The 57671-nt window shown below is 38.7% G+C and carries 51 protein-coding genes and 9 tRNA genes (2 of these 60 only partly in view); 45 read left to right on the top strand and 15 right to left on the bottom strand.

The window, feature by feature from the left end:
* From trmJ to EHE21_RS12840, 23 genes are all read left to right on the top strand, one after another.
* On the top strand, positions 1–488 hold the 3' portion of the coding sequence (gene trmJ / locus EHE21_RS12950) for a tRNA (cytosine(32)/uridine(32)-2'-O)-methyltransferase TrmJ (RefSeq protein WP_088495051.1). The gene continues 241 nt to the left of window position 1, outside the view; 488 of the gene's 729 nt are visible here — the last part of the coding sequence; the start codon falls outside the window, past its left edge; the stop codon is at positions 486–488.
* A gap of 131 nt (positions 489–619) precedes the next feature.
* Positions 620–1114 (top strand): Fe-S cluster assembly transcriptional regulator IscR, encoded by a 495-nt coding sequence (gene iscR / locus EHE21_RS12945; RefSeq protein WP_006533450.1) that lies wholly within the window; start codon positions 620–622, stop codon positions 1112–1114.
* Between the two features lie 68 nt (positions 1115–1182).
* On the top strand, positions 1183–2397 hold the full coding sequence (locus EHE21_RS12940) for an IscS subfamily cysteine desulfurase (RefSeq protein WP_072063243.1): 1215 nt from the start codon (positions 1183–1185) through the stop codon (positions 2395–2397).
* Between the two features lie 24 nt (positions 2398–2421).
* Positions 2422–2808: a Fe-S cluster assembly scaffold IscU gene (gene iscU / locus EHE21_RS12935; RefSeq protein ID WP_023581622.1), complete on the top strand. Its 387-nt coding sequence runs from the start codon at positions 2422–2424 to the stop codon at positions 2806–2808.
* Positions 2809–2897: 89 nt separating this feature from the next.
* Positions 2898–3221 carry an iron-sulfur cluster assembly protein IscA gene (gene iscA, locus EHE21_RS12930; RefSeq protein ID WP_006533446.1) on the top strand — a complete coding sequence of 108 codons (324 nt, stop codon included), beginning with the start codon at positions 2898–2900 and terminating at the stop codon, positions 3219–3221.
* A gap of 48 nt (positions 3222–3269) precedes the next feature.
* Positions 3270–3791, top strand: a complete 522-nt coding sequence (hscB, locus tag EHE21_RS12925; protein ID WP_088495053.1) for a co-chaperone HscB — start codon at positions 3270–3272, stop codon at positions 3789–3791.
* An 11-nt stretch (positions 3792–3802) separates the two neighbouring features.
* Positions 3803–5653, top strand: a complete 1851-nt coding sequence (hscA, locus tag EHE21_RS12920) for a Fe-S protein assembly chaperone HscA (protein WP_194950868.1) — start codon at positions 3803–3805, stop codon at positions 5651–5653.
* Positions 5654–5655: 2 nt separating this feature from the next.
* Positions 5656–5991, top strand: coding sequence for an ISC system 2Fe-2S type ferredoxin (gene fdx, locus EHE21_RS12915; protein ID WP_006533442.1), 336 nt, complete (start codon positions 5656–5658; stop codon positions 5989–5991).
* 15 nt (positions 5992–6006) lie between these two features.
* Entirely contained in the window at positions 6007–6201 is a 195-nt protein-coding gene (gene iscX / locus EHE21_RS12910) for a Fe-S cluster assembly protein IscX (RefSeq protein ID WP_006533441.1), read from the top strand.
* A gap of 280 nt (positions 6202–6481) precedes the next feature.
* On the top strand, positions 6482–7777 hold the full coding sequence (pepB, locus tag EHE21_RS12905) for an aminopeptidase PepB (RefSeq protein WP_194950867.1): 1296 nt from the start codon (positions 6482–6484) through the stop codon (positions 7775–7777).
* A 27-nt stretch (positions 7778–7804) separates the two neighbouring features.
* Positions 7805–8230, top strand: coding sequence for an enhanced serine sensitivity protein SseB C-terminal domain-containing protein (locus tag EHE21_RS12900; protein ID WP_088495056.1), 426 nt, complete (start codon positions 7805–7807; stop codon positions 8228–8230).
* Between the two features lie 288 nt (positions 8231–8518).
* Positions 8519–13612, top strand: coding sequence for an alpha-2-macroglobulin family protein (locus EHE21_RS12895; RefSeq protein WP_194950866.1), 5094 nt, complete (start codon positions 8519–8521; stop codon positions 13610–13612).
* Between the two features lie 48 nt (positions 13613–13660).
* A complete protein-coding gene (gene pbpC / locus EHE21_RS12890; protein WP_194950865.1) occupies positions 13661–15982 on the top strand; it encodes a peptidoglycan glycosyltransferase PbpC in 2322 nt (773 codons plus the stop codon).
* Positions 15983–16327: 345 nt separating this feature from the next.
* A complete protein-coding gene (ndk, locus tag EHE21_RS12885; RefSeq protein WP_023581630.1) occupies positions 16328–16753 on the top strand; it encodes a nucleoside-diphosphate kinase in 426 nt (141 codons plus the stop codon).
* Between the two features lie 156 nt (positions 16754–16909).
* Positions 16910–18091 (top strand): bifunctional tRNA (adenosine(37)-C2)-methyltransferase TrmG/ribosomal RNA large subunit methyltransferase RlmN, encoded by a 1182-nt coding sequence (locus tag EHE21_RS12880; RefSeq protein ID WP_023581631.1) that lies wholly within the window; start codon positions 16910–16912, stop codon positions 18089–18091.
* 88 nt (positions 18092–18179) lie between these two features.
* Entirely contained in the window at positions 18180–18614 is a 435-nt protein-coding gene (locus EHE21_RS12875) for a hypothetical protein (protein ID WP_088495059.1), read from the top strand.
* 74 nt (positions 18615–18688) lie between these two features.
* Positions 18689–19657, top strand: a complete 969-nt coding sequence (gene rodZ, locus EHE21_RS12870) for a cytoskeleton protein RodZ (RefSeq protein ID WP_194950864.1) — start codon at positions 18689–18691, stop codon at positions 19655–19657.
* Positions 19658–19704: 47 nt separating this feature from the next.
* A complete protein-coding gene (gene ispG, locus EHE21_RS12865) occupies positions 19705–20826 on the top strand; it encodes a flavodoxin-dependent (E)-4-hydroxy-3-methylbut-2-enyl-diphosphate synthase (protein WP_088495061.1) in 1122 nt (373 codons plus the stop codon).
* A 122-nt stretch (positions 20827–20948) separates the two neighbouring features.
* Positions 20949–22232 carry a histidine--tRNA ligase gene (gene hisS / locus EHE21_RS12860; protein WP_075670494.1) on the top strand — a complete coding sequence of 428 codons (1284 nt, stop codon included), beginning with the start codon at positions 20949–20951 and terminating at the stop codon, positions 22230–22232.
* A 10-nt stretch (positions 22233–22242) separates the two neighbouring features.
* Positions 22243–22863: a YfgM family protein gene (locus EHE21_RS12855; protein WP_194950863.1), complete on the top strand. Its 621-nt coding sequence runs from the start codon at positions 22243–22245 to the stop codon at positions 22861–22863.
* Between the two features lie 14 nt (positions 22864–22877).
* On the top strand, positions 22878–24050 hold the full coding sequence (gene bamB / locus EHE21_RS12850) for an outer membrane protein assembly factor BamB (RefSeq protein ID WP_194950862.1): 1173 nt from the start codon (positions 22878–22880) through the stop codon (positions 24048–24050).
* Positions 24051–24169: 119 nt separating this feature from the next.
* On the top strand, positions 24170–25660 hold the full coding sequence (der, locus tag EHE21_RS12845; RefSeq protein ID WP_075670500.1) for a ribosome biogenesis GTPase Der: 1491 nt from the start codon (positions 24170–24172) through the stop codon (positions 25658–25660).
* Between the two features lie 189 nt (positions 25661–25849).
* A complete protein-coding gene (locus tag EHE21_RS12840) occupies positions 25850–26191 on the top strand; it encodes a hypothetical protein (protein ID WP_228766682.1) in 342 nt (113 codons plus the stop codon).
* A gap of 54 nt (positions 26192–26245) precedes the next feature.
* Here the strand turns inward: EHE21_RS12840 and EHE21_RS12835 are convergent, their stop codons facing one another.
* The 3 genes from EHE21_RS12835 to hemF all read right to left on the bottom strand — a co-directional run bounded on the left by EHE21_RS12835 (position 26246) and on the right by hemF (position 27979).
* On the bottom strand, positions 26246–26545 hold the full coding sequence (locus EHE21_RS12835; protein WP_194950861.1) for a helix-turn-helix domain-containing protein: 300 nt from the start codon (positions 26543–26545) through the stop codon (positions 26246–26248).
* The gene (locus EHE21_RS12830; RefSeq protein ID WP_194950860.1) at positions 26545–26895 is read right to left on the bottom strand and encodes a type II toxin-antitoxin system RelE/ParE family toxin; all 351 of its coding nucleotides are present in this window, start codon (positions 26893–26895) and stop codon (positions 26545–26547) included. The genes EHE21_RS12835 and EHE21_RS12830 overlap by 1 nt, the downstream gene beginning before the upstream one ends.
* 175 nt (positions 26896–27070) lie before the next feature.
* Positions 27071–27979 (bottom strand): oxygen-dependent coproporphyrinogen oxidase, encoded by a 909-nt coding sequence (hemF, locus tag EHE21_RS12825; protein WP_194950859.1) that lies wholly within the window; start codon positions 27977–27979, stop codon positions 27071–27073.
* A 133-nt stretch (positions 27980–28112) separates the two neighbouring features.
* Between hemF and EHE21_RS12820 the strand changes: the two genes are divergently transcribed.
* The 8 genes from EHE21_RS12820 to cysM all read left to right on the top strand — a co-directional run bounded on the left by EHE21_RS12820 (position 28113) and on the right by cysM (position 35683).
* Positions 28113–28550 (top strand): GNAT family acetyltransferase, encoded by a 438-nt coding sequence (locus EHE21_RS12820; RefSeq protein ID WP_075670504.1) that lies wholly within the window; start codon positions 28113–28115, stop codon positions 28548–28550.
* Positions 28551–28886: 336 nt separating this feature from the next.
* On the top strand, positions 28887–29504 hold the full coding sequence (locus EHE21_RS12815) for an RpoE-regulated lipoprotein (protein ID WP_228766681.1): 618 nt from the start codon (positions 28887–28889) through the stop codon (positions 29502–29504).
* Between the two features lie 120 nt (positions 29505–29624).
* Positions 29625–30521, top strand: coding sequence for a Dyp-type peroxidase (locus tag EHE21_RS12810; protein ID WP_075670506.1), 897 nt, complete (start codon positions 29625–29627; stop codon positions 30519–30521).
* 237 nt (positions 30522–30758) lie between these two features.
* Entirely contained in the window at positions 30759–31778 is a 1020-nt protein-coding gene (gene cysP, locus EHE21_RS12805) for a thiosulfate ABC transporter substrate-binding protein CysP (RefSeq protein ID WP_194950858.1), read from the top strand.
* The gene (cysT, locus tag EHE21_RS12800) at positions 31778–32611 is read left to right on the top strand and encodes a sulfate/thiosulfate ABC transporter permease CysT (protein ID WP_194950857.1); all 834 of its coding nucleotides are present in this window, start codon (positions 31778–31780) and stop codon (positions 32609–32611) included. The genes cysP and cysT overlap by 1 nt, the downstream gene beginning before the upstream one ends.
* On the top strand, positions 32611–33453 hold the full coding sequence (cysW, locus tag EHE21_RS12795) for a sulfate/thiosulfate ABC transporter permease CysW (protein ID WP_088495069.1): 843 nt from the start codon (positions 32611–32613) through the stop codon (positions 33451–33453). The genes cysT and cysW overlap by 1 nt, the downstream gene beginning before the upstream one ends.
* Before the next feature lie 31 nt (positions 33454–33484).
* Positions 33485–34573, top strand: a complete 1089-nt coding sequence (gene cysA, locus EHE21_RS12790) for a sulfate/thiosulfate ABC transporter ATP-binding protein CysA (protein WP_194950856.1) — start codon at positions 33485–33487, stop codon at positions 34571–34573.
* Between the two features lie 225 nt (positions 34574–34798).
* Entirely contained in the window at positions 34799–35683 is an 885-nt protein-coding gene (cysM, locus tag EHE21_RS12785) for a cysteine synthase CysM (RefSeq protein ID WP_088495071.1), read from the top strand.
* Between the two features lie 199 nt (positions 35684–35882).
* Here cysM and crr read toward each other — a convergent pair whose 3' ends face one another.
* From crr to cysK, 4 genes are all read right to left on the bottom strand, one after another.
* The gene (crr, locus tag EHE21_RS12780) at positions 35883–36392 is read right to left on the bottom strand and encodes a PTS glucose transporter subunit IIA (RefSeq protein WP_036935451.1); all 510 of its coding nucleotides are present in this window, start codon (positions 36390–36392) and stop codon (positions 35883–35885) included.
* 49 nt (positions 36393–36441) lie between these two features.
* Positions 36442–38169: a phosphoenolpyruvate-protein phosphotransferase PtsI gene (ptsI, locus tag EHE21_RS12775; RefSeq protein ID WP_194950855.1), complete on the bottom strand. Its 1728-nt coding sequence runs from the start codon at positions 38167–38169 to the stop codon at positions 36442–36444.
* Positions 38170–38306: 137 nt separating this feature from the next.
* A complete protein-coding gene (ptsH, locus tag EHE21_RS12770; RefSeq protein WP_006533407.1) occupies positions 38307–38564 on the bottom strand; it encodes a phosphocarrier protein Hpr in 258 nt (85 codons plus the stop codon).
* 331 nt (positions 38565–38895) lie between these two features.
* Positions 38896–39849 (bottom strand): cysteine synthase A, encoded by a 954-nt coding sequence (gene cysK / locus EHE21_RS12765; protein WP_088495073.1) that lies wholly within the window; start codon positions 39847–39849, stop codon positions 38896–38898.
* A gap of 235 nt (positions 39850–40084) precedes the next feature.
* On the opposite strand from cysK, the gene EHE21_RS12760 reads away from it, so the two are divergent.
* Complete coding sequence (locus tag EHE21_RS12760; RefSeq protein ID WP_228766680.1) at positions 40085–40615, top strand: hypothetical protein; 531 nt, start codon at positions 40085–40087, stop codon at positions 40613–40615.
* A 113-nt stretch (positions 40616–40728) separates the two neighbouring features.
* Here EHE21_RS12760 and cysZ read toward each other — a convergent pair whose 3' ends face one another.
* Positions 40729–41499 (bottom strand): sulfate transporter CysZ, encoded by a 771-nt coding sequence (gene cysZ / locus EHE21_RS12755; RefSeq protein ID WP_088495075.1) that lies wholly within the window; start codon positions 41497–41499, stop codon positions 40729–40731.
* Between the two features lie 223 nt (positions 41500–41722).
* On the opposite strand from cysZ, the gene zipA reads away from it, so the two are divergent.
* From zipA to EHE21_RS12735, 4 genes are all read left to right on the top strand, one after another.
* Positions 41723–42751 carry a cell division protein ZipA gene (gene zipA, locus EHE21_RS12750; protein ID WP_088495076.1) on the top strand — a complete coding sequence of 343 codons (1029 nt, stop codon included), beginning with the start codon at positions 41723–41725 and terminating at the stop codon, positions 42749–42751.
* A gap of 56 nt (positions 42752–42807) precedes the next feature.
* Positions 42808–44835, top strand: a complete 2028-nt coding sequence (gene ligA, locus EHE21_RS12745; RefSeq protein ID WP_194950853.1) for an NAD-dependent DNA ligase LigA — start codon at positions 42808–42810, stop codon at positions 44833–44835.
* Between the two features lie 228 nt (positions 44836–45063).
* Complete coding sequence (locus EHE21_RS12740; protein WP_069367879.1) at positions 45064–46248, top strand: NupC/NupG family nucleoside CNT transporter; 1185 nt, start codon at positions 45064–45066, stop codon at positions 46246–46248.
* Positions 46249–46414: 166 nt separating this feature from the next.
* Positions 46415–46630, top strand: a complete 216-nt coding sequence (locus tag EHE21_RS12735) for a DUF3820 family protein (RefSeq protein WP_023581656.1) — start codon at positions 46415–46417, stop codon at positions 46628–46630.
* Between the two features lie 2 nt (positions 46631–46632).
* On the opposite strand, the gene EHE21_RS12730 is transcribed toward EHE21_RS12735, so the two are convergent.
* Positions 46633–47073 (bottom strand): MarR family winged helix-turn-helix transcriptional regulator, encoded by a 441-nt coding sequence (locus EHE21_RS12730; RefSeq protein ID WP_194950852.1) that lies wholly within the window; start codon positions 47071–47073, stop codon positions 46633–46635.
* Positions 47074–47256: 183 nt separating this feature from the next.
* On the opposite strand from EHE21_RS12730, the gene EHE21_RS12725 reads away from it, so the two are divergent.
* The gene (locus EHE21_RS12725; protein ID WP_194952662.1) at positions 47257–48009 is read left to right on the top strand and encodes an SDR family NAD(P)-dependent oxidoreductase; all 753 of its coding nucleotides are present in this window, start codon (positions 47257–47259) and stop codon (positions 48007–48009) included.
* A gap of 64 nt (positions 48010–48073) precedes the next feature.
* Here the strand turns inward: EHE21_RS12725 and EHE21_RS12720 are convergent.
* From EHE21_RS12720 to gltX, 3 genes are all read right to left on the bottom strand, one after another.
* Positions 48074–48149, bottom strand: a tRNA-Ala gene (locus EHE21_RS12720).
* Between the two features lie 27 nt (positions 48150–48176).
* Positions 48177–48252 (bottom strand) — tRNA-Ala (locus tag EHE21_RS12715).
* 157 nt (positions 48253–48409) lie between these two features.
* Positions 48410–49828 (bottom strand): glutamate--tRNA ligase, encoded by a 1419-nt coding sequence (gltX, locus tag EHE21_RS12710; RefSeq protein ID WP_088495079.1) that lies wholly within the window; start codon positions 49826–49828, stop codon positions 48410–48412.
* Positions 49829–50149: 321 nt separating this feature from the next.
* Between gltX and EHE21_RS12705 the strand changes: the two genes are divergently transcribed.
* The 8 genes from EHE21_RS12705 (at position 50150) to EHE21_RS12670 (ending at position 53405) form a co-directional block, all read left to right on the top strand.
* A tRNA-Val gene (locus EHE21_RS12705) sits at positions 50150–50225 on the top strand.
* Between the two features lie 40 nt (positions 50226–50265).
* Positions 50266–50341, top strand: a tRNA-Val gene (locus tag EHE21_RS12700).
* A 43-nt stretch (positions 50342–50384) separates the two neighbouring features.
* Positions 50385–50460: transfer RNA gene (locus tag EHE21_RS12695), tRNA-Val, on the top strand.
* A 41-nt stretch (positions 50461–50501) separates the two neighbouring features.
* Positions 50502–50577, top strand: a tRNA-Lys gene (locus EHE21_RS12690).
* Positions 50578–50615: 38 nt separating this feature from the next.
* A tRNA-Lys gene (locus EHE21_RS12685) sits at positions 50616–50691 on the top strand.
* A gap of 40 nt (positions 50692–50731) precedes the next feature.
* A tRNA-Lys gene (locus EHE21_RS12680) sits at positions 50732–50807 on the top strand.
* A 14-nt stretch (positions 50808–50821) separates the two neighbouring features.
* A tRNA-Val gene (locus EHE21_RS12675) sits at positions 50822–50897 on the top strand.
* Between the two features lie 2205 nt (positions 50898–53102).
* A complete protein-coding gene (locus EHE21_RS12670; protein ID WP_088495080.1) occupies positions 53103–53405 on the top strand; it encodes a helix-turn-helix domain-containing protein in 303 nt (100 codons plus the stop codon).
* Between the two features lie 591 nt (positions 53406–53996).
* Here the strand turns inward: EHE21_RS12670 and EHE21_RS12665 are convergent.
* The 3 genes from EHE21_RS12665 to phsC all read right to left on the bottom strand — a co-directional run.
* On the bottom strand, positions 53997–55043 hold the full coding sequence (locus EHE21_RS12665) for an ABC transporter substrate-binding protein (RefSeq protein ID WP_194950851.1): 1047 nt from the start codon (positions 55041–55043) through the stop codon (positions 53997–53999).
* 12 nt (positions 55044–55055) lie between these two features.
* On the bottom strand, positions 55056–57197 hold the full coding sequence (locus EHE21_RS12660; RefSeq protein ID WP_228766679.1) for a TonB-dependent receptor: 2142 nt from the start codon (positions 57195–57197) through the stop codon (positions 55056–55058).
* A 276-nt stretch (positions 57198–57473) separates the two neighbouring features.
* On the bottom strand, positions 57474–57671 hold the 3' end of the coding sequence (phsC, locus tag EHE21_RS12655; protein ID WP_194950850.1) for a thiosulfate reductase cytochrome B subunit. The gene runs 582 nt beyond the window's last position; only the last 198 of its 780 coding nucleotides appear in the window; its start codon lies off the right edge, out of view; it ends in the stop codon at positions 57474–57476.

The raw sequence follows: 57671 nt of genomic DNA, 5'->3' as shown, positions 1-57671 counted from the left end.
CCCGTAGCCGTACACTTTCTTGGCCAATGCTTGCACCTCGTGAATGTGGTGAGCGTTGCGTTATGGAAGCTAAAAATAAGCCTGTTGCTGTTATTTTTGGCCGTGAACGCACAGGTTTAACTAATGAAGAATTACAAAAATGTGATTTTCATCTGTATGTTCCGACTAATCCAGAATATGGTTCTTTAAATTTAGCGATGGCTGTTCAGCTTGTTAGTTATGAAATTCGTATGGCAGCACTTGCCCAAGAAGAAAAACAAGAGGAAAATAGCCCATCAGAGATTGATTATCCACCAGCAGATGATATAGAACGTTTTTACGTTCATTTAGAGCAGGTGCTTAATGAATCTGGTTTTATTCGTCCTAAACATCCGGGACAAGTGATGAGCCGTTTACGCCGTCTATTTACGCGTGCGCGCCCAGAAACACAAGAGCTTCATATCTTACGTGGTATCCTGACGTCAGTTGAGAAATGGGCTAAGAAATAGAGGGCAAAGTTGATTAACTTAAGTCAACTTTTGGCTGAGTATAATACTTGACTAAAACACTCGGATAAATAGTTGACTAAATTACTCGGGAATGACACAATTTGATTATTGTTCACCACGGAGTATTTGTTATGAGACTGACATCAAAAGGGCGTTACGCAGTTACTGCAATGCTTGATGTTGCATTGCATTCACAGCAAGGCCCTGTCCCCCTCGCTGATATTTCAGAGCGTCAAGGGATTTCCCTTTCTTATCTTGAGCAGCTTTTCTCACGTTTGCGCAAAAATGAATTAGTCGCAAGTGTTCGTGGTCCTGGTGGCGGCTATTTATTAGGTCGTGATGCAGGACAAATTTTTGTTGCTCAAGTTATTTCTGCGGTTGATGAATCTGTCGATGCTACCCGTTGTCAGGGTAACAAAGAAGGTTGTCAAGGTGGCGATCGTTGCCTGACTCATACTTTGTGGCGTGATTTAAGTGATCGTATAACCAGTTTCCTAAGCAGTATCAGCCTTGAAGAGTTAGTAAATAACGAAGAGGTTATGGATGTCGCCGATCGTCAAGACAATGAAAAACGCCATGCTATTAATGGTCGTTTACAAGAAACCATTGTTAATATGCGAGTTTAACGGCGATCTCTAGGTAGGCAAAAACAAAATTATTAAAGAAGATCCGTCGTCTTTGGAGTTAGTGAGCAATGAAATTACCCATTTATCTAGATTATTCAGCAACCACTCCTGTTGATCCACGAGTTGCTGAAAAAATGATGCAATGCCTGACTATTGATGGCATTTTTGGTAACCCAGCCTCTCGTTCACACCGTTTTGGTTGGCAAGCAGAAGAAGCTATTGATATTGCACGTAATCAGATTGCTGATTTAATCGGTGCAGATCCTCGTGAAATCGTATTCACATCAGGCGCAACTGAAGCTGATAACCTCGCACTAAAAGGTGTTGCTAACTTTTACCAGAAAAAAGGTAAGCACATCATCACTTCAAAAACCGAACATAAAGCCATTTTAGACACTTGTCGTCAACTTGAGCGTGAAGGTTTTGAAGTCACTTATTTAGCACCAAAAAGTGATGGTCTAATTGACCTGAAAGAGCTTGAAGAAGCGATGCGTGAAGACACTATTTTAGTTTCTATCATGCATGTAAATAACGAAATTGGTGTTGTACAAGATATTGCTGCTATCGGTGAATTATGCCGTAGCAAAGGTATTATTTACCATGTAGACGCAACACAAAGCGTTGGTAAATTACCGATTGATCTTTCTAAGTTAAAAGTTGATTTACTTTCTCTTTCTGCGCATAAAGTTTACGGTCCTATGGGTATCGGTGCACTTTATGTTCGTCGTAAACCACGTATTCGTTTAGAAGCACAAATGCATGGTGGCGGACATGAGCGTGGTATGCGTTCAGGTACATTAGCCGTTCACCAAATTGTGGGTATGGGCGAAGCTTACCGTATTTTGAAAGAAGAAATGGCTGATGAAACTAAACGCTTAAACGAATTACGTTTGCGTTTATGGAATGGCATTAAAGATATCGAAGAAGTTTATATCAACGGTTCTTTAGAACACACTGCGCCAAACATTCTTAATGTGAGCTTCAACTATGTTGAAGGTGAATCATTAATGATGGCACTGAAAGATCTTGCTGTTTCTTCAGGCTCAGCCTGTACTTCAGCAAGTTTAGAACCTTCTTATGTACTGCGTGCGTTAGGTTTAACTGATGAACTTGCACACAGTTCTATTCGCTTCTCTCTGGGTCGTTTCACCACAGAAGAAGAAATAGATTATGCAATTGAACAAATCCACAGTGCAATTGGTCGCTTACGTGATCTTTCTCCACTTTGGGATATGCATAAACAAGGTGTTGATATCAACAGTATCGAATGGTCTCACCATTAATCAGACGTTTTCAGGAGTTAAATCATGGCTTATAGCGATAAAGTAATTGATCATTATGAAAACCCTCGTAATGTGGGATCATTTGATAATAATGACCCTACTGTAGGGAGTGGTATGGTTGGCGCACCTGCTTGTGGTGACGTTATGAAACTGCAAATCAAAGTTGACGATAATGGCGTAATTGAAGATGCGCGTTTTAAAACTTATGGTTGTGGTTCAGCAATTGCATCAAGTTCACTGGTAACAGAATGGATGAAAGGCAAAACATTAGATGAAGCCGAATCTATTAAGAACACAGCAATTGCCGAAGAATTAGAATTACCACCAGTGAAAATTCACTGTTCAATTCTTGCAGAAGATGCAATAAAAGCAGCGATTGCAGACTATAAAAGCAAACGCCAAGGCAAGTAATTGTCTTTTATAATAAAAAAATAAAATATTGGCGGATGCTGAAACTTTTTTTCAGTATCCGCTTTCGTTCTTTATGAGTGAGGTGTGCCATGTCAATTTCCCTTACAGAATCCGCCGCTAATCGTGTTCGCTCTTTCCTATCTAACCGTGGAAAAGGTGAAGGTTTACGTTTAGGCGTAAGAACATCCGGTTGTTCTGGAATGGCTTATGTTCTTGAGTTTGCTGATGTCATCAATGACGAAGATACTGTTTTTGAAGACAAAGGTGTGAAAGTTATCGTTGATGGTAAAAGCATGGTCTATTTAGATGGAACAGAGCTTGATTTCGTCAAAGAAGGATTAAACGAAGGCTTTAAATTTAACAACCCAAATGTATCGAATGAGTGTGGTTGTGGTGAAAGCTTCACTGTGTAATTTGTGTTAAAACACAGTATTAACGTTAATTAATCCAAGAGTAGATGTATGGACTATTTCACACTATTAGGCATGCCTAATCGTTTTGATATTGATAAACAGCAACTTGCTACACGTTATCAAGATATGCAGCGTCAATATCACCCAGATCGTTTTGCAGGTCAGTCTGAAAAAGAACAGGCTCAAGCAATCTCGCTTGCTTCAACCATCAATCAGGCTTATCAGACCTTAAAAAATCCACTCTCAAGAGCTGAATACATGCTCTCATTACACGGTATCGATATTGCTAATGAGCAACAAACGATGCACGATACTGCTTTTTTAATGGAGCAACTCACATTACGTGAAGAGCTGGATAACATCGAACACAGTGCTGAAGCCGAAAGTTTGTTAGCCGATTTTTCTGCGCGTTTAGAAAAAATGTACACAGTACGCCATGATGAAATGGTCAAAACGCTAGAGGATCAAACTTGGGATGTTGCTGCAGATAATGTGAGAAAATTGCGTTTTCTCGCGAAATTAAAAGAGCAAGTAGAACAACTTGAAGAACGCTTGTTTGATGGTTTTTAAGGGAAATAGTTATGTCATTATTACAAATTAGTGAACCAGGTCAAACGCCTGCACCGCATCAGCGCCGGCTTGCAGCGGGTATTGATTTAGGTACGACACACTCATTAGTTGCCACTGTACGTAGTGGGCAAGCCGAAGCGCTTTCTGACAACGAAGGTCGCTATTTATTGCCATCTGTCGTGCAGTATCAAGTTGATAATATCAACGTTGGTTGGAATGCTAAAAAAGAAGCAGAAAAAGATCCTGCTAACACGATAAGCTCAATTAAAAGAATGGTGGGTCGCTCACTGAGTGATGTGACAAGCCGTTATCCAAACCTTCCTTATCATTTTCATGAAAATGACAATGGTTTACCGCTGATCAAAACAGCGGCAGGTATTGTTGATCCTATTCAAGTCTCTTCTGACATCTTAAAAACATTGGCTGAACGTGCAACACAATCATTAGGTGGCGAACTTGATGGTGTTGTTGTTACTGTACCCGCTTATTTTGATGATGCTCAACGTCAAGGCACAAAAGAAGCCGCTCGTCGTGCTGGTTTGCATGTTTTACGTTTATTAAACGAACCTACAGCAGCTGCTATTGCCTATGGTCTAGATTCAGGAAAAGAAGGCACCATCGTTGTTTATGACTTAGGTGGTGGTACTTTTGATATCTCTGTTCTTCGTTTAACTAAAGGTGTTTTTGAAGTCTTAGCGACTGGCGGTGATACCGCGTTAGGTGGCGATGATTTTGATATGATGCTGGCAGATTGGATAAGAGAACGTGCTGGTTTTGGACATCAAAAAGATGCTGTATTACAACGTCAATTACTGGATGTTGCGTCAGAAACTAAAATTGCATTGAGTGATAATGATGTTACGGATATCAACATTAATGGATGGAAAGGTGAGATCACTCGAGCTGAGTTTGAATCATTAATTCAATCATTAGTGAAGCGTACACTATTATCTGTTCGCCGCGCATTAAAAGACGCAGATGTTGAAATAGATGAAGTTTTAGAAGTGGTTATGGTTGGTGGTTCAACGCGTGTACCATTGGTTCGTCAAATGGTTGGTGATTATTTTAAACGTGAACCTTTAACTTCTATTGATCCAGATAAAGTGGTTGCCATTGGTGCTTCAATCCAAGCTGATATTTTGGTGGGTAATAAACCGGATAGCGAAATGCTATTGCTGGATGTTATTCCTCTTTCTCTTGGCCTTGAAACAATGGGCGGATTAGTTGAGAAAGTGATCCCTCGCAATACCACTATTCCTGTTGCCAGAGCACAGGAATTTACGACATTCAAAGATGGTCAAACCGCAATGAGTGTTCACGTCGTTCAAGGTGAGCGTGAAATGGTGAGCGATTGTCGTTCTCTTGCTCGTTTTACACTGCGTGGAATTCCGCCAATGGCTGCCGGTGGCGCACATATTCGTGTCACATTCCAAGTTGATGCGGATGGCTTACTTAGTGTTAGTGCGATGGAAAAATCAACGGGTGTTGAAGCCTCAGTACAGGTCAAGCCTTCTTATGGTCTTAGTGATACTGAAATCGCTAAGATGATCCAATCTTCGATGGAAAATGCCCAAGAAGATTTACAAGCTCGTCGTTTAGCCGAGCAAAAAGTCGAAGCAGCTCGTGTGTTAGAAAGTTTAACCGCAGCATTAGAAGAAGATGCTCATCTGTTAAATGAAGATGAGAAAACGGCTATCGACAAAGTTGTAGATACCTTAATAGAGAGCGTTGAAGGAACAGATCCTGTTGCTATTGAAAACGCGATTAAACTACTGGATAAGCAAACTCAGGATTTTGCAGCGCGTCGTATGGATTCATCTATTCGACAAGCGTTGGCAGGTCATTCTGTGGATGAGATATAACTATGCCTAAAATTGTATTTTTACCCCATAGCACACTGTGCCCTGAAGGTGCTGTTGTTGACGCAACAGAAGGTGAGTCTATTCTAGATGTCGCATTACGCAACGGTATCGAGATTGAACATGCTTGTGAAATGTCTTGTGCATGTACAACTTGTCACTGTGTAGTGCGTGAAGGTTTTGATTCACTAGAAGAGAGCTCTGAGCTTGAAGACGACATGTTAGATAAAGCGTGGGGTTTAGAGCCTGAAAGCCGCTTAAGTTGCCAAGCAAAAGTGACTGACGAAGATTTAGTTGTTGAGATCCCTAAATATTCGATTAACCACGCAAGAGAGCATTAATTTTAGGAGTCGAGCATGAAATGGAGTGACACGCGTGAAATAGGGGAAGCGTTATTTGATCTTTACCCTGACACTGATCCTAAAACAGTACGCTTTACTGATATGCATCAGTGGATTTGTGATTTAGAAGATTTTGATGATGATCCACAGAAATCCAATGAAAAAATTCTTGAAGCTATTTTACTTGTTTGGCTTGATGAATTTGAATAATTGACGACACCGTAAACTTAAAAGACTGGCTTATTGCCGGTCTTTTTGCATTATGACCTTTTACATTCCACCTTGTCAGTGATTTAAAAATAACCATAAAGAGGGGAGTAGAGATATTTTGTTATGCGATCTTCTTCGAGGAATATCATGTAAATACGGAAGATCACTGGATGATAATGGTGACCTCTTGGTTTTTGCAGTAAATTGATCACGCTAAACGCTAAATATCTGGTAGTCTGAATAGGTTAACTGCCACCAGTAATAATAAGTGAGACAATAAATGAATAAACAAATTATGCCTATCATGCTGTCAAATGAACCTGCTGCTGCATGTTGGGGTGAAAAAGCACTAATTAGCACTAGCGAAACCGGCATGACAATCCACTTAACGGAAGAAAACCGTTTAGGCGCTATTCAGCGCGGTGGACGTAAAGTTGATGGTCAAGGCATTCGTAATGTTGCACTTGTTGGCGACGGCTGGGATTTAGAACGTAGTTGGGCTTTCTGGTTAGGTTTTAGAGCACCTAAAGGCGCTCGTTCAATCGAATGGCCACAATTAAATGATGCTGATAAACACGAACTAGAATCACGTATTCGCATCGTTGATTGGGTTAGAGATACCATCAATACACCAGCAGAAGAATTAGGACCAGAACAACTGGCACAACGCACGGTTGATCTTTTCTGTGGTCTTGATAAAGAAGATATTAGCTATAAGATCACCAAAGGCGTTGATCTACGCGATCAAAACTATGCAGGTATCTATACAGTTGGTCGCGGCTCTTCTCGTGACCCTGTCTATTTAGCATTAGATTTCAACCCAACCAAAGATAGTAATGCTCCTGTATTTGCTTGCTTAGTCGGTAAAGGTATTACTTTTGATTCAGGTGGTTATAGCATCAAACCTTCATCATCTATGAATTCAATGAAAGCCGATATGGGTGGTGCAGCAACGTTAGCGGGTGCTTTAGCATTAGCGGTTACTCGTGGTTTAAATAAACGCGTAAAACTACTGCTATGTATTGCAGATAACATGGTCAGCGGTAATGCCTTTAAATTAGGTGATATTATCCGTTACCGTAATGGCAAATCAGTTGAAATCATGAATACCGATGCTGAAGGCCGTTTAGTTTTAGCGGATGGTTTAATTGATGCAAGCAATATTGCACCAGAGTTGATTATCGATGCAGCAACATTAACAGGTGCTGCTAAAGTTGCAGTAGGTAATGATTACCACTCTGTATTGAGCTTTGATGATAAATTAGCAGCAGAGTTACTGACTAGTGCTGAACAAGAAAATGAATTGTTCTGGCGTCTGCCATTAGCAGATTTCCATCGTAGCCAATTACCTTCTAGCTTCGCTGATTTAAACAATATTGCCGCACCTTCTCATACTGCGGGTGCAAGTACAGCTGCTGCATTCTTATCGCACTTTGTGACTGACTACAAAAAAGGTTGGGTACATATTGATTGTTCAGCAACGTACAGAAAATCTTCTGTAGAACAATGGGCAGCAGGTGCTACGGGTTACGGTGTGCGTTCTATCGCGAATCTGTTATTAGCAAAAGCAAAATAATAAACGTTATTTGATTTGGAGTTTGTAATGGGTGTATCTGAACAATTTGAAACACAAGAAATTGTTTCTGTTGAAGGTTCTTCTTTAAAGTTAAGCGTTCTAGAGCCACAACCTGAAGAATTAACAACCGCACTTAGCGAGTTTTTTGGTGAACATAAACCGATCCGCCGTGCCTTTATTGTTAATGCTCAGGAGCAAGATAATGAAGAGTCGTTTTATCTTATTGGTTTAGAAATAACGGGTGAAGAAGAGGCGATTGCGCAAATACTCCCTCAAGCGGCTGAATCAGCTTTTGAATATTTAGAAGAAGGGCAATCACTAGATTTTTGCTTTGTGGATAAAGATGAAAAAGGTGTAAGTCATTTTATGATCCACCATGTATCACCTTTTTATCAACGCAAACTTGGAGGATTCTTAAGAAAAGGTATCCCGATAGTTAATCTGGATAGTTAATTCAGCCCTCTAAATTTAGGCGATATCTCATCAGATATCGCTTTTTTTTACCTTATAATAGAAAATTGACTAAATTAGCAAATCGTTTGCATTTTTATATAACGCTTTGTTTTAGATAGGCTTTGTTTTTAAAGTAAAAATAAGGTGATTTCGTGTTGTAAATTATTTTGTTTTACGCGATAAAAAATAGCTAATCTCATTATTTTTTATCTTATTAGAATGAAGAAATACATATATTATCTCTGCCTGCATAAAACATCGCATTATTCAGGGGTTGAATTAAAGGAAATGGATATGAACCAAAACCAGTTTAGACAATATACAGAAAAGAGAGGTTATCGTTGGAGCTCTCTTGCTGTTGTATTGGCATCAGCATTAGCTCTTATGGGCTGTGATGACAAAGCAGATGAAAACACATCATCTGCGGATAAGACGCAAAATACACAAGTTGCCGAGCAAAAAGACGCTGCTCAGAGCACATCAGGCACCACGACTCAAACAAGCGAAAAACCTGCAGTTACAACAAAAACGAATAACGAAACTGCATTAAAAAGCAAAGAAGTCCGTGATGAGTTGGCAATGCGTTTTGTAGGCAAAGAAGTCACCGTATTAGATGCATCAGAGTTACAACGTGATGGTGCGAGTACTATGGTTGTGACTTTCTCTGTACCACTTGATCCTGACCAAAAGTTTGATGATGTTATTCATCTTGTTGATACCAAAAAAGGGAAATTAGAAGGTGCGTGGGAGTTATCTGATAACTTAATGGAATTGCGTTTCCGCCATTTACCTCCATCAACAGAATTAAACTTAACAATTGATGAAAAAATCAAAGGTATTAATGAACGTACATTAACGACACCTTTTAGCCAAAAATTTACGACAGAAGAAATTTTCCCATCTGTTGGCTTTACCAGTAAAGGGTCGTTATTGCCACTTGAAGCAGCTGAAGGCCTACCGATTACTGCGTTAAATGTGGGGCAAGTTGACGTAAACTTTTTCCGTGTTAAAGATGAGCAACTCGCTCAATTCTTAACGCAATGGGAAAGTCGTTCCAATATTAATTATTGGGAATCAGATGAGTTTCTATCCCAAGCTGATTTGGTTTATACCGGTCGCTTCGAATTAAACACAGAAACAAATACCCGTGAAAACGTATTGTTACCGCTAAAATCGATAGATGCCTTAAAAAAAGAAGGTGCCTATATTGCGGTTATGCAACAAGCGGGTAAATACTCTTATACAGTGCCAGCAACAGTATTCACATTTAGTGATATCGGGCTGTCAATGCACAGTTATCTTGATACGTTAGATATCTTCACCCAATCACTTAAAAATGGTTCTGCGTTAGATAAAGTAGAAATTCGCCTGTTAGATGAAAAAGGTGGCTTGATTTCTAAAGCGCAAACCGATAGTCAAGGACATGCCACACTTGAGAAAAGTGATAAAGCACGTTTATTAATGGCTATTCGTGATGGGCAAACCAGTATGATTGATTTGCGTAAACCTGCGCTTGATCTTTCTGAGTTTGATATTGGTGGACCACAAGGTTATAGCAAACAATTTTTTGCTTTTGGTCCTCGCGATCTCTATCGTCCCGGTGAAACATTAATCGTTAATGCATTGCTACGTGATGGTGATGGTAATCCTATTAAAGAGCAACCTGTTAAAGTTGATCTACTTAAAACAGACGGGCAAGTTTCTCGTAGTTTTGTTTGGCAACCAGAGAACGGACTTTACCAATTAAAATTAGTTATTCCTGCGGATGAAAATACGGGTACACGTACCTTACGTTTTGATGTAGGCGATGGTACTCCTCGTTTCTATGAGTTTCAGGTAGAAGATTTTATGCCAGAACGTATGGCATTAGAAATCACGGGTAAGAAAGGAATTATACTAAGCGGTAATGACGCTTATTTTGACATTAAGGGTCGCTATCTTTATGGCGCACCAGCTGCCGATAATCGCTTACAAGGGCAAGTTTTCTTAAAAGCCTCTCGTGAAGCTGTCAGTAAATTACCGGGCTATGAATTTGGTGCTGTAAAAGATGAAAACTTCAGTCGTTTACTGGATGAGTTTGAACTTAATTTAGACTCTGATGGTGAAGGTGGAGTGAATGTTGATAGTGAACGCTATGAAGAGCTGAAATCACCTATCAATATTATTTTACAAGCAAGTTTACTTGAAGCTGGCGGACGCCCTGTTACTCGCCGTTATCAACAAGCTGTTTGGCCTGCCACTCATCTTGCTGGTATTCGCCCAGTCTTCCCTAAAAAAGAAGTCTATGACTATCGGACGGACAAATATAAATCAGGTTATAGCGTTGATGAAAATTCAATGGCTGAATTTGAAATTGTCTATACAGACCAAGATGGTAAGAAACTACCTGCTAACGATCTTAAAGTGAAGTTTATCTATGAACGTCATGATTATTACTGGCGTTGGTCTAGTTCTAATGGCTGGGAATCTGGCTATAACGAAAAAGATCTGCAAATGGATGAGCAAACAATCAAGATTGCGAAAGATGGCACTGCAAAAGTGGCATTCCCTGTTGAATGGGGCTCTTATCGTATCGAAGTTGTCGATCCTAAAACAGAATTAGTCAGTAGCCTACGTTTCTGGGCAGGTTATTCTTGGATGGATAACACGGGTGGAACAGGTGCGGTAAGACCAGACCAAGTTAAGCTTAAACTAGATAAAGAAGGTTATTTACCGGGTGAAAAAGTTAAGTTAAACATCGTTGCACCTCATCCGGGTAAAGGTTATGTGTTACTAGAATCAAGTAATGGGCCTTTATGGTGGCAAGAGATTGATGTGCCAGAAAAAGGGCTTGATGTTGAAGTGCCTATTAATAAAGAGTGGGCAAGACACGATCTCTATCTGACTTCTGTTGTCGTAAGACCGGGAGATACGTCAAAACAGGCGACAGTAAAACGTGCTGTGGGTATTTTGCATTTACCATTGCAGGATAAAAACCGTCGTATTGATATTTCACTTGATGCACCGGAAAAAATTCGCCCTAACCAAGATTTAAAAATCCGTATTAAAGCGAATCCAGTTGCAGGTCAGCCATTACCTGAAAATATTAATGTATTGGTTTCTGCGGTTGATACTGGTGTATTAAACATCACAGAGTATAAAACGCCAGATCCTTACGATGCTTTCTTTGGACGTAAACGCTACAGCATCGACCAATATGATGTTTACGGACAATTAATTGAAGGGCAAGGGCGTTTAGCTAACTTGCGCTTTGGTGGTGATGGTGGTGAAGCAGCTGCATTATCTCGTGGTGGTAAAAAACCATTAACTGATGTGCAAATCATTGCTCAACAAACGGCTCCAGTAAAATTAAATGCACAAGGTGAGGGGGAAGTTTCTTTACCTATTCCTGAGTTTAATGGCGAAGTTCGTTTAATGGCACAAGCTTGGACCGCAGATAAATTTGGTAGCCAAGAAGGTAAAGTTGTTATTGCTGCCCCGTTAGTGACTCAGCTTTCATTACCTCGCTTTATGGCTGGTGGTGATAATGCACTTTTATCTTTAGATTTAACTAATCTAACGGATGATGCGCAATCTATTACCTTAAATTATACCGCTTCAGGTTTAGTGGGATTAGGTGGCGCTGAAAGCAAAACTGTCTCGCTAACGAAAGGTGAACGTACTCAAATTCAAATTCCAGTAAAAGCGAAACATGGCTTTGGACAAGGTGAATTCTCACTGTCTATTTATGGTATTAAAGTACCGGGTGAAGAGATTAAACCTTACCACAATACATGGAATATCGGTGTTCGCCCTGCATTCCCAGCAGAAACTATTCATTATGCAAGTACATTGCAAGATGGTGATACTTGGCGTTTACCGTCAGAAATTTTAAGTCGCTTTAATAGCTCAACGCTTGAAGGTGAATTATTACTGACAAGTCGTCCTCCGTTGCAGGTGGCACGTTATGTTAGAGAGTTGTTTGCTTATCCTTATGGTTGCTTAGAACAAACAGTTAGTGGGCTTTATCCTTCACTGTATTCAACAGAAAAAGAGTTGAAACAGTTGGGAATTAAAACGCAAACTGATGCTGATAGAAAAGTAGCTATTGAGAAAGGTATTGCTCATCTGCTGACGATGCAAAAATCAGAAGGTGGGTTCTCTTTATGGGATCAAGGTGGACGTGAAGAATATTGGTTAACTGCGTATGCGACTGACTTCTTATTCCGTGCGTCACAACAAGGTTACTCAGTTCCAGCTGATTCATTAAAACGTGCAAACGATCGTTTATTACGTTATTTACAAGATAAAAACTTAGTTAACTATGAATATGCAGTTAACCAAGATGCAGCACGATTCTCAGCAAGGGCTTATGCTGCATTAGTCTTAGCAAATCAGCAAAAAGCACCTTTAGGTGAATTACGTCGTCTCTATCTTGAGCGTAATCAAGCAGGAAGTGGCTTAGCTTTAGTTCAGTTGGGTATCGCATTAAAATTAATGGGTGATAGCAGCCGCGCTGAAAGCTTGATTGCTGAAGGTGTAACAACAACACGTAAATATAATTATGGATTGGGTGATTACGGTAGCACCATTCGTGACCAAGCATTAATTATTGCACTGTTAAGTGAAAATAACCTTGAAACACAATCTCGTGATGCAAGTGTGATTGCACTATCTGATAACTTAACAAGCCGCGAATGGTTCTCAACCCAAGAAAGTAACTCGTTATACCTTGCTGGACGCTTCTTTATTAATATGGCAGAACAGCCTTGGGAAGTCGCTGTTAATCGTCAAGTCCCTGCAATCAGTAGCGATCGTGCAGTCAATGAGACATTAACATCAGCACAATTACAAGAAGGCTTAGAGCTAAATAACCGTGGTGGCGCTGCGATTTATTCTCGTATGAATATCGTGGGTTATCCGAAAGTTGCTCCTGCTCCTTATAGTAATGTATTAAATGTTCATCGTAGTTACTATGATTTGAAAGGAAACCGCGTTCATCCTAATCGCTTACAAAGTGGTGAAATGTTGGTGGTTAAACTGGAAGTTTCTGCTGATAGAGACGTACCTGATGCATTAGTTGTTGATTTATTACCTGCGGGTCTTGAAATCGAAAACCAAAACTTAGCATCAAGCAGCGCAAGCTTAAGTGATAGTGCAGCAGACTTGCAGGAATTTATCGACGATATGGGACAAGCCAATATCAAACATCTCGAATACCGTGATGATAGATTTGTTGCTGCTATCTCTGTTGATAAATATCGCCCAACAACATTGCTCTATTTAGCAAGAGCAGTAACACCGGGTAGCTATCAAGTACCACCACCACAAGTTGAATCTATGTATGTGCCTTACTGGCGTGCAATAGGATCAACAGAAACCAAGATTGACGTTGTTCCTTAAGTCTTGTAGCCCTTTCTTCGGAAAGGGCTTTTTCCTTTGAGTGATTGAATGAAACTAGGATATAAACGGCTTATTGCTGTTATCATTATTTTTTTGCTAGCAACGCCTATTTTAGTCTGGATCGCAGATAAAATTTGGCCTCTCCCTGATCCTGAACCTCAAATTGCGACTATTGTTACAGCGCAAGATGGCACACCTCTTTGGCGTTTTGCCGATAAAGAAGGGGTATGGCGTTATCATGTCAAACTCACTGATGTCTCTCCTGAATATTTAGAAGCCTTAATTACTTATGAAGATCGCTGGTTTTATCAACATCCCGGTGTTAATCCGATGGCGATATTACGGGCAGCATGGCAAGACTTGAGCTCAGGAAGAATTGTGTCAGGCGGAAGTACGCTATCAATGCAAGTAGCTCGCCTTATTGATCCTCATTCCCGTACTTTAGGGGGGAAAATCAAACAGCTTTGGCGCACTCTGCAATTAGAGTGGTATTACTCAAAAGATGAAATTCTGGAGATTTACCTCAATAGAGCACCCTTTGGCGGTACGTTAGAAGGTATTGGTGCAGCAAGCTGGGCTTATTTAGGTAAGTCACCCGCTGATTTATCTGCGGGAGAAGCGACTTTAATGGCGGTATTGCCACAAGCGCCAAGTCGTTTACGGCCAGATAGATACCCTGAACGCGCTCAAGCTGCTCGGGATAAAGTATTAGATAGACTGGCAGAATATCAAATATGGTCACAAGAAAAAGTTGATGAAATCAAGGAAGAGCAGGTTTTATTAGCTCCAAGACAAACACCACAATTAGCGCCATTACTGGCTCGTCGTATGTATAACGAAAAGCGGGAGCCTGTTATTACAACAACGATTGATATCAATATTCAACGACAACTCGAAGATATTGCTAATCAATGGAAGTACCAATTAGCGGATAAAACATCCTTAGCCATCTTAGTTGTTGATCATACGGATATGAGTGTGAAAGGGTATGTTGGCTCTGCCGATTTTAATGATAATTCGCGCTTTGGTCATGTCGATATGATCAGTGCATGGCGCTCGCCAGGTTCAACATTAAAGCCATTTATTTATGCACTTGCATTAGATGAAGGGCTTATTCATGCTGAATCACTCTTACAAGATGTTCCTCGTCGATTTGATAATTATCGCCCCGGCAATTTTGACTCCGATTTTAATGGTGCGGTTAGTGCCAGTGAAGCATTAAGTCGCTCTTTAAATTTGCCAGCGGTACAACTTATCGAAGTGTATGGTGCGAAGAAATTTGCGGCAAAATTACGTCATAATCATCTTGAAATGCGATTCCCTTATGGTTCTGAGCCAAATTTAGCACTGATTTTAGGGGGAACTGCAACGCGAATGGATGAGCTTGTTTCTGCCTTTAGCGCATTAGCAAGGCAAGGGAAAACAGCACCATTACGTTTTAAACCAGAACAAATAATAGAAGACCGAGTGTTGATGTCTCAAGGATCAGCATGGATTATTAGGCGTATCTTAGCCGGGGAAGCCAGACCTCGCCCAGATAGCGCAATTTCACCCGTTGTTCCTTTAGCTTGGAAAACAGGGACAAGTTATGGCTATCGTGATGCATGGTCTATTGGTGTGAATGCGCGCTATACCATTGGCGTTTGGGTAGGTAGACCCGATGGAACACCTGTTGCAGGGCAGTTTGGTTTTGCGACAGCCGTCCCTATTATGAATCAGGTCAATAACTTATTAACGGGCTACTTCTATCAAAATAAACAAAGACCACCAACAGATTTACGCCCTAGTAGTGTAACAGCAGTTACTATCTGTTGGCCGACAGGTAAGGCATTACCTAAAGAAGATAGCAACTGTAGAGTCAGTCGTCGAAGCTGGATCTTAGATAACACCATTCCGCCAACTTTGTTAAATGATAGCCAAGAAGGTATTTTGGGGATCAACGAAAAAATTTGGTTAGATAATGAAGGTAAACGCACGGGACCTAATTGCCCTAATGCAGAGTTAAAAGATATCGCCTTGTGGCCGATAGCATTAGAAGCATGGTTACCTGAAAAAGAGCGCAGAGCAAAACGACTGCCACCGATTTCTGACACTTGCCCACCAATTAAAGAAGATATCATTCCTCTGTTTATCTCGGGTATCCGTGCTGGTGATTTATTAAGGCCATTACCCGGCGAAACTAATCTTGAAATAACCGTTTCTACGCAAGGTGGAAGTGGTACGCAATGGTGGTTTTTAAATGGTGAGCAAATAGGTAAAACAGAAAACGGAGAAACATTCTCTTATTTATTAGAGAAACGAGGTAAATACCAACTTTCAGTACTTGATCTAAGTGGTCAAACGGATATGGTTAATTTTATATTTCGTTAAACTAAAACGATAAAATAAACGAGAACTGAGTGATTTTTCACTAAATTAGTTTTTTCGATAAAGGTAAAGAGGCTATTTATCGTGTTTCATTTCGGTTCTTTTTTTATTCTTATTTTCAAGGTTGAACATGGAAAACGTCAAAAATGTGATTAGATCGATAATTTATAACTTTTTTGCCACAGTTTTTTAAAAAAAAAGGATATTCAATCTGTGCAATTCATTTTTATCCTCCTATAATCGAGCACTATTTTTTGCAGGGAATGCGGTTTTTGATTCGTTTTTCCATGATCTGCGATAAAAGAGATAACAAAAGTTATCATTAATAAAATAATTTAGAGGTAAGACATGGCTATTCAGCGCACATTTTCTATTATCAAACCAAACGCAGTGAAAAAAAATGTTATCGGTGCTATCTATCACCGTTTTGAAAGCGCAGGCTTTAGCATCATTGGTGCTAAAATGCTGCATTTAACGCGCGAACAAGCTGAAGGCTTTTATGAAGAACACAAAGGCCGTCCTTTCTTTGACGGTTTAGTTGAATTTATGACTTCGGGCCCAATCATGGTTCAAGTGTTAGAAGGCGAAAACGCGATCCAACGTCACCGTGATCTGATGGGTGCAACTAATCCAGACAACGCATTAGCGGGTACATTACGTGCTGACTACGCTGATAGCTTTACTGAAAATGCGGTACACGGTTCAGATTCAGAAGCTTCTGCTGCTCGCGAAATTGCATACTTCTTCACTGAAAATGAAGTTTGCGCGCGCTAATTTATTAGCATCTCTACGCGAAAAACAGTACAATGCGACGCCCTGTTTGATAATTAACAGGGCGTTTTTTATTATTGTTTAATTATACAAATATATAAGTATCCCATTAGCATCAATGCTAATGCAGGCCGCATAGTGTAACAACGAGGCAATGTCATGACCCAATCTACCACCCCAGCGCCAAGCGCTTCTGTCGCTGTTTCTAAAGAAAATACTGTGAATCAAAAAACTAAAATTAATCTGTTAGATTTAAATCGTAAACAGATGCGTGAGCTTTTTGTCTCTATGGGCGAAAAACCTTTCCGTGCTGACCAAATTATGAAGTGGATGTACCACTACTGTTATGACGATTTTGATCAAATGACAGATATCAACAAGGTGTTACGCAATAAATTAAAAGAAATTGCTGAAATTAAAGCACCTGAAGTTTCTGAAGAACAACGTTCAACAGATGGCACGATTAAATGGGCAATTAAAGTTGGTGATCAACAAGTAGAAACTGTGTATATCCCAGAAGATGATCGCGCAACATTATGTGTTTCTTCACAAGTTGGTTGTGCTTTAGAGTGCAAATTCTGTTCAACTGCACAGCAAGGTTTTAACCGTAACTTGAAAGTGTCTGAAATTATTGGGCAAGTTTGGCGTGCCGCTAAAATTATTGGCTCATTAAAAGAGACAGGCCGTCGTCCTATTACTAACGTTGTTATGATGGGAATGGGGGAGCCATTACTGAATTTAAATAATGTTATTCCAGCACTTGAAATCATGATGGATGATTTCGGTTTTGGTCTATCTAAACGTCGAGTCACTGTTTCTACATCAGGTGTTGTGCCTGCATTAGATAAACTAGGTGATGCGGTTGATGTAGCTTTAGCCATTTCATTACATGCACCAACTGATGAAATTCGTGATGAGATCGTTCCAATTAACAAGAAATATAATATTGAAATGTTTCTTGAAGGTGTTCGCCGCTATATTGCTAAATCAAATGCGAACCAAGGGCGAGTGACTATTGAGTATGTCATGCTTGATCATATTAATGACAGCACAGATCAAGCTCATCAATTAGCTGAACTTTTAAAAGACACGCCATGTAAAATTAACTTAATTCCATGGAACCCGTTCCCGGGTGCGCCATACGGACGTAGTTCTAATAGCCGAATTGACCGTTTCTCTAAAGTATTAATGGAATATGGCTTTACGACAATCGTGCGTAAAACGCGTGGCGATGATATCGATGCGGCTTGTGGGCAATTAGCGGGTGATGTTATTGACCGTACAAAACGCACACTGAAAAAACGCCAACAAGGTGAACTAATTTCAGTAAAAGCAGTCTGATACAGTTGGATATCTCTTTCTTTGTGAAGTGTATTACATAATTGCGATGTAGAGAGAACAAGGATGAATTTATTTAAGGAATATGACGATGATAAGGATATCATCAGTAGTTATAACTATTGGCTTGATGTTATTGACACTCGGTTGTCAATCATCAGCCAATCAAGAGCGTGTTGCAGTGTCTACACGTTTACAATTAGGTGATGCTTATTTAGCTGAAAGACAATATCAAATAGCGCAATATCATTTCCAAAAAGTGTTATCGGTGATGCCAAATCACTCCGATGCAAATTTAGGAATGGCGTTAACATCGCAGTTATTGGGAAATTCTATTCAAGCGTTAGATTATTACAAATTAGCGATGAACTCGAAGCCAGTAAATGTTAATGTATTAAGGCTTTATGGTAATTTCCTTTGTGAACAAAAACTATTAAACAATAATAGTGTGTTAATTGAGGATATACCGCCAGATTATTTGGTCTGTCAGCAAAGTGATAATAAAATATCAAAAAATTCGCGGTGATACGTTAAGGTACTTTGTGCTTTTGCGAATTCATCAATGTTAAACATCCAATAGCCACAGTGCCTAGATTGCTAATGAATACTGAAAACAAAACCGAAGAAGTGAAATTAACAGCAGGTCAACTTTTACGCCAGGCACGAGAAAAGGTGGGGCTAACACAACAAACTGTTGCTGATCGACTTTGTTTGAAGTTATCAACAGTTCGCGAAATTGAAACAGACTCCGTTTCTTCTGATATTGCACCAACATTTTTACGCGGATATATGCGTTCTTACGCTAAGTTAGTCGGCGTTCCTGAAAAAGACATCCTTGGTTTTATCGACCAACAAGCTCCTGTCAAACAAATTAGAATGACAACCACACAAAATTACTCATTAGGCAAACGTCATAAAAAACGTGAAGGTTGGCTGATGAAACTCACATGGGTGATTTTGATTGTTATGGTTGCTCTTGTCGGTGTTTGGTGGTGGCAAGGTCATCAGGCTGATCAACAAGAATTAGTCTCTATGGCATCTCAAGACATAGGGCAAAACAGTACTCAAGAAAACACCAACACGATAGATTCTCCTTTAGCAACCTTAGATAATACGCCAACATCTGAAGGTGATAATTTACAAGTACCTGCGTCGCCATTAGCTGATAATCAGGCAAATAATGTCGCTATATCGCCAACGACTGAAACGACGTCACCAGCACCAACAGAAGTGAGAACGGTTCCATTACCTGTATCACCTCTAACAACATCAACAACTTCTCGTGCAAATTCAGCACAAGAATCTACCTCATCAGAAGCTCCGGCTATTGCGAATCAATTGGTTCTTATGTTTGATGGTGAATGTTGGTTAGAAGTTCGTAATGCTCAAAATAAAGTCTTATTTAATGGTATTAAGAAAGCGGGTGATCGTTTGGAATTTGATGGTGAGCAACCTTATAAACTAAAAATAGGCGCACCTTCTGTTACTCGCTTACAGTTTAATGGTGAATCAGTTGACTTAAGCCGTTTTACTGGAAAAATAGCAAAAATAACAGTGCCGAGCGCTTAATCTGACTACACATTTGAGCAAGCATGGAAGCATGGGAGAATTAATCAATGCATAAAGAATCACCTATTATTCGTCGCAAATCGACACGAATTTATGTGGGTAATGTACCTATTGGCGATGGTGCTCCTATCGCGGTACAGTCGATGACGAATACACGAACGACAGACGTAGAAGCGACTGTTCGCCAGATAAAGTCTCTGGAACGTGTAGGGGTGGATATTGTTCGCGTTTCTGTACCGACAATGGATGCTGCGGAAGCATTCAAATTAATTAAGCAGCAAGTTAATGTACCTTTAGTTGCTGATATTCACTTTGATTATCGTATTGCATTAAAAGTCGCTGAATATGGCGTTGATTGTTTACGTATCAATCCGGGGAATATTGGTAGTGAAGAGCGTATTCGCCAAGTCGTTGATTGCGCTCGTCATAACAATATTCCTATTCGTATTGGTGTAAACGGCGGTTCACTTGAAAAAGATATTCAAGAGAAATACGGCGAGCCAACACCAGAAGCATTAGTTGAATCAGCAATGCGCCATGTAGATATCCTTGATAAGCTGAATTTTGAACAGTTTAAAGTCAGTGTAAAAGCTTCTGATGTTTTCCTTGCTGTTGATTCATACCGCTTATTAGCGAAAAAAATAGATCAGCCACTGCATCTTGGGATCACTGAAGCGGGTGGCGCAAGAGCAGGATCGGTTAAATCTGCGATTGGTCTTGGGATCTTATTATCAGAAGGTATCGGCGATACATTAAGGATTTCATTAGCTGCAGATCCGGTTGAAGAAGTTAAAGTAGGTTTTGATATTCTCAAATCCTTACGTATTCGCTCTCGCGGAATTAACTTTATTGCTTGTCCAACGTGTTCACGCCAAGAATTTGATGTTATTGGAACAGTCAATGAATTAGAGCAGCGTCTGGAAGATATCATCACACCTATGGATGTTTCCATTATTGGTTGTGTGGTTAATGGACCAGGTGAAGCTGAAGTTTCAACGTTAGGTGTAACGGGCGCTAAAACACGTAGTGGTTTTTATGAAGATGGCGTGAGACAAAAAGAGCGTCTTGATAACGTTAATATGATTGATTTATTAGAAGCAAAAATTCGCGCTAAGGCATCAATGCTTGATGACAGTATGCGTATAAATATAAATCAATTGGACAAATAACACTCAAAAAACTGGCTCATTAATCAATGAGCCAGTTTTACTATTGATTTCACATTGAATACTGATTGATTTCGCTTCTATAATCAGCCTAACAATCAATTAATAACTATTAGAGAAGAAAAGTGGCACAAAAAATCCAAGCCATTCGTGGTATGAACGACTATCTACCTGCTGACACTCGTGTATGGCAGAAAATTGAAAATACGCTAAAACAAATTTTAGCGGGTTACGGCTTTAGTGAAATCAGAACACCTATCGTAGAGCATACCCCTCTATTTCAGCGAGCAATTGGTGAAGTGACCGATGTTGTTGAAAAAGAAATGTATACTTTTACCGATCGCGGTGAAGATGCCCAAAGCCTGACATTACGCCCAGAAAATACAGCAGGTTGTGTTCGCGCAGGTATCGAGCATGGTTTACTTTATAACCAAGAACAACGTTTATGGTATTTAGGGCCAATGTTCCGTTATGAGCGTCCTCAAAAAGGTCGTTATCGTCAATTCCACCAGTTAGGTGCTGAAGTGTTTGGTCTACAAGGCCCAGACATTGATGCCGAATTAATTATGTTAACTGCGCGCTGGTGGAAAGCGTTAGGTATCGCAGAGCACGTAACATTAGAACTTAACTCTATTGGTTCCTTAGAAGCGCGTGCTAATTATCGTGAAGCGTTAGTAGCTTTCTTAGAGCAGCATGTTGATAAGTTAGATGAAGACTGCAAACGTCGTATGTATTCTAACCCATTACGTGTTTTAGACTCAAAAAATCCAGAAATTCAGACTTTATTGAATGATGCGCCTGAACTTTTCGATTATCTTGATGACGAATCAAGAGCGCACTTTGATGGTCTTTGTGCTTTATTAGATGCTGTCGGTATTACATACCGTGTTAATCAGCGTTTAGTTCGCGGTTTAGATTATTATAACCGTACTGTTTTTGAGTGGGTTACTAGTGCATTAGGTTCACAAGGAACAGTGTGTGCAGGTGGCCGTTATGATGGTCTTGTGAAGCAACTTGGTGGACATCCAACACCTGCTGTAGGTTTTGCAATGGGTATGGAGCGCATGATTTTATTGGTTCAAGCGGTTAACCCTGAATTTGTTGCAGATACCAATGTGGCTGATGTTTATCTTGCTTCATTTGGCGATAAGAGCCAAAGCGCAGCATTAATGCTGGCTGAAGAAATTCGTGATCAATTACCAACATTACGTTTAATGACGAATCATGGTAATGGTAACTTTAAAAAGCAGTTAGGGCGAGCTGATAAACAAGGCGCTAAAATTGCGCTGATTTTAGGCGAAGATGAAATTAATGCCGGCACTGTTGCAGTGAAAGATTTGCGTTCAGGGGAACAAACAATCGTTGCTCGCAATGAGCTCGCTCAGCAATTGACTTTGTTATTAGGTTAAGGAGAGACTTGTGGAAGTTTATAGCACCGAAAACGAACAAGTTGATGCAATTAAACAATTCTTTAAAAACTACGGTTTAACTATCGTTTTAGCCGCTGTTATTGGTTTTGGTGGTGTGTTTGGTTGGAAATACTGGCAATCGCATCAAACAAATCGTCTGCAAGAAAGTGCGGGTGCTTTTGCAACAGTCAGTGAGGCACTTGCTAAACCTACACCTGAAAATATTGCATTAGCTGAAAAATTTGTTACCGATACGAATGATATCTATGGCGCTTTAGCTTCATTAGAGCTTGCTCAAATCGCTATCGATGCTAATGATTTAGTCAGCGGTGAACGTCATCTAACTAATGCTGTAGCAAAAGTAAAAAATGACGCATTTGCAGATATGCTTAATCTTCGTTTAGCTCGCGTACAATTAGCATTAGATAAAACAGATGCTGCTTTAGTTTCGTTAGAGCAAGTGAAAGGCAAAGCATGGAATGGAATGAAAAATTATATCCGTGGTGATGTCTTAGCGAAAAAAGGCGATAACGCAGGTGCAACAACCGCTTATCGTAGCGCATTAACTGATGAAAATGCGGGTGCTATTCGCTCACTGGTTGAACTTAAACTCAATAATTTATCCAATTAAAGGGATCTTCAGACATGCAACTGCGTAAAACTCTCCTGGTTGGTCTACTAGCATCTGCTTTGTTGGCAGGATGTTCTAGTGAACAGGATAATGTGACAATGTCTCCATTGCCTGAGGTGCAGAGCCAATTTACACCTAGAGCTGTTTGGGACAAATCAGTTGGAAATGGTATTGGTAAATACTATTCTCACTTGTCACCAACATGGGATGGCGCAGTTGTTTATGTCGCTGATCGCCATGGTTTAGTTAAAGCATTAGAGGTAGAAACAGGTAAAGAGCTTTGGTCACAAGATCTCTCTATTAAAACGGGTTTTCTTTCATCCAATGAGTCTGCATTACTTTCTGGTGGATTAACCGTTTCAGGTACTCGCGTTTTTGTGGGAACTGAAAAAGCGAAAGTATATGCACTGAACGTTGAGGATGGCTCCATTGATTGGGAAGCTGATGTTGCTGGTGAAGCCATTTCAAAACCTGTTGTTAGTGATGGTTTAGTCCTTATTCATACCAGTAACGGCATGTTGCAAGGACTTGACTTATTAACGGGTGAGATTTCGTGGACTATTAACTTAGATACTCCATCATTATCTCTGCGTGGTGAGTCTGCACCTGCTGTTGCTTATGGTGCGGCTATCATTGGTGCAGATAATGGTCGTGTCAGTGCAGTTGTTCTTTCTCAAGGACAATTAATTTGGCAACAAAATATTTCACAAATTAAAGGCTCTACTGAAATTAGCCGATTAAGTGATGTGGATATCACGCCGATTATTGATGAAAATACCGTTTATGCAATGGCATATAACGGTAACTTAGTTAGCCTTGATATGCGTTCTGGACAAATCCTTTGGAAACGCGATTTAGGCTCAGTCAATGATATGGTGCTGTTAGGTGATAATCTTTACCTTGTTGACCAAAATGACCGAGTTTTATCTGTTCGTAAATCTGATGGTGTGACATTATGGACACAAGAAGATTTACTGCATCGTAATTTAACCGCACCAGCTATTTTTGATGGCTATTTAGTGGTTGGCGATGCAGAAGGTTATCTCCATTGGATTGATACCAACACAGGTAAATTCATTGCACAAAACCAAGTGAACAGTTCAGGTTTATTAAGTCGCCCTCAAGCAGTACAAGATAAACTGATGATCCAAGCTCGTGACGGTAAGCTTTATCTTTATAGTCGGTAATTAATTGCTGACAAATCTATTTATTTTACGGCTCCTTTAAAGGAGCCGTTTCGTCTTTTTAGTAATTACATGTAAAATACAATCAGGTTCGTGATTGTATTTTTATGAGGCATCAAAAAATGATACCCGTTATTGCCTTAGTAGGGCGCCCTAACGTGGGTAAATCCACGTTATTTAATCGACTAACACGCACAAGAGACGCATTAGTTGCTGATTTTCCAGGTCTCACCCGTGACCGTAAATATGGTCGAGCAGAGTTAGAAGGCGAAGAATTTATTATTATTGATACCGGTGGTATTGATGGTGCTGAAGAGGGTGTTGAAACCCATATGGCATCACAATCGCTACAGGCTATTCAAGAAGCCGACATCGTACTGTTTTTAGTTGATGCACGCGCGGGTTTGATGCCAGCAGACCAAGGTATCGCAAAACACCTTCGTGGTGTTGAGAAAAAAACGTATTTAGTTGCGAATAAAACTGACGGTATCGATATTGATACTGCATTAGCTGATTTTTATTCTTTAGGTTTAGGTGAAATCTTCCCAATCGCGGCATCTCATGGTCGTGGTGTTGCTCAACTGATTGAACAAGCACTATTACCAATTACAGGTAAAGTGGTGGAAGAAGAGCTAGAGCTGACTGAAGAAGAAGAGAATGCGGCTTACTGGGCTGCCTTAGAAGCAGAACAAGAAGCTCAAGCATTAGAAGAGGAAGAAGACGACTTCGATCCTTCTACATTACCAGTAAAATTAGCGATTGTTGGTCGTCCTAATGTTGGTAAATCAACACTGACAAACCGTATGCTTGGTGAAGATCGTGTGGTTGTTTACGATATGCCGGGTACAACGCGTGATAGTATCTATATCCCAATGGAGCGTGATGAGAAAGAATATATCATCATTGATACTGCGGGTGTTCGTAAGCGCGGTAAAGTCAAAGAAACAGTAGAAAAATTCTCTGTTATTAAAACATTACAAGCTATTGAAGACTCTAACGTTGCATTGCTGGTTATTGATGCTCGTGAAGGTATTTCAGATCAGGATCTTTCATTATTAGGTTATATCCTGAATGCAGGTCGTTCATTAGTTATTGCTGTCAATAAATGGGATGGCATGACACAAGACGATCGCGAACAAGTTAAAGCGATGCTTGATCTTAAACTGGGCTTTGTTGACTTTGCGCGTGTTCACTTTATTTCTGCATTACATGGTAGTGGCGTGGGTAATCTTTTTGAATCTATTCAAGAGGCTTATGTCTGTGCAACGCGTCGTGTAGGTACTTCTATGCTGACTCGTATCATGAAGATGGCAGAAGATGATCATCAGCCACCGATTGTTCGTGGACGCCGTGTAAAAATGAAATATGCACACGCCGGTGGTTATAATCCACCAGTTGTGGTTATTCATGGTAATCAGGTAACTGATTTACCAGATAGCTATAAGCGCTATTTGATGAACTATTTCCGTCGTACTCTGCAAGTTATGGGTACGCCGATCCGTATTCAATTTAAAGAGGGTGAAAACCCTTACGCGGATAAGAAAAATAAATTAACCGTTTCTCAAATGCGTAAACGTAAGCGTTTAATGTCACACTTGAAGAAATCGAAATAAGAATATTAAGTTTCTTATTTAAGTGAAAAGCCACATTTTGATGTGGCTTTTTTACTTTTATAATTCAATGGGTTATTTCAATTATACAGCTATTAGTAGCTTTTCTGTATTTCATAAAAAATTAATTTAATTTTCCAAATAATAGTTTAAAATGCAATTGATTCCTATTCGTCTTAAAGAGCTATTACGTTGAAAAAAAAGATTATTATTACATCAATTTTTATGCTTTCTGCTTGTGCAACACCTGAAAAATGGGAAGCCAAAACGGCAGAACCTTCACCATTAGATGTTGCTAAAACGATGTGTATGCAACAAGCAACTGAACGATATCCTGCCCACTATGTCACTTCAAATCAGCCATCATTTTCACCAATGCGTGTAAATGGTAAAGATATTCCTAATTCTGGAGCCTCTTTCCCCTCTGATGCGAATGAATGGGAACGCAAAGATTACTTCAATACTTGTATGAGAGCCGAAGGGTGGGAAAATAAAAATAAAGTCACCGGGTTATTGGCTTTTTTGTTTAATTAGTTAAAAGTTAATTAAACAAGACAAGTTAAAAATTGACTAAATACCCTGTATTTATCATAAATTCAGGGCTATTTTTTCACCATTAGGTAATGTGATATCAATTGCAAGCTTGCCACCTATCGCATCAACATAGCGTTTAAGTGTTGAGATTTTAAGGTCATTATCAACACGTTCCATTTTGGCGATAGCTGGTTGTTTAACCCCTAATGAAGTTGCTAACTGGGTTTGAGATATATGTAGTTCTTCTCGTATTTTCGCTAATGTGAGTTCACGCTGAATTTCTTTAACTCTAGCTTCAATTCTTTTACGACTATCTGGTGTTCTTTTTGCTAGCATTTCATCTAAAGTTGCCATCACTCCTCCAATTCTGATAGGTGAATACGAAATTGTTCATCTGCTGTTTTTATAAGATTATTGTAAAACTGTTTTTCATTTCGACCTTTCTTATTACCTGCACATAAGATAATTGCTTGCCTAGAATTATCGAATGCGAAACATATTCTAATAGGTTGACCTTTAACTTGTATTCTTAACTCTTTCATATTCATAAATTTTGATCCAGAAAGAGTGTCAACATAAGGGCGTCCAAGAAGAGGCCCATTTTCTCGAAGAACACAAAGAACAGCTAATATTTCGTCTTGAAGATAATTTGGTTGAACTTCAAACCATTCTTCAAAAGGCAATTTTGTTATGACTACCCACATTCTTCAATCCATTATAGCAGTAAATAGCATATAAAATATAACCTTTAAGTTATAATTAAAATGATAAAAATCTTAATAAAAATATTTTTATGTAATAATTTCAATGGATTGATAAGAATCGAGTATTAAAAAGCCACATTTATAATGTGGCTTTATCGTTAATGATTTATTTTCTCTATACCCACTCTTTTTGGATCAAAAAGTCACTGTATAACTTTGCTTCTGGGGTATTTGGTTCGGGGGAGTAATCATATTCAAAACGAACTAAAGGTGGCATAGACATTAAAATTGACTCTGTTCTTCCACCACTTTGCAAGCCAAATAATGTGCCTCTATCCCACACTAAATTAAATTCAACATAACGACCACGGCGATAGAGTTGGAATTGACGTTCACGCTCTCCCCAAGGCATGGATTTGCGCTTTTCAACAATAGGTAAATAAGCATCAAGATAACCAAGGCCCACATGTTGGACAAACTCGAAACAGTGGTCGAAATCTGGAGTATTTAAATCATCAAAGAAAAGGCCACCTACACCACGAGGTTCATTGCGGTGTTTAATATAAAAGTAATCATCACACCACTTTTTATAACGAGGGTAATAATCTTCACTAAAAGGCGTACAAACTGATTTAGCAACTTTATGCCAATGAATAACGTCTTCTTCAAATCCATAGTAAGGGGTTAAATCAAACCCACCACCAAACCACCAAACGGGATCTTCACCGTCTTTTTCAGCAATAAAAAAACGGACATTGGCATGAGAAGTCGGAATATAAGGATTAAGAGGGTGAATAACTAATGAAACACCCATAGCTTGAAAACGACGACCTGCTAATTCAGGGCGATGTGCAGTGGCCGATTTTGGTAATGTGTCACCATAAACATGCGAAAAATTAACGCCAGCTTGTTCAAAAAGAGCGCCATTGGTTAAAACGCGAGTACGACCGCCACCTCCTTCTTTTCTTTCCCAGTTATCTTGCTGAAAAGTGGCTTTTTGGTCTATGTTTTCAAGAGAGCGACAAATCGTATCTTGTAGTGATAAGAAAAACTCTTTAACGCGATGAATATCAGGTAAATTCATAATAACCTACAATTTTTATCATATTTATTAAAAATAGAACTCCATATTGTCTATGTTCTCATTTTCAAGTTGATTCATAAACCAAACAAGCGATAATAAATTCAGATTTATATGACCGATAATGGGCAAAACCATGGAAATACGTGTATTTCGCCAAGATGATTTTGAGGCAATTATTACACTTTGGGAGCGTTGCGATTTGATATCGCCTGATAACGATCCTGAAATTGATATTGAAAGAAAATTAAACCACTCACCCGATTTATTTTTGATAGCGGAAGTGGCTGGTGAGATTGTGGGTAGTGTGATGGGAGGCTACGATGGTCATCGTGGCTCTTTATACTATTTAGGCGTTCACCCAGATTTTCGAGGAAGAGGCATTGCGAACGCATTGATCTCTCGATTAGAGAAAAAGCTGATAGCGAAAGGGTGCCCTCAAATTACATTAGTTGTACCAGAAGAAAATGATGCAACAATTTGTATGTTTGAGAAGTTATTGTATGAAGATCAAAACCAAGAAAGCACAACTTATACTAAGCGATTAATTGTTGATCAGGATTTTGATCTCTAATTGTATTTAAAGCCCCTGATTTTTAGGGGTTATTTCTTTTTCCCTTTCTATTTATCTCTTTTTTCCTTGTGACTATTCTTACGTTTGTCCCCCCTTAATTTATGCGTAAAATCTGATATTACCTTTTCTGTGGAACAAAATGTTCTGTTAATGGTCGTAACTAGGCTTTCTTTTCATGTGGTTATCTAAGATAAAATCAGTAGATATTTTGTTATGCTGACTTATCACGACTGTTTTAGCCTGATGATTGAGGTGATACAAAGAGTAAGATAAGGTGTGCTAAATAACCTCAGTATCTATTTTAATGTGTGACGAAAAAGTTTAACGGAGAAACAAATGATGCCTAAGTTTTGGTTACCCTTGTGTTTAAGCACAAGTGTTTTGCTATTAAGTGGCTGTTCATCCATGGGAGGAATGTCTTTTTCTGCACTAAATCCGATGAATTGGTTTTCAAATAATACGCTGACTGTTTCTGCCAATGGATTAGGAAATATCACCGGTTCAACAAAAATAACAGAAAGTGAAATAAAAAATGAGCTAGGTGGTAGCTTCAATTATCGTGAAGGTATGGAGATGCAAGGTAGCGATATTATTGTTGTCGTCCAAGCTCTCGAAGATAAGAGCGTTCAAGTGGCTTTCTATGGCAAAGAAAAAGGCACTGTTGAAAAAATAGAAGTCTTTGATGCCAAAGCAACGACGGATTGGGGCACAACGATGGGTACACCATTTAAAGATATCTATAAAAAAGCATTTGGTGCATGTAGCAAAGGCCCTAAAGATGAAAAACTGAGAACTATTTTATGCCAATCCACAGAAGCTAAATCGGTGAGTTATGTCTTCAGTGGTCAATGGGATGGTCCTGATGGATTAATGCCACCTGATGAAGTTTTATCTAACTGGACATTAACGCAAATTATTTGGCAGAACAAATCGCCTTCACGCTATTCCCTATAAAATAAGGAAGATTTTATAATCAGACTGTCCGATTTTTGTTAAAAGGCAAATCTTCAGAAAAAAATATTCGATATAATTAACATCATTCTAGGTGTTTTGATTATTGATTAGGAAAGCAATATGTCTCATGCACAAAGTGGCATTTTAGTCGCACATAGTAAATTTGGTCTTTTTATCGAAGCAATGGTCGTAGGTGAATTAGAAGCGCTGCGTGAAGGGTGTCAGAAATTCATGCAATCATTATCTGATTTACAAAAGCAATTTCCTGATGCATCACTAGGCGCAGTTGTTGCATTTGGCTCTGATCTTTGGAAAAAACTTTCCGATGAAAACAGCGCACCAGAGCTGAAACCTTTTCGCCCTTTAGGCAAAGGTTTAGCACCTGCAACACAGCGTGATCTTCTTATTCATATTCAATCTATGCGCCATGATGTCAATTTCTCATTGGCACAAGCAGCAATTGCAGCTTTTGGTGATGCAATCAAAGTTGAAGAAGAAATCCATGGTTTCCGTTGGATAGAAGAACGTGATTTAAGTGGTTTTATTGATGGTACAGAAAATCCACAAGATGATGAGCGTTATGGCGTTGCACTGATTAATGACGGTGTTGATGCTGGTGGTAGTTATGTTTTAGTTCAACGTTATGAGCACAATCTGAAGAAATGGGCTCGTTTTAGTGAATCAGACCAAGAAAAAATGATCGGTCGTACTAAAAAAGACAGTGTTGAACTTGATGAATCTGAGCGTAATGTTACATCTCACGTTTCTCGTGTTGTGATTGAAGAAGATGGTGAAGAGTTAGCCATTCTACGTCACAGCCTGCCTTACGGTACTGCAAGCGGTAAACACGGTTTATATTTCTTAGCTTACTGTGGTCGTTTATATAATATCGAACAACAACTATTGAGTATGTTTGGTGAATTAGACGGCAAACATGACGACCTATTACGTATGAGTAAACCTGTAACAGGAAGTTATTACTTCGCACCTTCTTATGAAGTATTAAAAGCACTGTAATCATTATCTCGTACTAAATGCGTTTTTATTAATGAAATGCCTGCTTTTAAAGCAGGCATTTTTGTCTGAATTTTTTTCATGTTAAGAGTAATTGATGCAAATTTAATTAATTAGCCTGAGTTTTATTCAGTTTTAATAGCTTATGGTTATATCAAATAACAAAAGCTAACTACACTGTTATAAATAAAGTCGATAGAGTAACCATTAGAACAAAACTTACAATGATGGGTACTTTTGATGAAGAAAAACACAATCAGAACCTTTGCATTACAAGCAACCGCAGCATTGTCTTTGGTTGTTAGTAGTTATGCTGGGGCTGCTCAATTACTTAATAGCTCTTACGATATCGCAAGAGAGCTATTCACACAGCTAAATAGCGATTTTAAAACGCAATGGGATGCTCAACATCCTGATGATAAAGTTACCATCAAACAATCACATGCAGGCTCATCTAAGCAGGCACTTGCAATATTACAAGGTTTACCCGCGGATGTAGTGACTTATAATCAAGTTACAGATGTGCAAATTTTGCATGATAAAGGCAAATTAATTCCTGCTGATTGGCAACAACGTCTTCCTAATAATAGCTCGCCTTATTATTCCACTATGGCGTATTTAGTACGCAAAGGAAATCCAAAGAACATTACTTCATGGGAAGATTTAACGCGTGAAGATGTCAAAGTGGTTTTCCCTAATCCTAAAACCTCTGGCAATGGTCGCTATACTTATTTAGCCGCGTGGGGTGCTTTCGAAAAAGCTTATGGTAATGATGAAAAGACACAAGAAGCGATGAAGAAATTCCTCAAGAATGTTGAGGTATTTGATACAGGAGGACGTGGTGCCACCACCTCATTTATCGAACGCGGACTTGGGGATGTTCTGATCAGTTTTGAATCTGAAGTTAATAACATTCGTCAACAATATGGCGAAGATGAATATCAAGTTATTGTGCCACCTATTGATATTCTAGCTGAGTTTCCTGTCGCTTGGATTGATAAAAATATTCAACGTAATGACTCCGAAGCATTGGCAAAAGCCTATCTAAATTATTTATACAGTCCTAGAGCACAAGAGATCATCACGCAATTTAATTATCGCGTAAATGATAAAGCGGTTATGGCTCAAAAGTCAGCACAGTTCCCAGCAACGTCATTATTTACGATTGAAGAGGTATTTGGTGACTGGAATAACGTGATGAAAACACATTTCACGACAGATGGCATGCTTGATAAGTTGTTAGCGCAAGGACGTCAATAATGTTTACCACAACCAGCAAACGGGTATTACCAGGATTTGGATTAAGTTTAGGTGGAACACTGTTTTATACCTGCTTGATTTTACTGTTACCAATGAGTGCGCTGGTTGTGCAACTTTCTGATATGAATTGGTCTCAATATTGGGCGGTGATAACACACCCTCAAATTGTGGCTGCTTATAAAGTCACATTACTTGCGGCAGCTGTTGCCAGTATTTTTAATGCGGTTTTCGGTATGTTGCTTGCGTGGATCATTACTCGTTACCGTTTTCCGGGTAGACAACTACTTGATGGTTTAATGGATTTACCTTTTGCTTTGCCTACGGCTGTTGCGGGTCTCACACTTGCGACACTTTTTTCAACACAAGGCTGGTACGGTTTTGTATTGGATAAATTTGATATCAAAGTTATCAACACATGGATTGGTATCGCTGTTGCGATGGCTTTTACCAGTTTGCCTTTTGTTGTAAGAACCGTTCAGCCCGTTCTTGAAGAATTAGGTCCTGAGTATGAAGAAGCGGCTGAAACGCTAGGGGCGAATCGTTGGCAGACTTTTCGTAAGGTTGTCTTACCTGAGTTGTCGCCAGCATTAATAGCAGGAACCGCACTCTCTTTTACGCGCAGTTTAGGTGAATTTGGCGCTGTTATTTTTATTGCTGGCAATATTGCGTGGCAAACAGAAGTTGTTTCTTTGATGATTTTTATTCGATTACAAGAATTTGATTATCCTGCGGCAAGTGCCGTTGCTTCTGTAATTTTACTTGTTTCATTAGTCTTACTGTTTTCAATTAATGGATTACAAAGCCGATTTGGACAACGGTTGAGGGGGCATTGATGTCAGATATTATGCAACAACGCTCTGTTTATCGTCGCCAAATTGATTGGGTGAAGTGGGGGTTAATCCTTACGGGCGTTGTGTTATCCATTTTATTTTTAGTTGTGCCTATTGCGTGGATCTTTATGACCGCGTTTTCAAAAGGTATTGAAATATTTACTGAGAATTTATTGGATAGTGACATGTTACACGCGGTTTGGTTAACCGTACTCATCGCGTTAATCACCGTACCTGTCAATATGTTGTTTGGTGTCAGTATGGCATGGCTTGTCACACGTTTTCGTTTCCCGGGACGCCAGCTATTAATGACATTGATTGATATTCCATTTGCAGTGTCTCCAGTGGTTGCTGGATTACTCTATCTGCTTTTTTACGGTAGCAATGGCTGGGCAGGGCAATGGTTATCTCAATTTGATATCCAATTGATGTTCTCATGGCCGGGAATGGTACTAGTTACGGTATTTGTCACTTGTCCTTTTGTCGTGAGAGAACTGGTACCAGTGATGATGAGCCAAGGCAGTCAAGAAGATGAAGCTGCCGTGTTATTAGGGGCGAGTGGTTGGAAGATGTTTTGGCGAGTGACATTACCGAATATTCGCTGGGCATTGTTATATGGCGTGGTATTAACCAATGCCAGAGCCATCGGTGAATTTGGTGCAGTTTCTGTGGTATCCGGCGCTATTCGTGGCGAAACCTATTCACTACCGCTACAAGTTGAATTACTGCATCAAGATTATAATACCGTTGGTGCATTTACTGCGGCTGCATTACTCGCGATGATGGCAATCTTCACCTTAATGTTTAAAAGTGCGTTGCAATGGCATTTAGCTCGTCAGCAATGACATTATTATTTACACAAAGTAGAGGCAAAATATGAGTATTGAAATTAATAGTGTCACAAAATATTTTGATCGCACTGAAGTGTTGCATGATGTCAACCTTGATGTGGCTTCAGGTGAAATGGTGGCGCTGCTAGGGCCTTCAGGATCAGGTAAAACAACGCTTTTGCGTATTATTGCTGGCCTTGAACATCAAACCCAAGGAAATATTTGTTTCGAGGGGCAAGATGTTAGCCGATTACATGCTAGAGATCGCAAAGTCGGTTTTGTTTTTCAGCACTATGCGTTGTTTCGCCATATGACTGTATTTGAGAATATCGCTTTTGGTCTAACGGTATTGCCTCGACGAGATCGTTCTAACAAAGAAGCTATTCATAAAAAAGTACAACAGTTGTTAGAAATGATCCAATTGCCTCATTTAGCACAACGTTATCCAGCACAATTATCGGGTGGGCAAAAACAGCGTGTCGCTTTAGCAAGAGCTTTAGCTGTTGAACCTCAAATTTTATTACTCGATGAGCCTTTTGGCGCTTTAGATGCCAAAGTAAGAACGGAATTACGCCGTTGGTTACGTGAATTGCATGAAGAGCTTAAATTTACCAGTGTCTTTGTTACTCATGATCAACAAGAAGCGATGGAAGTGGCTGATCGCATTGTGATTATGGGGAATGGCAAAATAGAGCAAGTAGGAACACCACAAGAGGTATGGCAATCACCTCAAAGTCGCTTTGTTTTAGAATTTTTAGGTGATGTAAATCATCTAAAAGGTGAAATTAATGGTGCTCAATTACAGATTGGTGGATATCATTTGCCATTATCGGTGACACCGCTTTATCAAGGTTCGGTAGATGTGTTTTTACGTCCTTGGGAAATAGCATTAAGTGTACATGCCAACAGTGTTTGCCGATTGCCTGTTAAGGTTATTGAGGTATCGCCAAAAGGGCATTATTGGCAGTTGATTTTACAGCCATTAGGATGGAGTGAAACACCGATTACTGCGGTTTGGAATGATATTTCTTCTGCACCAACAAAAGGAAATACCTATTATATGGGAGGTGCTCAAGCCCGTTTATATACGGGAGATACTCCCTTAAATACGGTGTCGTTAGCCTATACCGCGTGACTGCTCCCCGTCCGTATTGGGTGAGGGTTTACGACAGATTTTGCTAATTTTATTATTAATCTATCGTTTTATTTCGCGATCTTTCACCCATGCTTATTTTAGGTATGGGTGTTTTGGTTTCTATAAAAACAAAGAGACTTGTCGAATTACGTTAATATTATTGCGTTAATAAGTTAAATGTGATTTCTTCATTAATACAGACAAACAAATGAGCAGGAACTTATTGTGGCAGGGTTAGAACAATTTATTGGTAATACACCATTAGTAAAACTACAACGACTAACACAAGAGGTGGACGCTGAAATCTGGGTTAAGCTTGAAGGCAATAATCCTGCAGGTTCAGTAAAAGACAGAGCTGCATTATCGATGATTGAACAAGCGGAATTACGCGGTGAAATAAAACCGGGTGATACGCTGATTGAAGCAACCAGTGGTAATACAGGTATTGCCTTGGCGATGATTGCAGCGGTAAAAGGTTACCGTTTAAAGTTGTTAATGCCTGAAAATATGAGTAAAGAGCGTCAAGCATCAATGCAAGCTTATGGTGCAGAATTGATTTTAGTCAGCCGTGAAGTCGGTATGGAAGGTGCGCGAGATCTCGCACAACAGATGGAACATCAGGGCGAAGGTAAGGTATTAGACCAATTTAATAACCCAGATAATCCAAGAGCTCATTTTATTTCTACAGGCCCTGAAATTTGGCAACAAACACAAGGTCGTATTACGCATTTTGTTTCGAGTATGGGAACAACAGGGACGATCACCGGTGTGGGAAGTTACTTAAAAACACAATCTGATAGCGTGCAAATTATAGGTCTTCAGCCTGAAGAAAAAAGCCAGATCCCAGGTATTCGTCGTTGGTCACCAGCTTATTTGCCGGGCATATTTAAAAAAGAGCTGGTGGATAGCGTGATAGATATGTCACAAACTGAAGCAGAATCAACGATGCGCCTTTTAGCTAAACAAGAGGGTATCTTCTGTGGTGTGAGTTCTGGAGGCGCTGTTGCTGGCGCTCTGCGCGTTGCAAGAGAAAATCCAGGGGCAGTGATTGTTGCGATTGTTTGTGATAGGGGTGATCGTTATTTGTCGACAGGCGTTTACTCGTCATAATTCAAACTGTAGCGTTACTCGTCATACTTCAAGTTGTAACGTTGTCGCCTAGCTACATCTTGAATTATTTAGAGTAATAACATTGTTGAATTATTTAGAGTAAGGACATTGTTGAATTAGTTAGAGTATTTTGGTTTTTGAATAAATAAAAAAACCGCCACATATGGGTGGCGGTTTAAATAGAGAATATTACAGAAGATTATTTTTTAATCTGAATAATAACGGTTTCACCAACAGTAACTGGGCCTGTCATTTTGGTTAAACCTTGGATTTCATCCATATTAGAGATAACAACTGGCGTTAGAACTGATTTTGCTTTTTCTTCTAATACAGCCAAGTCAAATTCTAAAATAGTATCACCGACTTTTACTTGCTGACCTTCTTCAGCGATACGTTTAAACCCTTCACCTTTCAGTTCAACAGTGTCGATACCGAAGTGGACAAATAACTCGATACCGTTGTCAGACTCAATAGAGAAAGCATGGTTAGTCTCGAAAATTTTACCGATAGTACCATCAACTGGCGCAACAATTTTATTACCAGCAGGTTTGATAGCAATACCGTCACCTACGATTTTTTCAGCGAAAACAACATCAGGAACATCTTCGATATTGACGATTTCACCAGAAAGTGGTGCAACAATATCAATCGTGCCACTGCCTTTCTTTTCCTCTGAAACCAGTGATTTTAATTTATCAAACAGACCCATGAATCTTCTCCTAATTATTGTAGTTGGGACCGGGCTCTGGCTAATGCGATTAGCACAGTGTCTTTTCTTTAGTAAAAGTTTCTACTAAGTCCATCAATTCTTTTGCAGTTGGCTGAGCAAGTGCTTGTTCTGCCAGTGCTTTTGCATCATCGTAATTCGCATTACGAATCACTTTTTTGATGCGAGGAATTGAAATAGCACTCATACTAAACTCATCTAATCCCATGCCAAGAAGGAGCAATGTTGCTCGTTCATCTCCAGCAAGTTCACCACACATTCCAGTCCATTTACCTTCAGCATGTGATGCATCAATCACCTGTTTTATCAGGTTGAGTACTGCAGGTGACATTGGATTATATAGATGAGATATCAGCTCATTTCCACGGTCTACAGCCAGAGTATATTGTGTTAGATCGTTAGTCCCAATACTAAAAAAGTCAACTTCTTTTGCCATATGACGAGCCATTACTGCTGCGGCTGGGGTTTCTACCATCACACCGACTTCAATAGATTCATCAAAAGCTTTCTTTTCTTCACGAAGCTGGCTTTTCAGTATTTCAAGTTCTGCTTTCAATGCACGGATCTCTTCAACAGAGATAATCATTGGAAACATAATGCGTAGTTTACCAAAAGCAGATGCTCTTAAGATAGCACGTAATTGTGAATGAAGGATCTCTTTACGGTCAAGACAAATACGAATTGCACGCCAGCCTAAGAATGGGTTCTCTTCTTTTGGTAGGTTCATGTAAGGTAAGTCTTTATCACCGCCAATATCCATAGTACGAATAATGACCGCAGGACTTCCTACCGCTTCTGCTACCGCTTTATAGGCTTGGAATTGCTCATCTTCTGTTGGTAAAGAGTCTCTATCCATAAATAAGAATTCGGTACGATACAGACCAACACCTTCAGCACCATTACGTTCAGCACCAGCAACATCTCGAACTGTACCAATATTAGCGCAAACTTCGACTTGATGCCCATCAAGCGTAATAGCAGGTAAGTCTTTAAGTTTTGCTAATTCTTCTTTTTCGTGCAGGTACTCTTCTTTGATAGTTTTTAATGTCTCAAGTTCCTCATCTGATGGATTAATAATGATTTTGTTATTAATCGCATCAAGAACGAGATAATCGTCTTTTTTAATGGTTTGTGTCGCATTAGATGTTCCTACAATAGCTGGAATTTCTAATGAGCGAGCCATGATAGAAGTGTGGGATGTTCTACCACCTAAGTCAGTGATAAAACCTAATACGTTGTCTAAACTTAATTGTGCAGTTTCAGAAGGGGTAAGGTCAGTTGCAACTAAAATCACTTTTTCTGAGATAGCGCTTAAATCGATAATTGGCATTTCTAAGATATTGCGCATTAAGCGCTTACCAATATCGCGAACGTCAGCTGCACGTTCTTTTAGGTATTCATCGTCTAATGCTTCTAATGCAGTTGCTTGATCTTCAATAACAGATTGAACTGCCGCTTCAGCGGTTTTTTTGTCGCTTTTGATGAGAGTAACAATTTCTTGTTCTAACTCTTCATCTTCTAGCAACATGATATGGCCTTCAAAGATTTCGGCTTTATCCGCACCAAGGTTCTTTTCAGCACGCTCTTTAATGATTTCTAGTTGTTGTGCAGATTTGTTACGGCCGTCTTTGAAGCGTTCGATTTGATTCTCAATCTCATCACTTTGGATCTTACGTTGGCTAATGATGATAGGTTCTTCTTTGAGGAGAAGGGTTTGACCAAATGCGATACCGGGTGATGCTAAAATTCCTGAAATCATAATTTATCCTACGACTTGCTGGTGATAATCTTAAAAGAATAGGATTGCAAAATACTGTTGTTTTAAAATCATCATTGAGATTAACTCCCCTGAATGGTTTCAGGGGAATAAGTACTGAGTTAAAGCTTAACCGCGAATTACTCTAATTCCGCCATTAATTTTACTAACGCTTCAACAGCTTGTTTTTCATCTTCGCCTTCAGCAGAGATAGTCACTACAGTACCTTGGGTTAAGCCTAAAGTTTGTAATTTGAAAAGGCTCTTAGCGCTGGCAGATTTACCGCTAGAGATAAGCGTGATATCAGAAGAGAATGTTTTGGCTTCTTTTACAAATTGTGCTGCAGGACGAGTATGTAAGCCGTTTGGTGCTGTAATAGTAACTTCTTGCTGGTACATAGGATTTTTTCCTTTTATAACTCAATTGTTCACATTAAGTCAGGACTTAGTAAGTGTAGATGAATTTGTCCTGCTTTGCGTAGCAATATCAGATAATATTAAGTCGTAAAGCGTCATCTGATAAAAATAGTGTTCAGAAAGATAAAAGAGTTCGTTTTTGTCATCTCGGTTATTTTCTGATTAATTTCGACCTTCGAAATAATTAATTGATTAAATACTAAACTCGAAGAAATAAATCACCTGTCTGGATGACAAACTTTGATCTCTACCACAAAAAAAGCACCATTAAGGTGCTTTTTTAATAAATATTTTACAATTGAGATGACGCGATTTAGCTGTCAGAAATGTCAGCAAAAAGTGGGGTGCTTAAATAACGCTCACCTGATGAAGGTAAAATAACCACGATTTCTTTATTTGCAAATTCTGGTTCTTTTGCGAGTTTTACTGCTGCCGCAATCGCTGCACCAGAAGAAATACCTGCGAGAATACCTTCTTTAGTCATAAGTTCACGAGCAGTATCAAAGGCTTCTTCGTTAGTGATTTGAATAACACGATCCAGCAACGATAAATCTAGGTTTTCAGGAATAAAACCAGCACCAATACCTTGGATTTTATGTGGACCGGGTTTAATTTCTTCACCTGCTAAGGCTTGTGTAATAACAGGAGAGCCTGTAGGTTCAACTGCAACCATTGTTACCGCTTTACCTTGAGTCTTTTTCAAATAGCGGCCAATACCCGTAATTGTACCACCCGTGCCGACGCCAGCAATAACAGCAGCGACTTCACCATCTGTATCATTCCAGATCTCTGGACCTGTAGTTTTTTCATGGATCTCAGGGTTAGCTGGGTTGCTAAACTGTTGTAGTAAAAGGTAACGCTTAGGATCGCTATCGCGAATTTCATTGGCTTTATCGATGGCACCTTTCATGCCTTTAGCGCCTTCAGTCAGCACTAAATTAGCCCCCAATGCCTTGAGTAATTTACGACGTTCTACACTCATAGTGTCTGGCATGGTCAGTGTTAATTTGTAGCCACGAGCCGCTGCAACATAAGCAAGAGCAATCCCCGTATTACCACTGGTAGGTTCTACAAGCTCAACGCCTTCTTTAAGAATACCTTTCTTTTCTGCATCCCAAATCATGTTGGCACCGATACGGCATTTTACACTGAAGCTTGGGTTACGAGATTCCACTTTAGCCAGAATGTTGCCATTTCCGAAATGCTTTAAGCGAATTAAGGGAGTGTGTCCAATAGTTTGCGAGTTGTCTTCGAAAATCTTGCTCATTTTTATCCTCGGTACATGATTTTTATAAGGTCAGATGAAATTACCATACGCCATCAAGCTAAAGATGGAAATAAGCTTTATGAATATACTTATAACTTTTTTGTCTTTTTATTCCAAAAGGTTCTAATCAAGAGTCAGTGAGACGATTCACAAATTAATAAATCAAGAGATGTACAGTATATTGATGGCTGATAATCTATTTTTAATTACGTTTATTGCAAATACAGGGGTCATAATGGAAACCATTGAAGAGTTGATTAGCGCACTTGAACTCGCAGTGCCTGAATTAGACGCGCAAGCTTTGCGTGAAAATTTACCCGAGTCCGACGCTCAAGAAGATGTCCTTAATTGGTTATATGAATCACTCTCAGCTCAAGGATTAATGGACTATGTGGAATGGACAGAATATTTTGGTGATATTCCTGATCTAAAATCGTTAGAGCACATCTCTTTACCTGAATCACCAAGTGCATTGATTTTATCTCAAGTTGAAAATATTGATTGGGATGAGGTGAGCGTAGACCCTTATATGTTGCCTTATGAGCTACCTTATCTGGAATATATTAACCACTTTTTGGCAGAGAAAGGGTTACGATTAGTGGATCTCACACCATTTGAAAATGCTTATATTTTCTGTATTCGAGATGATGAAGAGATTATGGAAAAATTAGATGGTGCATTGAATATCTTTGAAATGGGCATTAATGAGCGTGAGCCGATGGATAAGGAAGAAACGAAAGATTATATTCGTTCATTAATTGAGTAATGCACTCAATAACTAAATAAACCAAATCACGATCTAGAAAAAAACGATAAAATAAAACCCCGTCTTAATAAAACGGGGTTTTTCTCGTTTATTGATACGTCATTAAATTAAATTTACCACTGCCCGTCTTGTACATGTTGTTTACGATAACGATCACACCACATTGCGGTTGCACCACAAATGGCAACCGGCATGATGACTAAATTTAGAATAGGGATCATGGTAAAAATATTAATAACCATACCAAATTGAAGATTATTCCATTTGTCTTGTTTCAGCGAAGATTTCATTGCAGCAAATGAAATTTTATGATTATCAAATGGGAAGTCATTATATTGAATTGCCATCATCCAAGCACCAAAAGCAAACCATAAAACAGGGGCAACAGTTTGTCCGATAGCAGGAATAAAATAGAGCAATAACAAGACAATAGCACGAGGCAAATAATAAGCTATTTTAGTTAACTCACGTTTTAAAATACGTGGAACATCCTTCAATATACCTGCAACACCTGTATCTGGTGGTGCAATGCCAGTTATTTGACCTTCTAATTTTTCAGCCAACAATCCATTAAACGGAGAAGCAATAATATTGGCTAAAGTACTAAAGAAATAAGTAAACACCAATAAAATAAAAATAACGGATAATGGCCAGATTAAATAACTCAGCCACTGTAGCCAATCAGGAACTTTTTCCATCATCCAATTGACCATGCCACCGATTTGACCATATAACCACCAAAAGGCGCTTCCGAGAATAATAATATTGGCAAGTAGGGGTAAGATAACAAAACGTTTCAGCCCTTTGCGTGTAATTAAACGCCAACCAAGAGCAAAATAATGAAATCCATTTAAATTTTTATTCGTTTCTGTCAAATTTGTCATACTTCCTATTCTCTCCAATGAGGGCAAGCTAGTATCATATAGGGAGATAATCAGCCTTACTAGTCATGAATTGTCTAAAAAACGCGCATAAGAGATTGATGTGTGTATCTTTGTGACAAGAAAATTAAGTATTGGCTTGCACTTATGAGCATTGGCAAATACTCTTAGTAAAAAGTAATATTTGCCAACGTGGCTATTAAACCTCAAGACAACAGAGATAGAAATGATGCAGCAAAATTTGCGTCTGATATTAATCGTTGTTGGTGCGATTTTAATCATAGCTTTGTTATTACACGGCTTATGGATTGGTCGAAAAGAGCGTTCTAAGCTTTTCCGTAATCGCCCAGTAAAACGTCAGAAACAGAATTATCAGTCAGATGAGAACGATGACGAACCACAATATGCTGAGGCTAGTCATCAGACATCAACTTTATCCTCTACTGAAAAGCGGGAGAGTGAGCCACCGATAAAATCGGAGCCTCTACATGAACCCGAAATTTCAGTGGTAGATAGAGACCCATTAATGTCTGAAACCCAAACTAAAGGGAACTCTCACGATACTTCATTACAACAAGAGCCTAGCCTTGGTGTTTTTGATGTTATTGAAAAAGAGCCTGTACCGATTGTTAGGGATGAGCCAAAACAAGCACCAGTGGTTAATGTTGCGAGTGAAATAAAATCACACGTTAATACAGTAAGCCCATCTGCGAGTTTTGAGCCGTCAATTTCAGAGACAACGGCTCATGTGACTCCTGTTGAAACTGAGGCTTCGCATCATGCTCCGGCTGAAGAGCCAAAAGCTGAATCTGCTCCACAAGCAACAGAAGCAGAGAAAGAGCTGGTTATTGTTCTAAACGTAAGTGCACATCATGGTCAAATGCTAGATGGTGAAGCATTGATGCAAAGTATTATTCAAGCTGGATTCCAGTTTGGCGAAATGAATATTTTCCATCGTCATCTCAATCCAACAGCGAATGGACCTGTTTTGTTTAGTTTAGCGAATATGGTGAAACCGGGAACATTTAATATTGATACAATGGCTGAATTAACGACACCAGGTGTATCAATGTTTATGATGGTGCCATCTTATGGTGATGCTAACCAAAACTTTAAATTGATGTTACTTACGGCGCAACGTATCGCATCTGATGTAGGTGGTGTTGTGCTGGATGATGAACGTAAACTCTTAACGCCACAAAAAATCGAGCTTTATAAATCTAGGATCCGTAGGACGCTGGATTTAAATCAATAGCTTTTGTCTGTAAAAAAGCCCCCGCTTGCGGGGGTTTTTCTTCTTTGGTGATAATCATGAATAAAAATACTCAACAAAAAATTGATAAACTTCGCGTTACTCTACGTCACCATGAATATCTCTATCATGTCATGGACGCACCTGAAATACCTGATGCTGAATACGATCGCTTAATGAATGAGCTAAAAGCATTAGAAGCTGAACACCCTGAATTAATTACTTCTGATTCGCCAACACAGCGAGTTGGAGCTTTACCTTTGACAGCATTTGAGCAAGTGAGACATGAAATTCCGATGCTCTCTTTAGATAATGCTTTTGATGAAACAAGCTATTTAGCTTTTGATAAGCGTTTACGTGATCGTTTAAAAAATAATGAAGAGATCACTTTCTGTTGTGAATTAAAATTAGATGGATTAGCGGTTAGTTTACTTTATGAAAATGGAATTTTAGTACAAGCTGCAACGCGTGGCGATGGTACGACAGGGGAAAATATCACTGAGAATGTGAGAACAATTAAAGCTATTCCATTGCGTTTATACGGTGAAGATATTCCTGCTCGTATTGAAATTCGTGGCGAAGTCTTTATGAATGAAAAAGGCTTTGAATATTTAAACGAGGAAGCGCGACGTACAGGCGGAAAAGTTTTTGCTAATCCTCGTAATGCTGCCGCTGGTTCATTAAGACAGCTTGATCCTCGTATTACAGCAAAACGTCCATTAACCTTTTTCTGTTATGGCGTTGGTGTACTTGAAGGTGGTGAATTACCTACAAGTCACTATGAGCGCCTACAACAATTTAAAAAATGGGGATTACCTGTTAGTGATAAGGTAAAACTTTGCACAGGTAGCAAAGCAGTCCTTGATTTTTATCACCATGTAGAAGAAGTTCGTCCTAATTTAGGTTTTGATATTGATGGCGTTGTTATCAAAGTTGATGATATTGCACTACAAGAAGAGCTGGGCTTTGTATCAAGAGCACCGCGTTGGGCTATTGCTTATAAATTCCAAGCTCAAGAGCAAATGACGATTATCAAAGATGTCGAATTTCAAGTAGGGCGTACAGGTGCTATTACACCGGTTGCACGTTTAGAGCCTGTTCAAGTTGCAGGTGTTGTTGTGAGTAATGCAACATTACACAATGCTGATGAAATTGAACGCTTAGGAATACGCATTGGCGATACTGTGGTTATTCGTCGAGCAGGCGATGTTATTCCTCAGGTTGTCAGTGTGATTGAAGAAAAACGTCCAGATGATGCTCAAGAAATTGTTTTTCCGACACATTGCCCTATTTGTGATTCTGATGTTGAGCGCATTGAAGGCGAAGCTGTTGCACGTTGTACTGGTGGTTTAATTTGTGGCGCGCAACGTAAAGAAGCGCTTAAACATTTTGTTTCACGTCGAGCCATGGATGTGGATGGAATGGGCGATAAAATTATCGACCAGTTGGTTGAGAAAGAATATGTCAAAACACCTGCTGATCTCTTCCGTTTAGATGAAAAAATCTTATCTGGTTTGGAGCGAATGGGCGAAAAATCAGCTAAAAAATTGATCACGGCTTTAGATAAGGCTAAATCAACGACATTTGCACGTTTTATTTATGCACTGGGTATTCGAGAAGTGGGTGAAGCAACAGCCAGTGGATTAACAACACATTTCTCAACGCTTGATGCATTACGAAATGCAGATATTGAAGCTCTAAAATCCGTTCCTGATGTGGGCGATATTGTGGCTAAACATGTCGTTAATTTCTTCCAAGAAGAACACAATAGAACGGTTATTGATCAATTGATCAATGATGCCGGTATTACATGGCAAGCGCCTGTTATTGTAACTCATGAGGCGGGTGATAATCCTTTTGCAGGTAAAACCGTTGTGTTAACTGGGTCACTTTCACAGTTAACGCGTGATGAAGCAAAAGACAGATTAGTTGCATTAGGTGCAAAAGTGAGCGGAAGTGTTTCTAAAAAAACCGACATGGTAATTGCCGGTGAAGCGGCAGGCTCTAAGTTAGTGAAAGCTAACGAATTAGGGATAACCGTTATCGATGAAGATGAAATGATACGATTACTTGATCAATCGAAATAATCATTCTACTATTTAACAAATGCTACTGGGAAAACCTTCTCAGTGGCATTTTTACTTAAGTTAAATTTACATTTAATGTTTCTTAAGTAACTCCCAAAGTGTGATCAACCTATCTTATTTAATAAATAGTGTGTATGCGGTTTCATGAGATTGTGACAATAGTCACATCCTAATGTTACGCGTTACATAAAATGCTCTACAAGATTTATTTTTATTTTTGGAGCATGCATGTCCTCTATCATTCACTTCGTTTTAGCACTCGCCGTTATTGGCGCATTAGCATTCGTTGCGAGTAACAACCGCAAAGGGATCCGTCTGCGTTATATCGTGCAGTTATTAGTTATTGAAATCGCATTAGCATGGTTCTTCCTCAACTCTGATGTTGGTGAAGGCTTTGTTCGTGGCTTCGCTGGATTATTTGATCACTTATTAGGTTATGCCGCACAAGGTACTGAATTCGTATTCGGTGGCATGATGAAAGGTGGTTTAGCATTCTTCTTCCTGAATGTCTTATGTCCAATTATCTTTATTTCTGCATTAATTGGTATTCTTCAACATATCAAAGTATTACCTTTCGTGATCCGCATTATCGGTACTGTGCTTTCTAAAGTGAACGGTATGGGGAAACTGGAATCATTCAACGCAGTGAGCTCACTAGTTCTTGGTCAATCAGAGAACTTTATTGCCTATAAAGATGTATTAGGCAAAATGTCTCAGCGTCGTATGTACACCATGGCTGCAACAGCAATGTCAACAGTATCAATGTCGATTGTTGGTGCATACATGACAATGTTAGATCCAAAATACGTTGTTGCTGCTCTAGTACTGAATATGTTCAGTACCTTTATCGTCCTTTCTGTGATTAACCCATACTCTGTTGAAAATGAAGAAGAGATCCAAATGGGTAATCTGCATGAAGGTCAAAGCTTCTTTGAAATGTTAGGCGAATACATCTTAGCCGGTTTCAAAGTTGCATTAATCGTTGCTGCAATGCTGATTGGTTTCATTGCATTAATCGCTGCAGTGAATGCGATTTTCAGCATGATTTTCGGTATTAGTTTCCAAGATTGCTTAGGTTACGTTTTCTATCCATTAGCCTGGGTAATTGGTGTGCCAGAGCAAGATGCATTACGTGTTGGTAGTGTTATGGCAACTAAATTAGTGTCTAACGAATTCGTTGCAATGGGTAGCTTACAAGATATCGCTGCTGAAATTTCACCACGCTCTGTAGGTATCTTATCTGTATTCTTAGTTTCATTTGCTAACTTCTCTTCAATCGGGATTGTTGCAGGTGCGATTAAAGGTCTAAACGAAGTACAAGGTAACGTTGTTTCTCGTTTTGGTCTGAAATTACTGTTCGGTTCTACATTAGTTAGCTTCTTATCAGCAGCTATCGCAGGTCTGTTTGTTTAATCTTTGAAGATAAAACAGATAGCATGTGAATAAAATAACAATGTAAACAGAGTCACTTGTTAAGCAAGTAACAGAAAATCAAGCAGTACCTTAGGGTACTGCTTTTTTTATCTTTAAATTACCCTATAATCGGTTTTATCCCTTCAATGACAACGTGGTAAAGAACATGTTAGAGAAACAGCACCTTATCGATATAGCAAACACACAAATGCCATTTGGCAAGTACAAAGGACGTATGCTGGTTGATTTACCAGAAGAGTATCTATTGTGGTTTGCAAAGAAAGGCGAGTTTCCTGAAGGTAAGCTTGGTCAACTCATGGAGATGACCCTAGCAATTAAAATTGAAGGCCTAGAAGGGCTATTAAAACCATTAAAGCGGTGATGTTAATCATCATCTATAGCTGATTTATCAGGTGTTAATGCATTAATGATTTTCTGACTTAATTCAATAAATAATGTTTGCTCTCCGAGTGTTAAGCATTCACTTATTTTCTCAGCATTTTGTTTTCGACCTAATGCCGCTCTTGCCAAAAAAGCGTGACCCTCATCAGTTAAATGAGTAATAAGCTCACGCTTGTCTTTTTCAGAACGATACTGCGCAATAAATCCTAAGGATTTTAATCCCCGCATAAATTTCGATAAATTCTGTCTTGAAATCGCCAATGAATCACTTAATTGAGAAGGGGTTAAGTCACCTCGTAAGCGCAATAATTCCAAAATATCATATTGGCCCCAAGTAACTTGCTCTGGGGTGTAACGAGTTCGTTGCGCGACTAATGTGCATTGTAATAATGACAATGCATTTTCTAATTCACACTTCTCCATAAATACGCTATCTCATAAATTATGTTAACTAAAGTTAATATTATCAGGTCATTCATTACGAATAAACTTTATATTGATTAACTAAAGTTAATCAAATAAGATGGCATATAGTTAACTTTGGTTAACTACTTTGTGGTTATCTGATAAAACTTGATGCAGTAGATAAGAGGTGAAGTCGAAATGATGGACTATTTTAAAGATAAAGTGATTTTAGTCACGGGGGCAAGTACAGGAGTCGGTGAAGGTATTGCACAATTGTTGTTTCAACGTGGTGCAACGGTTTTCATTACTGGTCGGCATTTAGAGGAAATAACAAAAACAGCTCGTTCTATTGATATAACGGGCAAAAAAGTCATCGCTTTGCAGGCGGATATGACCTCATTTTCTCAAGTTGAAAAAATGATTGAAACTGTTGTCGTTCAAGCTGGCGCATTACATGGCTTAGTTAATAATGCAGGGATCACAGGACCTCATAATACATCTATTGTGGATTATGAGATTGAAGATTGGAAATCAGTCATTGATACAGACATCAATGGCGTATTTTATGGCTTGAAATATGGCATCCCCGCGATATTAAAAAGTGGGGGAGGAAGTATTGTGAATCTTTCTTCATCTAATGGTATTGTTGGGATTGCGGGTATTTCAGCCTATACAGCAGCTAAACACGCCGTGTTAGGGATCACGCGTTCAGCTGCACTTGAGTTTGCAGACAAAGGAATAAGGATCAATGCAATTGGACCTGGTTATGTCGATACACCAAGAATGCAAATGTTACCCGATGAAGTACGTGAATGGATGGCAAATACACATCCAATGAAACGAATGGCAACCAGAGAAGAAGTCGCCAAAACGGTCGCATTTTTACTTTCAGATGAGAGCAGCTTCTCAACAGGGGCATTTTATGCCATTGATGGGGGTTACACTGCGCAATAGAAATAAATAAAGGGGTGTAGAAAACAAAAAATCCCGAAGATTTCTCTTCAGGATCTTAAAATTCTGGTGGAGCTAAACGGGATCGAACCGTTGACCTCTTGCATGCCATGCAAGCGCTCTCCCAACTGAGCTATAACCCCACATATTGGATTGTTCTAGAAGTATATTGGTGGAGCTAAGCGGGATCGAACCGCTGACCTCTTGCATGCCATGCAAGCGCTCTCCCAACTGAGCTATAGCCCCAACATACTGGAACGGGCTTGATAATAGGCAACAAGCACAATACTGTCAATCAGTTAATCTCACATTATTTATTGATTGCTGAAAAAGAGTACAAAAAAAAGATACATTCCCTACTTTAGGAATGTATCTTTCTTAATAAGCAAGATTAATAAGTAAATTAAGCTTGGTTTTCTCTTTCAGTAATAAAGTCTAATGCTTTATTAATGCGAGCAACGCTACGCGTTTTACCAATAGCGTGAACGGTAACATCTAAGCCAGGAGATTGACCTGCGCCTGTTACAGCAACACGTAATGGCATACCGACTTTACCCATTCCCACTTCTAATTCGTCAGCAGTATCTTGAATTGCTTGGTGAACATTTTCAGCTGTCCACTCCGTAATTGCTGATAATTTATCGCGAACGACTTCTAATGGTTGACGCGCAACTGGGCGTAAATGTTTTTTCGCTGCAGTTTCCTCAAATGTTTCGAAATCAACATAGAAGTAATGGCAACTTTCAGCCATCTCTTTTAATGTTTTGCAACGTTCGCCTAGTAATTTGATCAGCTCAACTAATGATGGGCCATTGCTGGTATCAATATTTTGTTGTTTGATATGCCAATCTAAATGAACAGCAACTTTCTCTGCTGGCAGTGTATTGATGTAGTGATGGTTTAACCAAAGCAGTTTATCAGTATTAAATGCACTTGCTGATTTGCTGATAGCTTCTAAAGTGAAGTGCTCAATCATTTCATCAATAGTAAAGATCTCTTGATCACCGTGAGACCAGCCTAAACGGACTAAGTAGTTTAATAATGCTTCTGGTAAATAGCCGTCGTCACGATATTGCATTACGCTAACTGCGTTATAACGTTTAGAGAGTTTTTTACCATCATCACCTAAAATCATTGATACGTGAGCATATTCAGGCACAGGTGCACCTAATGCTTTGAGAATATTGATTTGGCGAGGTGTGTTGTTGATATGATCTTCACCACGAATAACGTGAGTGATTTCCATATCCCAGTCATCAATAACAACGCAGAAGTTATAAGTTGGAGAACCATCAGTACGACGAATAATCAGATCGTCAAGTTCTTGGTTACTAAATTCAATTGGACCACGAATTTTGTCATCAAAAATGACAGAACCTTCTTGTGGGTTTAAGAAACGCACAACATGAGGTTCATCAGCACTGTGATTATGGTTACCACCACGGCAACAACCATCGTAACGAGGTTTTTCACCTTTCGCCATTTGATCTTCGCGTAGTTGCTCTAAACGCTCTTTAGAACAATAGCAACGGTATGCAGTACCCGCAGATAACATTTGATCAATCACTTGGTTATAGCGATCGAAGCGTTTAGTCTGATAATAAGGACCTTCATCCCAATTCAGATTTAACCAATTCATACCGTCCATGATTGCATCGATGGCTGGCTGTGTAGAACGTTCTAAGTCGGTGTCTTCTATACGCAGTACAAATTCGCCCTTATTGTGACGGCTATATAACCAGGAATAAAGTGCGGTACGCGCACCACCAACATGTAGATAGCCAGTAGGACTTGGTGCAAAACGGGTTTTTATTTTACTCATTGGGATTGCCTTTGTACGTCTTACTTATATATAGATAAGTAATCGTGATTATCAAAAAAACGAAATGGTTGCCTTATTTTATCACTGGATGCTAATTCCTCAATGCCATTAAGCTTTTAACAGAGATAAAATTTTCAAATTGATGATTTTTTGTTTGACGAAGAGTATCTGTGGGATTACTTTGGTTAATTGCTGTGTCACTTATGGTGCTAAAAAAAGCATCTTGACTAAAAATAAAACGAACGATCATTTTCGCGATAAAAAACTGATAAAAATCGTTGACTCATAGCGCAGTATCCCTATAATGCACCCCATCACGACGGGCGGTTAGCTCAGTTGGTAGAGCATCTCCCTTACAAGGAGGAGGTCGTTGGTTCGAGCCCAATACCGCCCACCATTATTTTTCGTTGTGATAAGTTGTATGATTTAGTGTGATTGGGCGGTTAGCTCAGTTGGTAGAGCATCTCCCTTACAAGGAGGAGGTCGTTGGTTCGAGCCCAATACCGCCCACCAATTACATTAAAGCGTGGTAGTGAGAATTTAGTCATCATGAAGTGGGCGGTTAGCTCAGTTGGTAGAGCATCTCCCTTACAAGGAGGAGGTCGTTGGTTCGAGCCCAATACCGCCCACCACTTCATCCGGTTATTTCGCGCAATATCACACATTTAGGTATGGGTCGTTAGCTCAGTCGGTAGAGCAGTTGACTTTTAATCAATTGGTCGGGCGTTCGAATCGCCCACGACCCACCATTCCTAAAAATACAACATAAAGTAGTGAACATTGTGACGGGTCGTTAGCTCAGTCGGTAGAGCAGTTGACTTTTAATCAATTGGTCGGGCGTTCGAATCGCCCACGACCCACCATTCACAACGCTACTTACAGATTTACGCAAAATTATTAAATGGGTCGTTAGCTCAGTCGGTAGAGCAGTTGACTTTTAATCAATTGGTCGGGCGTTCGAATCGCCCACGACCCACCATTTAATAATAAAGCGGGCGGTTAGCTCAGTTGGTAGAGCATCTCCCTTACAAGGAGGAGGTCGTTGGTTCGAGCCCAATACCGCCCACCACTTCTTTATCTCTTTGTTATGCCTTCTTCTTTACTTCCCTAACATCTTTCTAAAAGAATTAATAACAGTTATTTGTTTTCTAATACCTGCATTATTGCCGTTTAGTTGCATTCTCTGAGTCTTAATCTTTTCCCTGTGTCTACTTTCTATCATGTTCCTCATTGCTTCACTTATAGCTACATATCCTTATAGACATGCTTTCCTAGCCCCTCGTACCTGCATCACCTCTTTATCCTCAAAATAATGAATACTTAGCTAATTATCTTGTTCCTTTGGAGCTCTTAGTTTCTAAGGCTGTTTTAACTTGTTATTGCATTGTGTTTTCTGTGAAGAGGGTTCATAAGCCAGTTTCTTTATTACGCTTTTTTACATCCTGTCATGTTTTTATCATTTAAAGGGAGCCGCTTAAAAAAGAAAAGGCTCTTCTATTGTTAAGCCAATTATTTTGGATGAGGGATTGTGCTTAGTAGAAGGTATGCATTTATTTTTGAGCAAAGTTCAAATTTTGATCTGAAAATATTAAAAAAATTACTCTAATTGAAAAAGAAAGATCTACTCCTTTTGGGGGTAGATGTAGGTGTTTTCAGTTTATTAATAAAATTAAATAACCTTAGATGCGCTGTGATAAATTATTTGCTAATTTTTCATGAGCAATATCTCTCATAAAATGAGTGAGTTAGGATATTTTAAGTTAGCATTGAAAAATATAGGGCACTCATTTTTTTAAGAAAAAATACTGAAGATTAAAAGATAAAAATAGAGCTTTATAGTTAATATTTCTTACTTTTTATAAATCATTGGTTAGTGCTAGTAAGAATAAAGATTAAATATAATGATGTTTCATCTTCTTTCTACTTCTTTTTTGAAGTGGTAATAGAGCAATGGGTTTTACATAACTGTTTGATTTAAATTAAACTAATTTTAAAATTTGATATTTATCAATCTTTACATCATAATGAGCTGGATAGTAAATGATATAAAGCAAAAAACACTTATTTCATCAGTAATTGATTTGTCCTGAAGTGGTTAATTTCATTTTTTACGAAAAATGGAGAAAATTGTGCATTTAGCAGGAATATAAATTATATAAAAATATTAATGTTTATTTTTGCCTAAGAATAACTCTTATATAGAATAGGTGTAATTACTTAGGACGTAAAAAGATTAATTTTTATTTTTTTTAACAAAATTAGATCATACTAAAATTGATATTTAACAGTTCATTCCCTTATGAATTTAACTTAAGATGTGATGATTACTCTATTTTTGCAATGTGCCAAATGCGCGAATTTGAGTGAAAAAGAAAGAATAGTATTATGTGGTCATAAAAAGAACGGTTTTTATGATGATAAACTTAACTTTCAAATAACCTACTGATAAAACAAAAATATTTATATTAATACTTACTTTTTCTCTATTTCATAAAGAAGATTTTTAATCTAATTGAAAATTAAAATAAGTTATTCATTAATAAAAATTCAAAAAAAATGAGTAATTAAATCTATTATTTATTTATTCGAGAGTAATAAAGAATTGTGTAACTTGAAATATATTTAGTCGAAAGAGTAAGGGTTTATGCTTATATAAATTAATTAACAAATGTTTAAAATGTGATTTATATCTATTTTCGGGTGTAACTAGTGTAACGTATTGATATAAAAGTATAATATTGTCTTGTTTATAAACTCATCAGATTTCATTGATATTGCTTAAGCTATTTAATAAAAATAAGAAAATCGTCATCTTTATGAGGTTAATTTATTATTTTAAATAAATTAGACTGACATAAGTTGATTTATTTTTACACAATTCAAACAATCACACTTTAAATTAAGCTTGTACTAGATGATAATTCTAATTAGTGAGTAAAGTTTAAGAAAAAAAAAGCGTGATTTTATAAGTAAAATATTTTAACTATATGAAAATAAAGGATATATTGCATTATCCTAGGTATTGTTTACTAGTATGAGTAAATCATCATGCTTGCACTGTCTTTTTTTGACTAGTTGAAAGTGTTTAAATGCGTAGTATATTATTTACATATGATAAGTCATGTTATGAATTGTAATATTTCTTATCTACTAAAAATAATATTTTATTAAAACAAAAAGGTGTCCTCGATAATATATAATTTTACATATTATTGCGTAGTAGCACACCATTATAAATTAGATATCAATCAAAGTGAAAAGCGAGAACAATATTATGAGTAGCAAGTATCCAGTCGCTTATGCAGTTGGACAAAAAATTAAGTCATTAAGAAAATCTCAAGGTTATACTGTATTTCAGTTAGCAAAAGAGATTGATATTAGTGAACAACAGTTATTCCGTTATGAGCGTGGTGTAAACCGTATTGATATTGATTGCTTAGTTAGAGTACTTGAAGTACTAGGCGTTAATATCGGTAGCTTCTTTGAAGAAGTAACCGGTGGAATGACTCAAGAAACTGAGCGAAATGAACAACATATTCCAGCTCATTTCGATAGCAAGGCTCTTTCTATTTTCTAATAATATTTTTAAATTAGAAAGTAACTCATTTTAGAATAACTAAATTGAGTAAGATAATTCTTATATATAGTGTTTCTCTTTAATCAGTTAATAATAAGAATTTTCTTAATAGATGAAATAAAGCCTCTATATGAAATCAATGCCCTTATTAGGGCATTTTACGTTTATAGAGAATGAGAATTTTTAATTTTTACAAAAAAAAGAATAATTGTATTGCAAATGAGCTAAGGCTTTCAGGTTTGTAGAAATATATTCTCATATTTATTTGTATGAGAAAAAAATAGCTAATTAATACTTGTTTATAATAAGCTATTCATAAAATTACCTCTTATATTACCTACCACGATTTTACCTCCTGATAACATTTCTAAAGCTATTAAACGTATAATTTATGCGTTTCACACCAATAAATTCGAAAAGAGTGAATTTTAATATAACAAAGGCAAAATATAAGCATTGGTGAAAATGCGTTATCAGATCAAAAACTAAGTATTTATCATTAAATGACTATCTATGGATAATGATAGTTAATATCATATTAGGATGGGTTATTGTTGCCTCTTCATCGTGAATATGAAGAGGCAGTAACAATTAGTCTTTGAGAGGTTTAAGAATGTGTTTGAGCTGCTGTTCGGTGAGGGTGATATTAAAAAATGTTTTATAGAATTGTTGAGTCTCTTTGGAGATATCAATATGCTTTGTTTGTTCTGGATATAAAACAGTCGCTAACCATAAAAATTGTAAGGCTTCCTCTGTGGTTTCACGGCACCACCAAAATAGGCCTTTAGGGTTTGTGTAAACTCGGCCTTCACGCACGGCAGTGATAGATTGCCATTCAGGTGCATTCTTAATGATTTCAGTGTCTCTTGCATACATAGTGATAATGACATCAGGATTGGCATGAATAACTTGTTCTAAGGAAACATCACCAGCTCGGCTTGGCACATTATCAAACCAATGTTCTGCAACGTTCACACCACCTGCAAGCGCTATCCAATCATGATTTAACGAAGGTGCACCAGATGTTCTTAATGGCGAACCAAAAGCATGATAGACCTTCATTGGTTTATTGGCGCTTATCTCGCTTATCGCACTTTTTACAAGTGTTTTATTACGCTGAAAGTAGGCTAAATAATCTTTTGCTAATTGGTGACTACTTGAACCTAAAATCTCACCAGTGATCAACGTTCTTTCTAACAAGGCATCCATTGAACCTGATTTTAATAATGCAACACTGATCCCTGCATTTTCTAGTGCCGTCATTTGTGCATCAGATAGCTTCCCTGTTGCAAAAAAGATTTGAGGCTGGCTAACAATTAATGTTTCGATATTCAGTGTGTCATTATTACCTTTACTAGAAATTGAAGCCGTTTTTATAGCAGGAACAATCTCGGTAAAAAAGGGAATAGTTTTGACTAAATCGGTTGTGGAAACAATTTTATCTCCAGCACCAAGCATAGCAAGTATCGCATTTTGAGCATTCCAACTCGTGGCGACTCTTTCTGGTGAATCAGGAACAGTAATGGATTGATTCTGATAATATTGAACAACTCTTTGCGCCTGTGCATTAAAGGAGATACTGAGAGCTGAAGCTCCCAGTAACGCAATGCACAGGGTTTTGAAAAAACCTTTATACATTTCGTTTTCCTCTTAGAGTTCAATGCTTACAGAAGCAGAAACTTGGCGAGGCGTACCTAAGAAAGCATTTGCACCACCAATAGCACCATTTTGGTTGCCAGAGAAAATAGATGCCCAGTAATGTTCATTAGTCACGTTATCTAAATTGAGGCGGAAAGTGGTTTTCTTATCCCAATATTGTGTTTGATAACGAGCACCCAGATCGAGTGTGGTATAGGCTTTTGCCCACATTGTATTAGTGGTATTTGCTGCACGCTTACCTGTGTAGTGAACATTGGCGCTATAGATAACATTTGGCAAAGTAGGGTAATGGTATTCAGCTAATAAATTAGCTTGGTATTTTGGTACACCTACAACATCTTTATCTTGTGTTTGAGCATTGCCGGTGTTGGTTAAAGTAGGATCTAACCAAGTCATGCTACTAAAAACGAAAAGCTCATCAGTGACTTTTCCGTTAGCGATAAGCTCTAACCCACGGTTACGTTGTTTACCTTGTTCTTTAAAGATATTGTCGTTACCCACATAGGCAAAAGGGCGCTCTAATTGGAAAATAGCCGCATTTAAATTAAGATCGCCAATTTGCGATTTAACCCCCATTTCCCATTGTTCGCTACGATAAGGTTTTAGCACTTCATTTTTGTTGTCGGCAGTGTTTGGTGCTGAATCACCTTCTTCTAATGAATCTGCATAAGAAACATAGGTCATCACTTCAGGAATAGGTTTAAACATTAATGCGACAGCAGGACTTAATCCACTTTCGGTGTGATTCCCACCACCAGCACGATAAGAAGTTTCTTTGATCCAGTTTTGGCTTAGTGATCCCATCACTGACCATTGAGGATTAAAGGTAACGGTATCACCTAAAGTAATGGATTGAACTTGTGAGCGGCTGTTTTTAGTACGAGCAGCGCCTGTATAGAAGCCTTCATTAGAAGGATCATCATAACGATGTGGATTATTAATATCTTGAGTTGGTAATGTGAATTTTTGATCATTACCATTTGCGCCATAAATATCCCAACGATAACCGCTAGTGGCGAGAATTAAATCATGAGATAGTGCGCCAGTCATCACATGACCATTAACATTGACAGAATGGCTTAAAACAGTAAAACGACCATAAGTTGTCGGTACTGATAACGTTGGTGTAAATTGCTTACCATCATTACTTAATTGGTTAGAAACAGAACGGAATCCGCGATCAGCCGTTTGATAGCCAATTGCTGCACTGATTTGCCAATCTTCGTTAAAATCATGTTTTAGTCGGCTACTTACCGTTCTGGTATGAAGATCAACACCCGCAAAAGCTTGACCATAGCCGGTTTTAGTTGGATCTGGCGCATCAGGTAATGCGGTAACTTTTGGTCCATAAGAAAATGCACCAGGATAACCCATTTTTTTAAACCAATAGTCACTAAAATTCACTTCTAATACCGTATCAGGAGAGATATTCCAATCAAATGCGGTACTGATTAGCTGGCGACGTGTTTTGCTACCTGCGACATAACCTTTACCTTCATCATGCATTAGATTAATGCGATAACCAAAAGTATTGTTATCATCAATAAAACCACCTAAATCAAGATGGCCTTTAAATTGGTTATCATTGACATAAGTTGCATTAAGTGATGTTAAGCGTTTTAAGGTTGGACGTTTTTGGGTGAAATTGAATTGCCCACTTGGGCTTGCTGGCCCATAAAGTGAACCAGTTAAACCATTGATAATATCTACACGCTCAAGCATTTCGATAGGAAAGGCTGTGGTAGAAATAATATTCACACCATCTAAGCGAGAGTTAGCAACAACATTGCCTTGCATCCCACGGTTTTGGGGACGGCCAACATCCATACCGCCACGTGCTTGCATTTGAGAAGAGGCATTATATTTTAAGATATCTGCAACACTGGTGACTTGTTGATTTTCAATCATAGATTGAGTGAAAGTATTTGTTGTATAAGGAGTATCTAACCATTTTTTCTCACCTAATGGCCCCATATCAACTTCACGAGTAACAAATCCCGCACCGGCTTCACTATTATTCACTGGTTGTGCAGTAACGACGATTTTTTCAGCATTTTCAGCGGCTACACTTGCTGATACAGCGAATGTTTGTGCTATAGCACAAGCTATTGTTGAAATGATAAATTTCTTCACGATAGACTCCTAGAATGTATTTTTTAGTTATATAAATCCATCGCTATCAAGAAATTTATATAACGATACCCATCACGAATGCAATGTAATGTATATCATTGTATAAAATTGTATATAGCGAGGATGGGCGCCGACTATACACGGAATAACATGTAAATAAAATGATATATTTGCTAATAATAAGATTATGAAATTGTTTCTGAATTTAGATCAAAAAAATGCCCGCCTAAGCGGGCATTTCAAGAAACAGAGCGTAACAGAAGGGGGCTTGAGAAATTAATGCTCTGTTTTTTCTGCTACTGAACTATGATCATCATGTTTTTGGTGACGATGATGACCATCGATCATACTGCGGAATGTTTGAGTAAAAGTATCACCCAGTGTACATAAGTAGAAGTGTGCACAAATAAACATTAATGCCACGATCCCTAATACTAAGTGTGCTTTTAGCATCCAATAGCCTTCACCAAGTAC

Origin of the sequence: Proteus sp. GOKU (genome assembly GCF_015475555.1) — a bacterium.
GTDB classification, from domain to species: domain Bacteria; phylum Pseudomonadota; class Gammaproteobacteria; order Enterobacterales; family Enterobacteriaceae; genus Proteus; species Proteus mirabilis_B.
This window is presented reverse-complemented; position numbering and strand designations above follow the sequence as displayed.

What these genes read in the sequence shown, in the direction of transcription:
- EHE21_RS12940 (WP_072063243.1), top strand. Translation starts at nt 1,183, where the DNA reads ATGAAATTACCCATTTATCTAGATTATTCAGCAACCACTCCTGTTGAT.
- cysP (WP_194950858.1), top strand. Translation starts at nt 30,759, where the DNA reads ATGAAGAAAAACACAATCAGAACCTTTGCATTACAAGCAACCGCAGCA.
- ptsI (WP_194950855.1), bottom strand. Translation starts at nt 38,169, where the DNA reads ATGATTTCAGGAATTTTAGCATCACCCGGTATCGCATTTGGTCAAACC.
- crr (WP_036935451.1), bottom strand. Translation starts at nt 36,392, where the DNA reads ATGGGTCTGTTTGATAAATTAAAATCACTGGTTTCAGAGGAAAAGAAA.
- EHE21_RS12875 (WP_088495059.1), top strand. Translation starts at nt 18,180, where the DNA reads ATGATAAGGATATCATCAGTAGTTATAACTATTGGCTTGATGTTATTG.
- cysK (WP_088495073.1), bottom strand. Translation starts at nt 39,849, where the DNA reads ATGAGCAAGATTTTCGAAGACAACTCGCAAACTATTGGACACACTCCC.
- EHE21_RS12760 (WP_228766680.1), top strand. Translation starts at nt 40,085, where the DNA reads ATGGAAACCATTGAAGAGTTGATTAGCGCACTTGAACTCGCAGTGCCT.
- pbpC (WP_194950865.1), top strand. Translation starts at nt 13,661, where the DNA reads ATGAAACTAGGATATAAACGGCTTATTGCTGTTATCATTATTTTTTTG.
- iscA (WP_006533446.1), top strand. Translation starts at nt 2,898, where the DNA reads ATGTCAATTTCCCTTACAGAATCCGCCGCTAATCGTGTTCGCTCTTTC.
- iscR (WP_006533450.1), top strand. Translation starts at nt 620, where the DNA reads ATGAGACTGACATCAAAAGGGCGTTACGCAGTTACTGCAATGCTTGAT.
- zipA (WP_088495076.1), top strand. Translation starts at nt 41,723, where the DNA reads ATGATGCAGCAAAATTTGCGTCTGATATTAATCGTTGTTGGTGCGATT.
- iscU (WP_023581622.1), top strand. Translation starts at nt 2,422, where the DNA reads ATGGCTTATAGCGATAAAGTAATTGATCATTATGAAAACCCTCGTAAT.
- EHE21_RS12670 (WP_088495080.1), top strand. Translation starts at nt 53,103, where the DNA reads ATGAGTAGCAAGTATCCAGTCGCTTATGCAGTTGGACAAAAAATTAAG.
- cysA (WP_194950856.1), top strand. Translation starts at nt 33,485, where the DNA reads ATGAGTATTGAAATTAATAGTGTCACAAAATATTTTGATCGCACTGAA.
- hemF (WP_194950859.1), bottom strand. Translation starts at nt 27,979, where the DNA reads ATGAATTTACCTGATATTCATCGCGTTAAAGAGTTTTTCTTATCACTA.
- fdx (WP_006533442.1), top strand. Translation starts at nt 5,656, where the DNA reads ATGCCTAAAATTGTATTTTTACCCCATAGCACACTGTGCCCTGAAGGT.
- bamB (WP_194950862.1), top strand. Translation starts at nt 22,878, where the DNA reads ATGCAACTGCGTAAAACTCTCCTGGTTGGTCTACTAGCATCTGCTTTG.
- EHE21_RS12820 (WP_075670504.1), top strand. Translation starts at nt 28,113, where the DNA reads ATGGAAATACGTGTATTTCGCCAAGATGATTTTGAGGCAATTATTACA.
- iscX (WP_006533441.1), top strand. Translation starts at nt 6,007, where the DNA reads ATGAAATGGAGTGACACGCGTGAAATAGGGGAAGCGTTATTTGATCTT.
- cysW (WP_088495069.1), top strand. Translation starts at nt 32,611, where the DNA reads ATGTCAGATATTATGCAACAACGCTCTGTTTATCGTCGCCAAATTGAT.
- EHE21_RS12815 (WP_228766681.1), top strand. Translation starts at nt 28,887, where the DNA reads ATGATGCCTAAGTTTTGGTTACCCTTGTGTTTAAGCACAAGTGTTTTG.
- cysT (WP_194950857.1), top strand. Translation starts at nt 31,778, where the DNA reads ATGTTTACCACAACCAGCAAACGGGTATTACCAGGATTTGGATTAAGT.
- EHE21_RS12735 (WP_023581656.1), top strand. Translation starts at nt 46,415, where the DNA reads ATGTTAGAGAAACAGCACCTTATCGATATAGCAAACACACAAATGCCA.
- EHE21_RS12810 (WP_075670506.1), top strand. Translation starts at nt 29,625, where the DNA reads ATGTCTCATGCACAAAGTGGCATTTTAGTCGCACATAGTAAATTTGGT.
- EHE21_RS12900 (WP_088495056.1), top strand. Translation starts at nt 7,805, where the DNA reads ATGGGTGTATCTGAACAATTTGAAACACAAGAAATTGTTTCTGTTGAA.
- ligA (WP_194950853.1), top strand. Translation starts at nt 42,808, where the DNA reads ATGAATAAAAATACTCAACAAAAAATTGATAAACTTCGCGTTACTCTA.
- gltX (WP_088495079.1), bottom strand. Translation starts at nt 49,828, where the DNA reads ATGAGTAAAATAAAAACCCGTTTTGCACCAAGTCCTACTGGCTATCTA.
- ptsH (WP_006533407.1), bottom strand. Translation starts at nt 38,564, where the DNA reads ATGTACCAGCAAGAAGTTACTATTACAGCACCAAACGGCTTACATACT.
- EHE21_RS12880 (WP_023581631.1), top strand. Translation starts at nt 16,910, where the DNA reads ATGACCCAATCTACCACCCCAGCGCCAAGCGCTTCTGTCGCTGTTTCT.
- rodZ (WP_194950864.1), top strand. Translation starts at nt 18,689, where the DNA reads ATGAATACTGAAAACAAAACCGAAGAAGTGAAATTAACAGCAGGTCAA.
- EHE21_RS12730 (WP_194950852.1), bottom strand. Translation starts at nt 47,073, where the DNA reads ATGGAGAAGTGTGAATTAGAAAATGCATTGTCATTATTACAATGCACA.
- EHE21_RS12740 (WP_069367879.1), top strand. Translation starts at nt 45,064, where the DNA reads ATGTCCTCTATCATTCACTTCGTTTTAGCACTCGCCGTTATTGGCGCA.
- EHE21_RS12665 (WP_194950851.1), bottom strand. Translation starts at nt 55,043, where the DNA reads ATGTATAAAGGTTTTTTCAAAACCCTGTGCATTGCGTTACTGGGAGCT.
- pepB (WP_194950867.1), top strand. Translation starts at nt 6,482, where the DNA reads ATGAATAAACAAATTATGCCTATCATGCTGTCAAATGAACCTGCTGCT.
- hscA (WP_194950868.1), top strand. Translation starts at nt 3,803, where the DNA reads ATGTCATTATTACAAATTAGTGAACCAGGTCAAACGCCTGCACCGCAT.
- ndk (WP_023581630.1), top strand. Translation starts at nt 16,328, where the DNA reads ATGGCTATTCAGCGCACATTTTCTATTATCAAACCAAACGCAGTGAAA.
- ispG (WP_088495061.1), top strand. Translation starts at nt 19,705, where the DNA reads ATGCATAAAGAATCACCTATTATTCGTCGCAAATCGACACGAATTTAT.
- cysZ (WP_088495075.1), bottom strand. Translation starts at nt 41,499, where the DNA reads ATGACAAATTTGACAGAAACGAATAAAAATTTAAATGGATTTCATTAT.
- EHE21_RS12835 (WP_194950861.1), bottom strand. Translation starts at nt 26,545, where the DNA reads ATGGCAACTTTAGATGAAATGCTAGCAAAAAGAACACCAGATAGTCGT.
- EHE21_RS12895 (WP_194950866.1), top strand. Translation starts at nt 8,519, where the DNA reads ATGGATATGAACCAAAACCAGTTTAGACAATATACAGAAAAGAGAGGT.
- EHE21_RS12830 (WP_194950860.1), bottom strand. Translation starts at nt 26,895, where the DNA reads ATGTGGGTAGTCATAACAAAATTGCCTTTTGAAGAATGGTTTGAAGTT.
- der (WP_075670500.1), top strand. Translation starts at nt 24,170, where the DNA reads ATGATACCCGTTATTGCCTTAGTAGGGCGCCCTAACGTGGGTAAATCC.
- hscB (WP_088495053.1), top strand. Translation starts at nt 3,270, where the DNA reads ATGGACTATTTCACACTATTAGGCATGCCTAATCGTTTTGATATTGAT.
- EHE21_RS12725 (WP_194952662.1), top strand. Translation starts at nt 47,257, where the DNA reads ATGGACTATTTTAAAGATAAAGTGATTTTAGTCACGGGGGCAAGTACA.